Origin of the sequence: Clostridium sp. (assembly GCF_018372875.1) — a bacterium.
Lineage (GTDB): Bacteria > Bacillota > Clostridia > Clostridiales > Clostridiaceae > Clostridium.
In genome coordinates this window covers 1-57671 of sequence record NZ_JAHAIF010000014.1, presented here as the reverse complement: position 1 = coordinate 57671, position 57671 = coordinate 1, and the positions used below count along the sequence as shown (strand labels likewise).

The window sequence follows — 57671 nt, the reverse complement described above, 5'->3', positions numbered from 1 at the left end:
GCAACTGCTTCAATAGTTCCCCCTGTAGCTAGAAGATCGTCTACTATTGCAACTCTTTGACCTTTCTTTATTGCATCTTTATGAATTTGTAAAGTATCATTACCGTATTCTAAACCGTAATCAACAGATACTGTTTCACATGGTAGTTTTCCTGGTTTTCTTACAGGCACAAACCCAACACCTAGAGCATAAGCTACTGGAACACCAAAAATGAATCCTCTAGCTTCTGGTCCTACTATTAAATCAACGTTTTTATCCTTTAAGTGTTCTACAATTTTATCAATTGAGCATTTTAAAGCTTCTCCATCACCAATTAAAGTAGTGATATCTTTAAAGCTTATACCTTCTTTTGGAAAACCCTCTACCACTCTAATACTATCTTTTAAATTCATATTGCTTCCTCCAAAAATATTATTTATATCAAAATCGCCTATGCGACTTTATAAAAGCCGTAACTTCTATACTACTATTCAGGCTTTTTTAAATTATATAAGTATTTAGAAATTTGCTCAGCTCTATCCTTATCATTTGTTATTAACAATTCAAGTATAATACGTGCATTATTAACCATACCTACAGTGCTTCCTGTTGGAGTAATAAGTTCTATGATCTTAACGATGCTATTATCATCCAACTCTACTATATTATTCAATTCCATAATAGCCCTTAAACCATAGTTATTAGTATTAATTAAAAACTTTTTGCCCTCTTTTATTATAACCCCATTTTCACCTTTAAGGGGAACCTTTGCCCAATGTGCACCTATTAAAATCAAATCTAAATATTTATTAATACTCTTTAGATTATAGTAGATTGCAATAGCTTGCATTAGCTTAAAAGTTAACGCACTTAAAGACAGGTTCTTATACCTGTACTGACACCCTTTTTGGTTCGGGTTTATATAGACATAGCTTCTTTCTCTAACTGTCTTTTTATTTTCTAAAACAATTAGATCTATATCAAGCTCATTGCAAAGCTTTACTTCACTCTCCGCCTTCAAATCAACTCCAAGTGTTATAAGTAAATCAGCTCCTAAAAAATCAATATCATTTTTTATATTATTACAATCTATAGATTTTTTAGTATCTGCCTCTTCATATATAAGATATTCAACATCCGCATTTAAATACATTAAAATTAAACTTAAGGATGCAATAGAACATATTCCATCTACTGAAGAAACCCCATAAATAACAATCTTTTTTCTATTATTTACAGCGTAAACTAACTTTTCAATCGCTTTATTCATATGTCTAAGTAAAAAGGGATTATATCCAGTTATATAATTTGGACAATAAATACTCTCCCAAAACTTACGCATGACTTACTCCTCCATAAAATAAGAAAACAACTATATTATAGATGAAAACAGCCATAATATCAAACCATTTTTAAAAGTATTTACATACACACTACAAATTGTGTTTTTTATTTTTTTTATTCTACATATGGTATGAGTTTTTATGATAATTTAATTAAGAATAAATCATATTCTTCAATAGGATAGGGTGGATATTTATTTTTCTCCTTCCGTCGCAAGCTCCAAATAACATAAAAAAATATCTATCCCATTAATACTAAAGGTAAGAAAATAATAAAAAAAGTTTTCAACCTAATTTAGGCTGAAAACTTTTATTATTATTTAGATTTTTTCTTTCTTTCTGTAACAAGTACCCATAAAGAAGGTGCTATAAATACTGATGAGAATAATCCTGAAATTATACCAATGATTATTGGGAAAGAGAATCCTCTTACAGTAGGGACAAATATATACACAGCTACTATAGTAAATAAAGTAGTTAGTGTAGTATTTATTGACCTTGCCATGGTTTGAGTTACACTTTTGTTAGCAACTTCTGCTGCAGAAACTCTTCCTGATAGCTTTAAGTTTTCTCTTATTCTATCAAAGATTACTATTGTTGCATTTATAGAATAACCTACTATTGTTAATACTGCAGCTATAAAAGGTGAATTTATAGAAATACCAAACACTGCAAATACACTTATAGTTATTAGTAAGTCATGTGCTAAAGCTATTAGGGCAATAACACCAAACTTAAATTCAAATCTTACTGCTATATATATAAGCATAGCTACAAATGCTATAGCTAATGCCTTCAAAGAATTAACTCTTAATTCTTTACCTACAGAAGCTCCAATCTCCTCTTGAGATATAATTGCATTTTCTGGCATCTTGTATTTTTTCTTTAATTCTTCTACTAACTTAGAAACTTCTTGGCTCTCAAAATTCTTTGATTTAATTTCATACTCATTATTTTCTGCAGTATTGGTTACTGCATCAGATGCAAATCCTTTAACTATAGAATCTACTTCCTCTTTATTGTACTCTTCATCAAATTTTAAAATTATATTAGTTCCACCTTCAAAATCTATTCCGAAGTTTAAACCTTTAACAAACATAGCAATTAACCCAATTGCTATTATAATAGCCGAAATAGCAAACCATATTTTCTTTTTTTCTACAACTTTAAGCATGACTCTCTACCCCCTCTTCACTCTGAACTGAGATAGTTTTGTTAGTAATCCCATTTCTACAGCCTTATTCATAAAGAATTTAGTAACAATCAATGCTGTAAATAAACTTACTACTATACCTACAAGTAAAGTTATAGCAAAACCTTTTACTGTTCCTGATCCTAGGAAGTAAAGTACTAACGCTGCTATGATAGTTGTAATATTGGAATCCATTATTGATGATGTTGCATTTTCAAATCCCTTTTCTACAGCACTTCTAATTGACACACCTTTTTTAAGCTCTTCTCTTATTCTTTCAAAGATTAATACATTAGCATCTACAGCCATACCTATTGTCAATAGAACACCTGCAATTCCTGGTAATGTCAAGGTAACACCTATTTCACCAAATAAGAATAATATTAATGCAATAAATAATGTTAATGCTAAACATGCTATAGCTCCTGGTACTCTATAATAAATAATCATAAATACAAAAATTAGTCCTATACCAACTAAAGCTGCTTTTAAAGCATTTGGAAGTGCTTCTTCTCCAAGTTGTGCTCCTACAGTTTTTACTGAAGCTGCTTTTACAGTAACAGGTAAAGCTCCTGCATTAATTAATCCTGCAAGTCTCTTTGCATCATCTACGCTTTTGCTTCCTGTAATTACCGCAGAACCATTTGTTATTACGCTATTTACTGTTGGATTTGTTAAAACTTCATCATCCATATTAACAGAAATCGATTGACCTAAGTACTCTTTAGTTGCATCAGCAAACTTTTTAGTTCCTTCTTCATTTAATTCTAGTGCAACTTGTGGCAACCCATTTTCATCTGATGTTGCTGTAGCCTTACTTACGTCTTGTCCAGTTAAGATAACATCTCCATTTGGAGATTTAAAAGTTAACTCACCAGTTTTCCCTAAGCTTTCTACTATTTCCCCCGAATCAACTTGTGCTGGAATATCAATTCTTATTCTTCTATCCCCTTCAGTTGAAACTACTGTTTCTGCTACCCCTATTTTGTTTACTCTTAAAGATAATTGTTCTTTTGTTTTCTCTAAGTCTTCCTTACTTACTTCTTCGTCTTGAATTTCCATAACGACAGAAACACCACCTTGAAGGTCAAGTCCCTTTGTTATAGTTTCCGAAAAAGGTTTGATTCTCCACCCTGCAACTTCAGCTCCTTTATAACCTACAAAAGCAAATAGGATTATAGCTAAAGTACAAAGTATAAATAATGCTGAACTTTTGCCCTTTGTCTTCATTTTTATCCTCCTTAGTACTAGGTTCGAATTTCACATTGTATTTTTACATTATAGCATATTGGTAATATATATAAAAGATTTTTTACAGATTTATCCCTAGTATTCCGGCTATAGTGCCAACTGAAAAAGAGCCAACTAACTTATATATTTGTGTTATATCAAAATCAAAACTTCCATTTATAAAAGAGCTAAACACAAATATAAATACAAAAAAGAGCAATCCCACTATACCACCAGTAAGCCATCCCTTTTCTCCATTATTTCTTGCTGCAAGCACTGCCCCTATTACAAGAGAAACTACTGTTATTACTGTAAATATAATGCTATATATATTGTCATTTAGCTCAAATTTAATCATAGCCAAAGATAATATTAACATAAGCATAAAGGTTAATAACACTGCACCAATCCAACCCTTTAAAACTGATTTTACAAAACTTCTATTTTCATCCATATAAAACACCCCCTGATACTAAATTTTATGAAGTATCAAGGGGTACTATTCTAGTCTTCTTTATATATTTTATTTGCTATTGCATTTTTAGTCATTTTTAATCTTGCTCTATCTGGACCTGATTCAAGAACCATGTTTTCTCCATCAAGAGAAATTATTTTTCCTATTATTCCACCTCTAGTCATGATTTCATCATTAACTTGTAAGTTATCTAACATTTGCATATATTGCTTTTTTCTCTTCTTTTCTGGTAATAGTAGTACTAAATAAAATACTACAAACACTATTAACATAGGTACTAATTGAAAAAATATATCCATTCTTTATTTCCTTCCTTCCCTTTTGTAAAACTAACCTTATGAATGCCAATTCAACATCCTTTTAAAGTAGTTTACAATTCTTTATTATCTTTGTCAATATTAAGCTTTAATGTTCCAATCTTTTAGCTTTTGCTCTTTAAACTCTTTATAATATCCACCATCAATAGCTGCTCTTATATCTTCCATAAGTTTATTATAGAAATATAAGTTATGTAATACACATAATCTCATAGCAAGCATTTCTTTAGCCTTAAATAAGTGTCTAATGTAACCCCTAGTATAACTCTTACATGCAGGGCATTGACAACCTTCATCTATAGGTCTCTTGTCTAATTCAAACTTTGCATTCATTAAATTAATCTTACCATCTTTAGTGAATACATGACCATGTCTACCATTTCTAGCAGGAAGTACACAGTCAAAGAAGTCTACCCCTCTATCAACAGCCTCTAATATATTAGCTGGAGTTCCTACTCCCATTAAATATATTGGTTTATCTTCTGGAAGGTATGGTACAACAGCATCTATAATTTCATACATTTCTTCATGAGTTTCTCCAACTGCTAAACCACCTATAGCATATCCATCTAAGTCCATCTTAGCAATAGTTTTTGCATGCTCTATTCTTATATCCTTAAATGTTGCTCCTTGGTTTATACCAAATAACATTTGTTCCTTATTGATTGTTTCTGGAAGTGAATTTAATCTATCCATTTCCACCTTACATCTTTCAAGCCATCTAGTTGTTCTTGCTACTGACTTTTCAACATATTCTCTTGTTGATGGTATTGGAATACATTCATCAAAAGCCATTGCTATGGTTGATGCTAGATTGCTTTGAATTTGCATTGATTCTTCAGGTCCCATAAATATTTTTTTACCATCTATATGTGAACTAAAATAAACTCCTTCTTCCTTTATCTTTCTCATTCCTGATAAAGAGAAAACTTGGAATCCACCTGAATCTGTAAGAATTGGTCTATCCCAATTCATAAATTCATGTAAGCCACCCATTTTGTATACAACCTTATCACTAGGTCTTAAGTGAAGGTGATATGTATTTGAAAGCTCTACCTGGCATCCTATTTCCTTTAAATCCATTGATGATACAGCACCCTTTATTGCTGCTAATGTACCAACATTCATAAATACTGGTGTTTCTACTGTTCCATGAGGTGTAACAAACCTACCTCTTCTTGCTTTTCCATCCTTCTTTAGTAAAGTATATCTCTTTGACAAAAAATTCACTCCTTATTTTATAAACATTGCATCTCCAAATGAGAAGAATCTATATTTTTCCTTAACTGCTTCATTATAAGCATTTAATACATGCTCTTTTCCTGCTAAAGCTGATACTAGCATAATAAGTGTTGATTCTGGCAAGTGGAAATTTGTAATTAGGTTATCTATAGTTTTAAATTTATATCCTGGATAAATAAAAATATTAGTCCATCCAGTTTGAGCTTTAACTAATCCATTATCATCTGCAATAGTTTCTATAGTTCTTGTAGATGTTGTCCCTACAGATATTACCCTATTTCCTCTTTTCTTTGTATCATTTATTATTTGTGCATTTTCTTCATCTAATACATAAAACTCAGAATGCATATCATGACTTTCTATATCTTCCACCTTTACTGGTCTAAAAGTACCTAAACCAACATGTAAAGTTACATATGCAATATTTATACCCTTATCTTTTATCTTTTGTAATAATTCTTCTGTAAAGTGAAGTCCAGCTGTTGGTGCTGCTGCTGATCCCTCTTCCTTAGAATATACAGTTTGATATCTTTCTTTATCTTCTAGTCTTTCATGAATATATGGTGGAAGTGGCATTTCTCCTAAAGAATCTAAAACCTCTTCAAATATTCCTTCATAGAAAAACTGAACTATTCTATTACCATTTTCTAAAACTTCAACAACTTCTGCTTTTAATTTACCACCACCAAAGGTAAATCTTCTTCCTTCTCTTGCACTTTTACCAGGTTTAGCTAAGCACTCCCACTTATCTCCATCTAATCTTTTTAAAAGTAAGAACTCTATTTTACCACCTGTATGTTCCTTTTCTCCTATTAATCTAGCTGGTAAAACCCTAGTATTATTTAATACTAAAGTATCTCCCTTTTCTAGATAATCAATAATATCATAAAATCTCTTATGTTCTATTTCTCCAGTCTCTTTGTTTAAAACCATTAATCTAGATGTATCTCTTTTTTCTAGAGGATGTTGTGCAATTAACTCCTCTGGAAGATAAAAATCAAAATCAGATACCTTCATATCCTTCACTTCTCCTAACTATTGAAAAAACTTTTTTGTCCTTCATGTACATTTTTCTTATTCATTGCTCTTCCTAAGTGCTTATATGCCTTTTCTGTAGCAATTCTTCCTCTAGGTGTTCTAACTATAAACCCTCTTTGAAGAAGATATGGCTCATAAACATCCTCAAGGGTTCCAAGTTCTTCACCTACAAAGTAAGATAATGTTTCAATCCCAACAGGGCCTCCCCCAAAGTTATCTATTATAGCCTCTAAAATTTTATTGTCAACCCTGTCAAAGCCCTCATTGTCTACTTCTAAAAGTCCTAGAGCTTCTCTTGCCTCTTTTAAGCTTATTAAATTATCTGAATATACTTCTGAATAATCCCTAACTCTCTTTAATAACCTATTTGCTATTCTTGGTGTACCTCTAGATCTTCTTGCTATTTCTATAGCTCCTTCTTCTGTTATGTTACATCCAAAAACTAAAGCACTTCTAATTACTATTTCCTTTAATTGTTCCACTGTATAATATTCCATAGAACATAATACACCAAATCTATCTCTAAGTGGAGATGTAAGCATTCCTATTCTTGTAGTTGCTCCAATTAAGGTAAACTGTGGCAAATCTAACCTTATAGATTTTGCTGCTGCACCCTTACCTATAACTATGTCAAGTGCATAGTCTTCCATTGCTGGATAAAGTATTTCTTCCACACTTCTATTTAGTCTATGTATTTCATCAATAAATAAAACATCATTATCTTTAAGAGATGTTAAAATAGCTGCTAAGTCCCCTGCTCTCTCAATTGCAGGTCCTGAGGTTATCTTTAAATCCCCCCCCATTTCCCTGGCAATAATATTAGCCAAAGTAGTTTTACCTAGTCCTGGAGGTCCATATAAAAGAACATGGTCTAAAGCTTCCCCTCTTTTTTGAGCCGCCTTTATAAATATATCTAGTCTCTCTTTAACCTTATCTTGACCAATATATTCACTTATTTTTTGAGGTCTAAGACTTAATTCTCCCTTTGAATCTTCCTCTAACTCGGCAGGAGTAATTATTCTTTCCATATTTTATCCTCCTATCCCATTAATACTTTTAAACATTCCTTAATAACATTTTCTACAGTATCATTCTTATTAACCTTATTTAATGCTAACTCAGCTTCTTTTTCGCTGTATCCAAGAGCTAATAAAGCTCCCATTACTTCGCTTAAAGTTGATGCATAGTTATTATCTTCATTAAAGTCATTGTCCATATCCATTTGCTCTTTATCAATAACCATATCTTCCTTCTTAATCTTATCTTGAAGTTCTAATATGATTCTTCCTGCTGTCTTTTTACCTATTCCAGGTGCTCTACATATATGTTTTTCATCGCCCATCATTATTGCATACTTTAAGTTAGTTACTCTACTTATTGATAATAAAGAAAGAGCTGCCTTAGCCCCAACTCCATTTATACTTAGTAATAACTTAAACATCTGTAATTCTTCTTTACCTATAAATCCATAAAGACCTATAAAATCTTCTCTAACTATTTGCTCTACATAAAGCATTACTTCTTCACCTGATTTTGGCAACTCCGCCATAGTAGCTCCTGAAGTAAATATTTTATATCCAATTCCATTGTTTTCAACTACTACATAATCTTTATTTATACCTATATATTTACCTTTTATATACTCGTACATTGTTTATTCCTCCAAAATCATAGTGAAAGTATGTTCCCCTAATACTTTATCATTTAACCTATAATCTTTCAAGAACTTAAAAGCACAATAAAGGTGTGAATCATCCAATTCACACCTTTATTTGTAATAGTTTCACTATATATAAAGAAGTATTAAGCTATTATTAACTTATGCCTGTCAAATCTAATTTTGCCTCTTCTTTTGTGTCATATACATATTGATACTTTTTAATAGCTTCTTGGTCTAATGGTTTTAAATCAGTGAATTTCACTCCATCTTTATAAACATCAGATTTTTCATCTTCAATCTCTAATTCACCCTTATCATTAGACTTATAAATTGCTAAGTACCCTTCATATTCTCCAATATAATATTTATTAGGCTCTAGATCAGACTTTAAATCCTTGTTATAGTATACTGTATCCGATGTACTTACATCAAAAGTATATCCATATTGCCTTAAAACATCTGTTAACTCATCCTGAGTAATGCTTCCTTCTAATCCGTATTCATCAATAACTTCATCTAAGGTCTTTTCAGCCTCTCTACTACCATTTTTCTGTAATACTACTTTAACATTATCATTTAGATACTTATTACTTGAATTGGCATTTGTAGATTCTTCATTAGTATCTTCACCTTTGTTTTTGCTTTTTACATATATATCAGTAGCCATATAACTAATTAAGAAAATACTTATTATTGCTAGTATACCTAATATTATTTTTTTGCTTCCTTTTTTCATTATAATCAACTCCCTATAAGAAATTATTGCCTCTAACTCCATTTTGTATTCATAAAGTTAATTTTTTTATTCAATATTATAAATAATTTGGATAAACAAACCTTTTCTTAATAGTTTTCATAAAATAGTTAATTAAAAGAACTAATTTAGGAGATGTTTATATTGGATGATAATTATAGGGATTTTAAATGCACTTATTATGAACCACAATTTCCTGCTCAACATCAAATGATTCAACCAGGAATAGAATCCATAATGCGCCCTCTTCCTATCTTTGATAACCCTAATTACAAAGGTAGTGATAAATTAAAAGGAAAAGTAGCACTTATAACTGGCGGAGACAGTGGTATAGGTCGTGCTATTGCTGTAGCTTTTGCTAAAGAGGGGGCAGACCTAGCCATTTCTTACTTATATGAAGAAGATGATGCTAAATACACTAAAGACTATGTTGAAAAATATGGTGCAAGATGCTTATTAATAGAAGGTGATATATCCTCAAAAGAGTTTTGCGATAAAATTATAGATAGAACCATAAAGTACTTTGGTAAATTGGATGTATTAATTAACAATGCAGGTATTCAATGGCCTCATGATGATGGAATAGAATGCATATCACAATACCAGTTAGAACTTACTTATAAAGTTAATATTTTTCCCATGTTTTATCTTGTGCAAGCTGCCCTTCCTCATTTAAAATCAGGCTCGGCTATTATTAATACTGCATCTGTAACTGCATATAAGGCTCCAGAAGACTTAATTGATTATGCCTCTACAAAAGGAGCCGTTGTAACTTTCACACGCTCACTATCAAACTCTCTTATAAAAAAAGGTATACGTGTAAACGCAGTTGCCCCTGGTCCCATTTGGACCCCTTTGATTGTTTCAAGCTATTCAGCAGATAAAATGGCTACCTTTGGTCTAGATGTTCCCATGAAGCGTGCAGGCCAACCTTATGAACTTGCTCCAACATACGTTTATCTTGCATCTGAAGACTCTTCATATGTTACAGGGCAAGTTTTACATGTTAATGGTGGAACTATGGTAGATAGCTAATATCTTAATTTTTAGGACAAAAAAAAGCTGAGGTAATCTCCCTCAGCTTTTTATTTCTTTTCCTTTATAAAGCTCCTTATAGATAAAACTACATAACCTATTGTGCAAGTCACCATAATATGTAGTCCTAGTGCTGCAAGATTATAGGCTTCATCATTTATGTACACTGTTTTATCAAACAAGAAAAATATAGTTAATAAGCACACTATACTAGATAGAACTAAATTAAATCCTCTACTGTATAATTTACCAGTTACCTTAGTAAATAGTATAAAGGCAAGTGGAATTAATATTATCCATCCTTGTTGCTGAAAGCCATTATAACTTATAGAATCTAGCTTTACCCAATCCATAAATAAAGACATTATACCAGCTATAAAAAACACTATATATACTTTATTTTCCTTAGATATATTCTTGAAATCCATATCTTCCCCCATAAATTGTACTTTATGAGAATTATATTACATTTCAGTAGTTCTATCAAACAAATTAGTATGTACCTTTTTCATATTCTTTATAAAAGTCTTCTGTTTCTTTATTTTCTTGAGATTTTTCATCTTCTAAATAATAATCTTGCTTTTCTTCATCCTCTAAGAATTCTTCCTCTGGTGGAACACCAAATTTCATATATTCTGGCTCATCCATCTTATTAACAACTTCTAAAGTTGGTTTATTTATAAAAACTAAAGTTCCACAAAAAAATAATGAAAGTACAATTATCCCCTCAATCATAATTCTTATTTTATCTTTTCTCATAATCTAAACTCCTAAAATAATATTTTGCTTAGTGTGTGCAACAATTACTAAAAAAATACCAATCTCTAATTATTAGTTAGCATATTGTTTTAAATACTTAAAGAAATAAATATATAAATATATATGGAATGCCTTTTGATATAAAAAAGGGGCTGCGCACTAATTATCTAGTGCCACAGCTCACTCTAAAAAACTTTATCGTATTCTATTTACTATTAGACTTTTCTCTGCTTGTTAATATAATGGTTGCTCCACTTAATACCAATAGAGCAAATACTAATAGTCCCAAACTTTCATCTCCAGTTTTAGGTGGATTTGATGACTCTGTTTTATTATCTTCAATTTCATCATTACTACCACCATTTGGATTTTCTTCTTTATCTTCAAGGCCATTAATTGCATTTTGAAGCTTATCTATTAATTCTTCCAATTCATCACTAGAAGTAATTCCTTCATTAACTTTTGCTTTTACTTCATTTAATACTTCTAGGAATTTGATCTTACTTTCTTCTGTTTTATTTGATACGTCAATATCTTCTGCTTCTTTTATTAAATCTAATAATGACTTTATATCTAATTCAGGCTCCTTTGAATTTTCTACTTTAAGAGTCTTAAACTCCATCATACGTTTATTTTCATGGATTATTCTTACAATAATTTCATCTCCGTTTTCAACTACTGTATCTACACCTTGTGATATTTCCTTAAGTCCATTGTTGTTACGCTTCATAACTGTTATTTCTGCATTTACATCATTAGCCTCTGCCTTAACTGAAATTTTATTAGTCTTGTTACCTAAATCAATTTTCTCTTCTGAAATATCTAGAGAACTTCCATTAACATCAATTTTATTAAATCCTTCTAAAATGTCCGCATAACGCATAACATGAACACTATGAACATCTTTAGTTACTCCATCCTTAGCAACAGCTTCAAAAGCAACACTAACCACTCCATTATAAACAGGAACAGTAACCTTTGCATTATTTCCATCTTGAATCACTTCATAATTTATTCCATGATCATAATTCTTTGCTAAAAGCTTGTCTGTACCCTCTGATAATTTAACATTAAATGTTATAGAATTATCTTTTTTATCAGTATTAATAAAGGAATTTTTGCTTGATATATTAATTTCACCATATCCAACAACATTAATTGACTCAATTCCTGCTTTGTTACTTTTTATTTTCTCTAATTTAATAGTTCCAAAATCTCCACTAACTGTATCCTTACCTGTAACATCTATTACTGACTTAGTATTATTATCATAATTTATTAAATATAGCTTTGTTAATTCCTCTGGAATAGTAAGGGTATCCCCATCAACTATTTTTGTACCATTTATATAAAAGCCTTTTTGAGATTGCGGCTTATAATTAAATGTTTTACTAATTACATTTGAATATTTACCACTAGATAATTGTGATACTGCAAACACCTTATACTCTCCAGTTTCTGTAGCTTTAAAGCTATTTCCATTTACAACATATGTGTTATTACCAGGCTCACTAACTATTAACATACTATTACCTTTATGGGTTGAATCAAAGCTAATATTAATATTATCATTACTATCAGATGAATAACTCAAATTAGAAATTACAAACTTAGACTCATCATTAGTCATAATTGGTAAGGAATCCTTTAGTAAAACTTCATCAATATTTCCTTCTCCTAATTTAATATCTGTAACTGTAACATTTTTATTAGTTTGTCCAGCTCCCCAACATGCAATTGCAAGCTCAAGATCATCTCCAAAGCTTGATATATCAACGCTTTGGACCTTATTCTTCTTGCCATCAACTATAGAATATAAATTAACTATTTTACCTTGCTTTTCTATTGCAAAAGTTGCTTTTGTAATTTCATTTTCACTAATATTCCCTGTTGAATGCTCACTTCCTGTAGCATTAACTTCATGGACAGTTCCAAATCCATCAGCATGAGCACGTTTACCTACAGATAAATAGTTATTACGATCAACTGTTCCATCTGCATTCTTTTTCATAATTAAGAAGTATGCTGAGTCCCAGTTATTTGCCATACGTCCTGGTAATCCATCAATTGTTACTAATCCTGTAAAATTGTTAGTATCAATATTTTCTAAATCAATAGTAACTAAGTTATTTAATGTATTATCACTTCCCCATAAATCATTACCAGCTTTACGAGTTATTGTAATGCTATCATCTGAAACAATTGAATTACTATCCTTGTCTTCAATATTTATTAAAGAGTTTAAAACCTTTTGATCATCTTTACCATTTACTATAGCAAAGACTGTTTTTTCAATTCCCTTATATCTTGCTGTAATTCTTGCTAAACCTGTTTTTAAACCATAGAAAGTATTTCCTTCTAGTTTTACAATTTCAGAATCATGAATTGTATATTCTATTTCACTTGGATTAATATCTCCTTTAACCTCAAAGCTTGTACCATTGTCTCCATTAATAGTAATTACCTCTGATTTAAATTCTAGCTCATTCTCTAAGGTATTTTCAGAGCTTAAAACTGTTATTTCCTTTCTATTAGACTCAATAATGGTACCATTCCAAACATAATATGCAAACACCTCTGCTGTACCTTCTTTGTTTGCAGTCATCTTTCCATTACTATCAACACTTACCACTTCAGGATTAGTTGATGCATATTGTATATTGCTAACAACATCTGAAGGTTCAGTTTTTTCTCTATTGGTCAGTACATTTAAATCATCTTTAAGCTTTAAATTTTTACTATCCATTCCCTCAATTAATACATTCTTTCTTAATCCATCATCATAATAATTGTTTTCTACAACAACATTTTTACTATTTTTAAATTCTAATACATTAGCTACAGTTCCTGAATTAGATTCTGGACCTCCTGGTAATGATGTTGGACCAGTTACAACATTTCCATCATAAGTAAGTTCTAAATTGCTATTGTTACCTACATATAATTTGCTAGAACCTTCTATACTTAAATCAACACTTGGATCTAATCTATATATTTCATTATTTCTAAATGTTAGATTCTCAACACTTTCAGCACGTAAAGCCCCATCACTTTCTAAATAGAACTTATTTTCTTCAATTAAAATATTCTTATGAATAGGGTTAGATTCATCAGGTAATCCTCCCCCTTTAGTTACTGGATGAAAATATATTGCTGGAGCATACTTCCACCAAGTACGACCTAAACTACGTATTTTAAATGTATTATTTCTTATTTCTAGATCACGAATTGGACCTGATTCATACCATTCATCAGAGTCATTTGAGAAAAATAATGTTGCCATTGAAGGAGCTTCAAAATAATTGTCTTCAATAACTATCTTCTTACGTGATGTTGCTAATATCATACGAGTAAATACATTTTTAAACTCGTTGTTTTTAATATAAATCTCTGGAGTGTATGTTGCATTTTCAGCTACAAACTTTGGTTCATTTCCAACTTTCTCTGTTAAATAATCTGGTACTTCTTCTTCAAATTCAACAATCATCTCTTTAAGATTATCTTTTGATGGTCCTTCTACACTTTTTACTGTATATTCCTTTTCTTCGTCTCTTGATTCTAGTGTATCACGACTATAAAATACCACCTTATCTCCTGGATGATATTGTGGAAATCCTCCTTGTTGATTATGAATATATTTTAATCTCAATGTATTGCTATCTAACTTTTCTTCAACACGAGTAAATGTCCCATGAATGTTGATAGGATCATCATGAGTATTATTGAAGAAGGAATTTTTTATTTCTATCTTTCCTTTTGCACCTGAAATATGAATTCCATCAGCAAAGCTTGAAGTATTACGTCCTGTTTCAATATCTGTTTCCATACGTATACCATCAAAAGAAACATTTTCTGCCATTTGAACTAAGAATCCAAATCCATGCATGTACGATATCTTTGTATTAATTACATTAATATCTTTACTTTCCCATACAAAAGCACCAGCCGTTGGACGCTCAGCATTTGATACTAATTGAAAATTCATTCCCTTTACAACTTCAAATGCTGGGTTTGAAGAGTATTTAATTCTAACTCTTGAATCATCTAGCTGCTCTATTGATTGTGCATTTGTAAATGGATTACTATTTGAATAATATGATCTTCCCATTAACTCTGTTGGATACTTTACTGATATACCATAATTACGATGAGCATTCTCTTCTGTCCAATAGTACCCTCCATCAGATTTTTGTTCTGACTTCCATATAATATTCGCTCCTTGAATTTCATAATTTAGATATTCAGGAATAAAATAATCTATAGTCTTATTTTCATTATCATAATCAAGAACAGTCATCTCAGAAGTTGTAGGAATTTGATAATCTATATTTATATTCTTTACTGTTATATTCTCTGAGTGCATAATAGCTAAAGCCATCATATCCCCATTAATAATAAACTGTGATCCGTTTCCATCTATAGTTAAATTCTTCTGATTCTCAATTAAAATACCAATTGATTTATTAGGAAAACGTACACTATCTGTATTTGATGTATGTACCTCTCTTACTGGAGCATTCTCTTTATGTATTTGATAAATACCTTTATCAAACTTTAAAGTAACCTTATCTCCATTCTTACCTATTTCACTAATAGCTTCAAACATATTAACTAAAGCTTTAGCATTATCTTTTTCACCTGTTGAATCAAGTCCATAATCACTTGCATAAACTACGATTCCTTCATCACTTTTTTCCATAGCTTTTACTGATGAAATACTTACATTTGAAATAAGTACTGCTAGTACAGTAAAATAAACTATTGCTTTTCGAAATATACGTTTCATTTTTTCCTCCTTACGAATTGATATTATTTTTACAACAAAATTTAAAACTATCTCCTTTTGGAAAACGTTTTCTATTTTTCGAATTTTATAATATCATCTCACAAATTGAAAATACATACAAAATATTACTGAAAATATATAAAAAACTAGGATTAATTTAAAACTAATCCTAGTTTATATCTAGCTATTTAGAAAACACCTCACTATAACCACATCTTTTACATAACTCTTCTACCCTCTTTCTACAAGAAAAACCATCAAATATATTTCTAGCTCTTTCTCCCTCAAGAATAGATTTCAAGCTTTCATTGTAAATATTGCCTAAAGGTATATTTCCTTCCCCATCTAAACAGCATGGAACCACAGTTCCATCTACCAAAATTCCAAAATGATCTCTTAATCCGTGACAGAATCCACTATCCCCTAATGGTTCAATATCCATAGTTGGCCATTGAAATTTTTCTGCTCCATTTAAATATATCCTATCTTTTATTTTTACTCTTCTCTTTTCCTCTAGAACCTTCATTACATCATCTTCATACCCAAACTTCATATTAATAAGCTTGGTTATTTTCTCATTTAGCTCATTTTCACCCTTGGTTTTCTCACCATCAAAATTCCATAATCTCATTGAACATATTATATTTGTACTTTTATTTGCTTCATCTATGAAGTTTAAAACATCATTAAAATATTCTTCAAAAGTTATCTTGCTATCATTAGCTTCAAAACTATGTAGTGAAACATTAACTTGTCTTAGAGACTTGGAATTTAGAAGTATTTCTTTATTCTTTTTTAAAAGGGTTCCATTTGTTGTTATGTTAACTTTTATTCCTTTTTTATAAGCCTCCTCTAAAAAGACCTCTAAACCAGGATTTAATAAAGGCTCCCCCATAAGATGAAGGTATATATAATCAGTATATGGCCTTACTTCATTAAGTATATGTACAAACTTTTCCTCATCTAAAAAGCTTTTTGCTCTCTTTGTTAATGGGCAGAAACTGCAACTTAAATTACACACATTTGTTATTTCAATATAAACTCTTTTATACTTTTTCATTATTCTGTACCTACTTTTTAAAATTCTTAATTATACATTATTTTATAACACTAAGATATAAGAAATACAAATATAAAATTTAACTTGTACTATTTTAAATTCTGTGTTATTCTATTTTAGCAGTTGGTACAATAGTGCTAATTACTTGGGAGCTTAGTTTGTCTTTCGCCGGATGCTAAGCTCCCTTTTGTTTTATGAATTTTTTATCCCTTCTTGTGAAAAACTACAGTAATAGTTATTTTAGGAGGGATTTTTTTGTTAGAGAAATTATTTAGTAATTATTTACCAATTTTGATACACCTTTTAGAATTAATGGGAGTAATAGTGGTTATTATAGGTGCAGTTTCTGCTTTTTATAAATATATAATGAGTATATTTTCTAAAAAGGATTATCCAATTAAGTACACCTTTGCTAATAACCTGGCTATGGGACTTGAATTTAAGCTAGCTGGAGAAATATTAAAGACTGTATTAATTAAGAATATAGATGAGCTATGGATAATTGCTGCTGTAAGTTTACTTAGAGGATTTCTTGCCCTACTTATTTATTGGGAAATGAAAAATGAGAAATCTGAAAATAATTCTTCAATGGGAGAATAATTCTTTAAAGGTAGGAGGAAGGCCATTAATAAAGAAAACTTATCTTTATTAATGGCTTTTTATATTTCTTTAACTATTTTTCATTTTATCAAAACACACCTTACAAATTGGCTTACGTTTATCTCCTTCATTTTTATCAACGTAATAATCTGTTAAGCTTTTCATCTTATGACACATCTTACACCTTTTTATAACCTTAGATCTTGACATTCTTTAACACCTCCCACTTTAAATCTATTCTCCATTATGTATATTTAGAATATTAGTTAACTAACACTATGTTGTTTAAGTAAATATATACACAACAGGTAATAAACGGTATAATATATACTAAAGAAAGGAGTGGTTTCATTGAAAAAAAGGATATTATCCATTATACTTATATCTTTTTCTATGCTTTTATTTACAAGCTGTTCTGAAAATAATGTTGATAAAAATAACGAACAGGATCATGTTGAGGCCTCTTCACCAGAAACAGATATAAAAAATGAAGATAACACAGAAGACTTAGCAGATTCAGATACAGGTAAAACTGAGGAAAAACAAGATTCTAATGTTTCAACACCTCCACCAAAAAACACTGCTAATAAGGTAGAAAAACCACAAACACCTACTAAGGTAGAGAAAGAAGAAACACCTACAAAACCCAAAACTGTTTCTAAAGCTTTAAGATTATACCTATATGATCCAGCACCTGATAAATATATATATCAAAGTAAAAATGTTAATATAACTGACAACGCTATAGTAACGGCCATAGTAAAGGAATTAAAAAATCCTCCTAATTCTTCTTATGTAGCCATAAACCCTAATGCAGGAGTTTCTAGTGCAAAGGTAAATAAGGAGACCAGTCTTCTAACTGTAGATTTTAATAATTCCATTCTACCTAATAATACAGGTGGCGGAGTAGAAATGTCATTTATTCAAGGAATTGTTAATACTTTAGGCTATAATTTAGGTGTGTCTAATGTTCGTATAACTATAAATGGAAAAGGGTACTCTTCTGCTCATATGGATTTAGGAAGTAGTGATTATTTCAGCGTAAACTACAATGGTTGGAATCCACTTAAGTAAATGTAGGGGGATATTTATTTTGCTTGTTCCGTCGCAATCTCCAAGTCACTGAAAAATAAATATCTATTCCCTTCGTACTTAAGGTAGGGAAATTATAAAATTATTATCTTTAATTTTATATTTTATAATTTTCTAGACGTAAAAAAAGATGTTGCAAATAATTACTTTGCAACATCTTTTTTATTATTCATCCCAACCTTCTGGGAACTCTGCATTATGATAAACATCTTGAACGTCATCATCATCATCTAATAGATCTAACATCTTTTGGAACTTCTTAGCATCATCTTCATTAATTGCTGTATATGTATCTGGAACCATTTTTACAGCAGCTTCTAAGAATTCAATTCCTTCAGCTTCTAATGCTTCTCTAACTGTACCAAAATCTTCAGGTGTAGTTGTAACAACAAAAACTTCATCTTCTGCTGCAAAATCTTCTGCACCAGCATCTAAAGCTAACATCATCATTTCATCTTCATCTCTATCTTCTTTTTCTATTACAATTTCACCTTTTTCTTGGAACATGAAACCTACACAACCTGTAGTCCCCATATTTCCTCCACCTTTAGTGAATGCACTTCTAACATTACCTGCTGATCTATTTTTATTATCAGTAAGAGTTTCAACAATTACAGCAACTCCGCTAGGACCATAACCTTCATATACAATTTTTTCGTAGTTTACTGAATCAAGTTCTCCTTCTGCCTTCTTAATAGCTCTGTTTATATTGTCATTAGGCATATTAGCAGCCTTTGCCTTTGCAATAACATCTCTTAGTTTTGCATTTGTATCAGGGTTAGCGCCACCATTCTTTATAGCTAATGCTAATTCTTTACCTATTTTAGTAAATATCTTTCCTCTTTTAGCGTCTGCTTTACCTTTTTTGTTTTGAATGTTATGCCATTTTGAGTGTCCTGACATGCTTATTCCTCCTATCTTTATTTTTTATAAAACCTATAAAATTATATCATATACTTTTAGGAAATAAAAGAAGGGGTTATTCTATTCCTTTGTATAACCTATTTCCTTCCTTAAAATATATACCTTCCTCACTTTTTGCAATTACTACTTTTCCATTTGTAGAATTAACAAATTCATTTTCTATAGTCTCTACAATATTTTTTTCAGTTAATATATGTACAGTAACTGAATCTGTATATTCTGTGTCTTCTATATGCCAATTATTTTGACCACATATATATTGTATCTTACCAAAAAGATCGTAATCAATATTAGCAGATAGTTTTAAACCTTCTACTTTTTCTACAACACCTGCAGCTTTTACAGCAATAGATGCCCCTTTAGTATAAGCTCTAGTTAGCCCTCCTGCTCCTAAAAGAATTCCTCCAAAATATCTAGTTACAACTACTGCACAATCAGTAATTCCACTCTTTTTCATTACCTCTAAAATAGGAATTCCCGCTGTTCCTTGAGGTTCACCATCATCTGAATATCTTTGAATGCCCATATTTTGACCTATTACATATGCCCAACAACTGTGCCTAGCTTGCTTATGCTTATTCTTTATTTCAGCAACAAAGGCTTTAGCATCCTCTTCATTCTCAACTCTCTTTGCATATCCAATAAACTCTGATTTCTTTTCTTCAAAGGAATCTTCACCAAAATTTCTTATTGTTATATATGCCATGTTTCTAATTCCTCTCTTATTAATTTAAGTCCTTTTTTAATTTTCTCATCATTTGTCTGTGAAAACCCTATTCTAAAGGTTCTATCTCCATCTCTCATATTTCTAAAGAACAACACTCCAGGTGTTATATAAATCTTCTTCTTACTCAATCTTAAAAATAGCTCTCTAGATGTGATTTTCTCATCTGCTATTTTAAGATAAAATGTAAGTCCTCCCCCTGGTTTATTACAAGTAACCATACTCCCTAGTTCTTCATCTATAAGTTTAGACATTAATTCATATCTTTTCTTATATTCAACATTTAAATATGAGATATTATCCTTCCATGCTCCATCTTTTATATATAGCTCTAATGCTCTTTGCATTAAACTTGATGTTGCAATATCTGTATTAAACTTAGAGTTTTGCATACTCTCCCTAAATATATTTGGAGTAACAATATATCCAATTCTTATACCTGGTAAAAATATTTTAGAAAAACTCTTTATATAAATAACCCTATCATTTCTATCAAGCCACTTAAAGGGAATATATTCCACTGATTCTTCATAAATAAGCTCTGATAAATAATCATCCTCAATTATATAAAAATCATATTTTTCTGCTAGTTCAATAAGCTTTTTCTTCTTTTCTAAACTATAGCTTACACCTGTTGGATTTTGAAAATAACTCATAGTATAAAAACATCTTATTTTATTCTTTTTTAGTATTTCCTCAAAATCCTCTAGATTTACTCCGTCCTTTTCCATATCAACTTCAAATATATTAGCTCTTCTCCACTTAAATACAGAAAGGGCACCCCCATAAGTTGGTTTTTCCACTATAACATTGTCATTAATATTTAATATAGCCTTAGACGCAATATCAATTCCTTGTTGTGCCCCTGAAACTATTAATATATTATCATTGTCTATGCTTTTATCCCAAAACACTTCATTAATAGTATATCTTAAATTTTCATACCCTAAAGCATTTTGTGAAATTAATGCTTCTGCTCCATCTCTATCAAGAACCTTATTAATAATACTTTTAAACTCTTCTATAGGAAATACAACTTCATTATTTGTTTCCCCTGCAAAATCTATAGCTTCCTTAGTGTTTCCTGATGATAGTTTTCTAAATACTCTTGAATATTCCTTAGAAAAACTACGACGTACTTCTTTTACTTTTGCATATGTTCCACTTCCAACCTTTTGATATGCAAAGCCATCATTTTGAAGTTTATTGTATGCATTAATAATAGTTACCTTATTAACCCCTAAATACTTAGTATATTCTCTTATTGTAGGAAGTTTTTCTCCATCTTCTATATTCTTACTTTCTATAAGCCTTTTTATATGATTAGAAATTTGAACATACTTAGGTATTTCTTCCTGAAAAATCACATTATAAATATCCCTCATAATATACCATCCAATTTTAAATTACTTTATGTGCATATACATTTTCATTAAGTATTAAATTACCTTTTTCATCATACAAAGCTCTACTTTTCTTAGAAATAACATCTCTCTTTGCAAGCTCTTTTAATATATTTTCCATTTTTATATCAAATTCTTTAAATACATAATAGGAGCTAATTTCATAAGAATTCATATATTCATATTCTTCACAAAGATAGTCTATTAAAGAACTAGATGCCCTAACAATATTCCCATCTAAAAAGTTCTCTATATAATTTATAGTATCTTTAATAATTTTTTCATTTATAGGCTCCATAAACAACTTGTCTACAACTTCTCTAAAATTATTACTTAAGTTTGTAGCCATAACTAAAGAATCCTTTGTTACTGTGTATCCATTTAAATTAATTAGTAACTTTGAAAAGCTATCTAAAGTTCTAATTAAAACTTCATAGGAAGTTTTTAACCCTCCATTATGTAAATACTTTTTACTTATTCCTATATCCTTAAGAAGCTTACCTAAATAAACTAAATTCCACACCTCTGTATGGGATGACATAGTATATCTAGAATTATTGTAAGCTAAACTTATTTCATTATCCCTTGAAAATACTAATTTTGAATTACATAACAACTTTTTAGCAAAGCCCTTTTTTCCATCATTCTTATAAAGTTCTAGGAAAGAGTTTTTATTTAATATCTTTGTATGCACTGGAACTCCCTTTACCTCTGAATAAACATCCCTTATTTTTTCAAAGTCATCTTCATATATAAGAAACAAATCTATATCAGATTCTTCCCACACATCTCCAGATACAATACTACCAAATGTAAATAGTGCTACAACCTTCTTATTTTTCTTAATTTGATTTACAACACTTTGAAATGCATTCTGTAATTCTAATACAGTTTTAGCCATATTTTCTCTCCTTTCCTTAAAATTATTTATTTACATTATATATTAAAATTACTCCTTAAAAAAGTACCGAAACAATTTTATATATGAAAAAGGAGAAACCCTTATAGAATTTCCCCTTTATTACTATTATTCAATTACCTTAGTTACATATTCTTCTGTTTTATTATAAACTTCCTCATCAACTTCCACCATCATATAGGTACCTTCATCCTTATAATCCTCTTCCAAAACTCTTCCATTTCTATGAAGGAAGGATACTACATCACCTTTATGATATGGAATCATAAATTCAGCTTTAATTAGGCTATAAGGTAACTTTTCTTCAATCAAGTATAATAATTCTTCTAAATTTGTTCCTTCTTTTGCAGAAACCTCAATTATATCCTTATATAATGATTTTTCTCTCAATTCATCAAGTTGTTCTTCTGAAGCCATATCAACCTTATTTAAAACCAAGATAGTTTCTTTTCCTATAGCACCTAACTCTGAAAGCACCTCTTCAACAGCTTTAATTTGTTCTAAAGCATAAGAAGATGAAGCATCTACAACATGACATAAAAGATCTGAAAATACTACTTCTTCTAAGGTAGATTTAAATGCTTCTACTAAATCATGAGGCAATTTTCTTACAAATCCAACTGTATCAGTTAGGGTTATAAGCCCTTTATTTTTAAGGGTAATAGCCCTTGTTGTTATATCAAGAGTTGCAAATAGCATATTAGCTTCAAATACTTTTTCCTTTCCCTTACCTTCTTGAACTGCTGCTATATCACATAAAGCATTTCTTAAAGTAGACTTTCCAGCATTGGTATATCCAACTAAAGATACCTTTGGAATACTTTCTTTATTTCTCTTTTCTCTTTGAACTTCTCTTGTTTTCTTTATTTTCTTTAATTCATTATTTAAATCATAGATAGTTTCATTTATATGTCTTCTATCTGTTTCAAGCTTCTTTTCTCCAGGACCTCTTGTACCTATACCACCACCTGTTCTTGATAGTACAGTTCCAAGACCTTGAAGTCTACTCTTTCTATATTTTAATTGGGCAAGCTCTACTTGAATTTTAGCTTCTTTACTCTTTGCTCTTCTTGCAAATATCTCCAAAATAAGAGTGGTTCTATCTATTACTTTTGCACCAATTGCATTTTCTAAGTTTCTAACTTGAGAACCTGATAATTCATCATCAAAAATAACTACATTAGCTCTTTCAGTTTGTCTTAATGATGCTATCTCAAGGACCTTTCCTCTTCCTATATAAAAAGCTGGATCTATTTTGCTTCTTCCTTGGAAAACACTTTCTAATACTGGAATATCACAAGCTTCTGCAAGTTCTCTTAATTCTTCTAAACTTTCTCTTGTATCAGAACCAACAATTATAGCTTTTTCAGTATCATCCTCTATTACTTCATTTTCTTTTATTAATGATTCTACATATCTTACCTTATCTAAAATGTGTATTGAAACAAGCTCCTCAAAGGTAATATTCTTCTTTTCTTCATAAGCCAATACATCATTAAATACTGTTAAAGTACCTAAAGAAAAATCTATAATATTTCCTTCAAATATCCCAACTGCTACAATACAATCAAGTTTTAACTTTAACAAAGCTGATAAATCTAATGCAGAAAGATTACTATATCCATTTGGATGTGTGTGAATTACTCTTGTACCAGAAAGCTTACTTTCTCTAATATCTAATAAAGGTAATTCAACAGATGTGGAATCTCCTATTGCAACGGAAGTAACTGTACCTCTTCTATCAATAGCAACACTTACTTCTCTTTCAACTGCAGTAGAAACCCTAACCATAGTATCTATTATCTCTCTACTACATACTTCATCCTTTAAACTCTTCATTTTATATATTTTATCTAATTCATCTAAAAAGGTCTTTTTAATTCCTTCTGTATTTCCATTTATCATATATCAATCACCTCATGCCTAAACGTTATATAATTTATATTGTAAAAATTCCAATAAAAGCAGAATTTCTTTCATTGCCTCTACTACCATTATTACTGGTATCTTTCTATCTCTATCTTGGCAACTTTCATCTAATTTTATACTATTGGCAAACATATGTAAACATCATAAAATGTTACTCATTATCTTATTTTATGTAAAACAGTTGAAAGAATTTAAAAATGTATGTAATATAATTTAATATAAGACTTTTTTAAGTATTAATTTGCACTTTAATTAGAGAGAATATAATTATAGTTAATTAAGTGGTACATAGTATTATTTTATGAGCGGAGGACAACCATGGAAAACAAAAAACGCAACATACTTTTATCAAAGGAAACCATTGATAGTAGAATTCAAGAGCTTGGTAAGGAAATTACAAAAGATTATGAAGGAAAGAGCATATATGTACTTTCTCTATTAAGAGGAAGCTTTATTTTCACTGCTGATTTAGTTAGAGCTTTAGATACAAAAGTTAAGGTAGGCTTTATGACTACATCTAGCTATGGTCATAGTGAAAATAGTTCAGGAGAAGTTAAAATAGTTAGCGACATTCCTGATAACATTGAAGGATATGATGTTTTAATAGTTGATGATATTGTAGATACAGGATACACTATGGAATTTATCATAGAGCATGTAAAAAAACTTGGTGCTGCATCAGTTAAGAGCTGTGTACTTTTAGATAAGCCTTCAAGAAGAAAGGTTGATTTAAAACCAGATTACAGCTGTTTTGAAATTGATGATGTATTTGTAGTAGGCTTTGGTTTAGATTACGAAAGTTATTATAGAAATGTTCCTTACGTATTTAACTGGGAAGAATAATTATATAGCGTAAATAATTATGGAATAGTATTTATAGAAATTATAAATACTATTCCATTTTTTAATTATCGCAATACTTTTTTACAAGCTTCATCTAATATTTCTTTTCACTTCTTACCCATATTTATATATTCTTATATTGTTATATTTTTATATTTATAAGTTTTTAATTTTTAAAAATCTCCAAGTCCACTGTGGAGCCTCATATATTTTCCTACAAAACAATAAATTCTGCAGCACCGCCACAGAATTTATTTATTCATTAGATATTTTATTTTTTATCTTTACTTATTTCCACCACCTAAATCTATAGCAGTATTTGGTGTCTTTCCAACAATAATTGTTTCAGCCACTGGTATCTGACAAGTAACAACTTGCTCTTTACTATTTAGAGGTATTTTCATCCTTACTCTAGCTTCAACGTTTAAATAAATTTTATGTCTTGTCTGATTAATCCCTGCACTTTCAAATTTAGATTCATAAGATACCTTCATATTTCCAATTGGATCAAGCTTTACATTTATGTCAGGACCAAACTCATAGAATGCACTATTGTCAGTCATCCATCCAAGAGGCACCTCAACCCCTACCTCTCCCATTTTTTGAAGTTCTTCATTACATCTTATTGAAAGCCTTGAGGTTAAATAATTTAGTTTAACAGTATTAGCTCTAATCATATTGATATTACCTTCATTATCTTTATCTATTATTATCATCTCATCATAATTAAATTCTTCATCAAACAGTTCCATACTTGTTTTACTTATACACTCTATTGTATCAGCTTTAATTAGACTTTCTGCTACCTGTAACACTGCAGGATAAATCTTTTTATCATATAAAAATATTGAAAGAATAAAAACTAACAATATGGAAATAATAACCAATATGATAGGCTTAAATTCCGTTTTTTTAGGTTTAGTATAATAGTTCATATATCACCTTATTATTGAGTTATTGATTTACTCATATTATAATTATGCTATAATAGCATTTATTATTATTAAATCAATTTAATTTAGGAGGAACTGATGGCAAATAAAAATAATTCAAATAAAAATAAAAAAACCTCACAGGGACCATCTAAATCAGGTAGTACTTCTAAGAAAAAGACAGCTGACAATTCAAAAGTAAGTCAAGCTTCTCAAAAAAGTACTTCCTCAAAACCTTCTAAGAATAGTAAAGGTAAAGTTGTTAGTAAAAAGAAAAAAATAATAAAAAGAGTATTTTTAGCTTTATTATTCTTATTCCTGGCCCTATTTGTTATAGGTTTAGGATATGTCTTTGCAATTATTAGTAATACTCCACCACTAGATGTTAATGCTGTAAAAAATTTAAGCCAAGCTTCAGCATTATACGATCGAAATGGGGAGTTTATGGACAATGTCCATTCTGATATTGATAGACAAATCGTAGATGGAGATAAAATACCTAAAAATTTAAAAAATGCCTTTGTATCAATTGAAGATGAAAGATTTTATAAGCATCCTGGTATAGATGCTAGAAGAATACTAGGTTCTGCTGTAACTGATGTAATTAAAATCTTTAAAGGACAAAGAGGTCTTCATGGTGGTTCAACTCTAACTCAACAATTGCTTAAAAATACTATATTAAGCAATGAAGACTTTATAGTTGAAAGAAAAATAAAAGAAATATACCTTGCACTACAATTAGAGAAACACCTAGATAAAGATGCGATATTAGTCCAATATCTAAATACAATTCCATTAGGTGGCGTAACTTATGGAGTTGAAGCGGCTTCAAATTTATACTTTGGTAAATCTGTAGATCAACTTAACTTAATTCAATGTGCTTATATTGCAGGTGTAACTCAAGCACCTCACACTTATAGTGCATATAACCCAAACAATAAAGATAATCCTTCAATCTACTTAAATAGAACTAAAACTGTTTTAAGCAAAATGAAGGAACTGGGGTATATTAGCCAGGAAGAATATAGTCAAGCAATTTCTGATATTGACAATGGTGGATTGGTTTTCACTCCAAAATCAATTTCATATAGACTTGACTATGAATGGTACATAAACCCTACTATAACTGAAGTAAAAAGAGACTTAAAAGAAAAATATAAGTATTCTGATGAAGAAGTAAATAAACTTTTAGCTAATGGTGGATTAAAGATCTATACAAATATGGACAGAGATCTTCAGGACTATGCTCAAAAAGTATTAGATGAAACTACTGCTGCTACTGTTAGAAAACAAGAGACTTATATAGCTGGTACTAAAACTCCAGAATTCCAAGGTGCAGCTACTGTAGTAGATTATAAAACTGGTGAAGTTCTTGCTCTTATCGGAGGAAGAGGTGAACAAGGAGCTAACTCATTAAATAGAGCATATAGCGATTTGAAATCTATTGGGTCATCAACTAAACCATTAACAGTTTACGGTCCTGCTATAGAAGAAAAATTAATTACAGCTGGAGATACAATTGATGATGCTCCTATACCATCTATAGATGTAAATAATGTAGATAATTCACTTGTAGGTAACATAACTATACGTGATGCTTTGGCTCAATCTAAAAATATTGGAACAGTTAAAACTCAAATGAAAATAGGCGATTCACTTTCTAAACGCTATGGTGAAAAGTTTGGAATAACATATAGTAAAGCCTCAAAAGGATATTCTGCCTTTGCTTTAGGGGAATTCCATAATGCATCTGATGATAGAGATGGAGCAACACCATATATTTTAGCTTCAGCTTTTGGTGTTTTTGGTAATGGCGGTGTTTATACTGAACCAAAATTATACTCAAAAGTAACAGATGCTTCAGGAAATATATTATTAGAAAAAGAAACTGAAACAAAGAGAATATTCTCTGAACAAACAGCCTATATAATGTATGACATATTAAAAGACGCTCAAGCTAATTCAGCTACAAATGCTGCAAAATTTAGTACTATGCCAGTAGCTGGTAAAACAGGTACTACAACTGGACGTAAGGACTTATGGTTCTCAGGTTTAACTCCTCATTTATCTGCTTCAGTATGGCTTGGATATGATAATCGTACCCCTATGAATGATGGTTACTCTAGTGCCTCAGCTAGAGTATGGGGTAAAATTATGGCAAAAGCTAGTGAAGGAATGAGCACTAAGGATATTCCAATGCCAGATAACATTGTAAAAGTTGCTGTATGTAAAGATTCAGGACACCTTCCTACAGATTTATGTAGACAGGATCCAAGAGGAAACAGAGTATATGAAGAATATTTCATAAAAGGAACTGAACCAACAGGATATTGTGAAAACCATGTTAAGGTTAAGGTTAATAGTGCTAATAACAAATTAGCAACACCAAACACACCTTCTCACCTTGTTGTTGAAAAAATATTTATTAAGAAGGCTTCACCAAATCCTGCTACAAATGATTACCAATACGTATTACCTACTGAGTATGATGATACTATAGATTCTCCTGTAACACCTCCTTCTGATACTGAAGAAGAGAATGAAAATGTTGACGGAGATGGTGACCCTTCAGAAGAGGATAATAATTCCGAGGGTACAGGGGATAGTACAAATAATCAAACTGAGGAATAAGATAAACCTTGAATATAAAATTAAAAAATAAAGATAACTTTAAAGTTATCTTTATTTTTTTGAATAATTTTAACACCAATCCTTCATTTTCAGAATAAAACTAATTCACTTCCTTCATTTTTTTCTTACAAACCTTATTTTTTTCATATTTTACGTTAATTTTATATACTTTTTATTCTTTTTATGCAACTTTTATTTTTTTTCTTGCAAAAAGTAGCTTTTTCATATATTATAAAAGAGTATTTTATCGTAATAAGCAACAAAATATTACTAGAACGGGGGACAATAAATGGATTTATTAAACAATTTTATTCAATCATTTAATAATTTCCTATGGACTTATATCTTAATAGCTATGCTTTTAGTATTAGGTGTATATTTCACATGGAAAACAAAATTTGTACAATTTAAATACTTAAAAGAAATGTTTAGGCTTCTTGGAGATGGAGCTACTCAAGAAAAAACAAAGGGTAGCATTTCTTCATTTCAAGCTTTTTGTATAAGTACCGCTTCAAGAGTAGGTACTGGGAATCTTGCAGGTATAGCATTAGCTCTTACTGTAGGTGGACCTGGTGCAATATTCTGGATGTGGATAATAGCTTTAATTGGTGCAGCATCAAGCTTTGTAGAATCAACTTTAGCTCAAATCTATAAAACAAAGCAACAAAACGGTTCTTATGTAGGTGGACCTGCATATTACATGGAAAAAGCCCTTGGTAAAAGATGGCTTGGTATTATATTCTCTATATTAATAACAATCACTTTTGGATTAATATTCAACTCAGTTCAATCTAATACTATTGCTCTAGCAATGAATGAAGCATTTGGTACTAGTAACGTTATAATTGGAATACTTCTAACTATCATAACACTTGTTATAATATTTGGTGGTGTTCACAGAGTATCTAAGGTTTCAGAAGTTATAGTTCCTGTAATGGCATTAGCGTATATTTTTGTAGCTTTACTTGTAGTTATAATGAATATAACACAACTTCCAGCTCTAATATCTCTTATAGTAAAAAGTGCTTTTGGTGCTGAACAAGTAGTTGGTGGAACAATGGGTGCTGCTTTATTGACTGGTATTAAGAGAGGTTTATTCTCTAATGAAGCTGGTATGGGAAGTGCTCCAAATGCTGCAGCTACTGCAACTGTAACTCACCCTGTTAAACAAGGTTTAATTCAAACACTTGGAGTTTTCACTGACACAATTATAATTTGTACATGTACAGCCTTCATAATTCTTTTATCAGGTGTAGACTTAAATAGTAATTTAGAAGGTATACAACTTACTCAAAATGCTTTAAGCTCACAAGTAGGTGCTTGGGGAAGTTATTTCATAGCTTTTTGTATACTACTATTTGCTTTTAGTTCTATTGTAGGAAACTACTATTATGGTGAAGCTAACATTGAATTCTTAACAGATAAAAAAATATATTTAACTCTTTATAGATTATTTGTTGGTGCTATGGTGTTCTTTGGATCAATAGCCAACTTAAACATAGTTTGGAACTTAGCAGATGTATTCATGGGATTAATGGCAGTTTTAAACCTTATAGTTATTGCATTATTAGGAAAATTCGCCTTTAAAGCTCTTGAGGATTACAGAGCTCAAAAGAAGGCAGGAATTAAAGAACCAGTATTCAAGGCCAGCTCAATACCAGAACTAAAAAATGTGGATGAATGGAACTAGTGGTTTATGTTTGTTTTGATTATTCCTTGGCAATCTCTAAGTAATATCAAAAACAGTAAAAAAGGAGCTGTATCAAAATAATAAATTATTTTGATACAGCTCCTTTAATTTTCAATTATAATATATCCTCTTTTTATTTTAATGACTTTGTTTCAGTAACAATATCCTTTATTCTATTAATAACTTCTCCACTTTCAGTGGAAACAAAGTACTTCAATCTTGTTTCTTTCCCATCAATTCCTAAACCTTTTATAGAAATAACATAACAAAGTTCTGTTTCATTCTTACCACTATCTTCATAAAAAGCTTTAAATGTTTCTCCTACTATCTCACTCTTTTCCACAAGGCTCAACGCTTCATTTAATGCTATCTCTTCAGCTTTATCCTGAGTTACCTTAATTCTAACTCTATTAGGCTCTTTTAAAGTTGAAATATTTGAATATCCATCTAAAGTTCCCTTTTCCTTATCTATATTTACTATTATTTGATCCTTATAAAAAGGATATCCATCCTCTAACTTAGTAAATATTAATGAATAGTAGGACACTTCTTGCCCTTCACTTTTTATAAACTCTTTAAATTCCACATCACCTTTATATATTTTGTCCAAATAATCTTCTGCTTTTTTAATAGCTTGTTCTTCACTTACTTTGGTCTCACCAATAGTACATACTTTATTCTTGAAACCAATGACTTTAAACTCATTATCAACATCTATACCAAAATCCCTAGTATTTACAATATAATATTCACTCTCATTATTCATATCATATTTCTTTGCACTTTCATAAGATATATTTTTTAATTTTTCAGTTTTATCCACTATATCCTCTGAGTACAACAAACTAACAAACCTTTTAGCTGCTCTTATTTCTTTTGACCCTCCACCAATGTAAGAATAAACAATACACACAAGGCTAACCAAAAGACAAATAATAGTTACAAAAAAGATTATACTCCTCTTCGTATAATTCATAAGATACCTCCACTTTACGAACAAACTATTCCTATATATTTATATTACAATAATATTTAAATTTTATAAAGTACTATTGTACCCTAATTTTTTAGCTATGCTATTTGAAAGCCTTCTTCCATAAACCTTTGTAATCATTCCCAATAGCATCTCTATTTCACCAAGTAAATTGTAACTTACCATTATTTTACCATTATCAACAAAGTTTTTATTAACACTTTCATAGCCTTTTCTATCTCTAAAAAACTTTCTCTCTTCATTGTACTCATTTAAATTAAACTTATCTGTTTTTATACATACATAATCACAATAATGAAATTTTGTATACAAATCCCCTAAAGTACTATTATCTAAATTATTGCCACCTGGAATGAATAATATATCAATTTTCTCTTCCACTTCTTTATTATCACTTATAAATGAAGGGTCTATCTCATGTAGTTTAAAAAGTTCTTTCTTTTCTATTTTATTAGATAGCATAAAAATTTCTTTTGCTAGTGTAAAATCTAAAACATTCATTTCATCATGGATTATAAAACCTACATTTTTAATTGACTCTTCCTTCTTCTCTAAGAATTCATCTTTACTAATTCTTACACTTGCATTTCCGTTTTGATTATATATAATAGTAAACTTAGTTTTCTCAGCAAGCCTTACCCCTGCCTCTGTAGAGATGTTGTCCATTATTATCTCGCCACCAAATTCAATAAAGAAATACTCTAATAATAACTTTACAGCCTCTTCTCCAAAGCCATTATTTCTATATTTAGATAATATCTTAATATTAAACCTTGCAACTTTAGTAGCTGAATCATATCCATGAAAGCTCACCTCTCCTATAGGAGAACCATCATTTAAATACACTAAACAATAAAAGTTTTTACCATCAGATGGATAAACCATTTTTTTATAAAAACCTTCCCACTTACTTCTAGGAAATGAAAAAACCCCACCAATATCCTTCATAGTCTCTTCATCCGACCAAAGACTAGCCACAAACTCTAACTCTTCTAATATTGGCTGTTTTATATAAATCCTCTTTCCCTCTCTCATATATAAACCATCAGAATATAACATAATTCATCACCTATAATATTTCCAACTATTTTTATAATAAATATCTCATATTTATACACCATTATCAATACAAATAATTTTTATATCAAATTCTTATTCTAAATAAACGCAAAAAAACTTTTTATTTATTTTTCTTAGTTATACTAAACTTCCCCTTATATTTTACTAAACTATTTTTTTCATATTTCTCTACACTTCAAGCATACTCTATGTTAGGAGCAAATATTTTTTCCAATATTTTTTATAAAAATATTGATTTTTCCCTCTATTCTATATATAATATTTTTGTTTGTTTAGTAATTTTAAACTATTAGTTTAGTAACAGTTATTTTTATAAATTAAAGATGGTAGGTGTAAATGTGCAAATAGGAGACAAAATTCGAAGATTAAGAGTTGAAAAACAATTAACACAAGAAGAGCTTGCAAATAGGTGTGAATTATCAAAAGGATTTATTTCTCAATTAGAAAATGATCTAACTTCACCATCTATTGCAACCTTAATGGATATACTAGAGATATTAGGTACAAACTTAAAAGAGTTCTTCAGTGAAACTTCTGAGGAGAGAATTACTTTCACCAATGAAGATATGTTTGAAACTGAAAACGAAGAGTTAAAATATCAACTTATGTGGTTAGTTCCAAATGCTCAAAAGAATGAGATGGAACCTATAATGATTACCCTTGAACCAGGCGGAAGATATATAGAAGAAGAACCTCACGAAGGTGAAGAATTTGGATATGTACTTGCAGGAATCATATTTTTACATCTTGGAGAAAGAACTTATAAAGTAAAAAAAGGTGAAAGTTTCTACTATCAAGCGCGTGAAAATCATTATATATCAAATGCTGGGAAAACCCCTGCAAAAGTTATTTGGATTAGTACTCCACCATCATTTTAATTTAGTTTTTTAGAAAGAGGTGTTTATATTGAGTGAAAATATAATTGAATTAAAAAACATTAGTAAACAATATGAAGATAATACAGTCTTAGATAATTTATCTTTAAACATTAGAAAAAATGAGTTTGTTACCTTACTTGGACCTTCAGGTTGTGGTAAGACTACCACTCTTAAGATAATAGCTGGTTTTGAAACTGCAGATTCTGGAAGTATAATGTTTAAAAATGAAGATATCTCAGATATTCCTCCTTATAAGAGGCAATTAAACACCGTATTCCAAAAATATGCACTATTCCCTCATATGAATGTTTATGAAAACATTGCATTTGGGTTAAAGATAAAAAAGCTTTCAAAAGATGAAATAGATAAAAAGGTAAAAGAAATGCTTAGAATGGTTTCTTTATCTGGATTTGAAAAAAGAAGTATAGAATCCCTAAGTGGAGGACAACAACAAAGAGTTGCAATAGCAAGAGCTTTAGTTAATGAACCTGAAGTACTTCTATTAGATGAACCTCTTGGTGCACTAGACTTAAAACTTAGAAAAGAAATGCAATTAGAGTTAAAGAAAATTCAACAAGAACTTGGTATCACTTTTATATTTGTAACACATGACCAAGAAGAAGCACTAACAATGTCAGATACTATTGTTGTTATGAACAAAGGGCTTATACAACAAAAAGGTACACCTGAAGATATATACAATGAACCTGCTAACGCTTTTGTAGCTGACTTCATTGGAGAAAGCAACATTCTTGATGGTGTTATGGCAGAAGACTTTAAAGTTATTTTTGCAGATAGAGAATTTGAATGCGTAGATAAAGGTTTTGAAACAAATGAAGAAATCGATGTTGTAATAAGACCTGAAGACTTTAAAATAGTCAAAGCAGAAGAAGGAATGTTAAAAGGTATAGTAAAATCTGTAATCTTTAAAGGTGTTCATTATGAAATTGTTGTAGAAGAAAATAATAGAACTTGGATTTTACATAACACTAAATTTGCTGAAGTTGATAGTGAAGTAGGATTAGATATATATCCTGAAGATATTCACATCATGAAAAAGGTGAGATAAGATGAAGAAAATTAACAGCAGTAAATCTGCTGCTTACCCATATATTGTATGGAGTTCATTATTTATATTAATACCTTTATTAATAGTTCTATTTTTTAGTTTTACAGTAGAAACTCCTGATGGATACAGCTTTTCTCTTGAAAATTATACAAGATTAATGAATTCTCAATATGCACATATTTTTTATAAATCAATACAGTTAGCTGGTCTAACTACAGTTGCATGTTTAATTCTAGGATACCCTGTTGCATATATTATTTCTAAAATTTCTCCATCTAGAAGAAATTTAGTTATTATGCTTTTTATAGTTCCTATGTGGATGAACTTCCTACTTAGAACTTATGCTTGGTTACCAATCCTAGGTAAGAATGGTTTTGTAAATAACTTTTTAGCTAACTTCGGCATTGGACCAATACAGTTTTTATATAATGATGGTGCAGTATTACTTGGTATGATATATAACTTCTTACCTTTTATGGTATTACCAATATTCACTATACTGTCAAAAATGGATCAAAGTTTAATTGATGCTGCAAGTGATCTTGGAGCAACTAGAAAACAAATATTTACCAAAGTAGTATTTCCCCTAAGCCTTCCTGGTGTTATATCAGGAATAACTATGGTATTTATGCCTGCTGTATCTACCTTTGTTATTTCCAGCCTTCTAGGTGGTGGACAATACATGCTTCTTGGTAACTTAATAGAACAACAATTTACTACTATGGGTAACCGTAACTTTGGTTCAGCAATCTCTATAATAATGATGATTGTTATCCTTATATCTATGGCAGTAATGAATAGATTTGACTCAGAAGACAAAGAAGGGAGTGCAGGACTTTGGTAAATAAGTTTGAAAAATTCATAAAAAGATTTTATCTTGTTATAATATTTGCATTTTTATATGCACCTATAATAACACTTATGATTTACTCTTTTAACGATTCAAAAACTATGGCTAAATGGAATGGATTCACCTTCAAGTGGTATGGAGAATTACTTCATAATGAAAATATAATGAGTGCTCTTTACTATACTGTAGTTATTGCACTTTTAGCTTCAACTATTGCTACAATAATAGGAACTGTTACAGCTATAGGTATACACAATATGAAAAAAGGATTCGGTAAGAACTTCCTACTAAATATTAATTACCTACCTGTATTAAACCCAGATATAGTTACTGGTATAGCTTTAATGTCACTATTTATATTTGTAAAATTAGATTTTGGATTTACAACAATGCTTTTAGCACATATTACTTTTAATATACCTTATGTAATACTTTCAGTACTTCCAAAACTAAAACAACTTCCAGCAAATACAACAGAGGCTGCTTTAGATTTAGGTGCTACTCCTTTTTATGCTTTAAGAAAAATCATAATTCCTCAAATAAAACCTGGAATAATGGCTGGATTCTTAATGGCATTCACAATGTCTATAGATGATTTTGTAATTTCATTCTTTACTACAGGTCCTGGAGTTTCAAATCTATCTATAGAAATTTACTCTATGGCAAGAAGAGGTATTAAACCAGAAATTAATGCTTTATCTACATTAATGTTTATTACTGTTTTAGCTTTATTGCTTATAGTTAACAAAAAATCTTCTAGAGGTGATAGTATTGAAAATGCATAAAAAATTAATTGCCCTAATATCAGCTACTATTCTTATATCTAGTTCATTAATAGGTTGTGTAGGCAGTAAAAGTGAGTCTAATAAAGTAATTAATGTATTTAACTGTGGTGACTATATAGATGAAGAATTAATTACAAAATTTGAAGAAGAAACTGGATACAAGGTTGAATATTCTACATACGATACTAACGAAATCATGTACTCTAAGATTAAATCAGGAAGCAATCAGTACGATTTAGTTTTCCCCTCTGATTATATGATTGAAAAAATGATTAATGAAAATATGGCAGAAAAGATTAACTTTGATAATATACCAAATTATAAATATATAGATGATAAATTTAAGAACTTATCATATGACCCTAATAACGAATATTCAGTTCCTTATATGTGGGGAACTATAGGAATCATATATAATCCTGAAGTTGTAAAAGAAGAAGTTAATAGCTGGGATATATTATGGGATAAAAAATATGATAAAGAAATAATAATGTTTAACTCTGTTAGAGATACTATGGCTATTGCATTAAGCAAACTTGGTTATTCAATGAATTCAACTAATCCAGAAGAAATAAAGAAAGCTGCAGATATACTTATAGAGCAAAAGCCAATAGTTAAAGCATGGTTTGTTGATCAAGTTAAAGATGCTATGATTAATGATGAAGCAGCACTTGCAACTGTATGGTCAGGTGATGCTAATTACATAATAAGTGAAAATCCAAAACTAGAATATGTTGTACCAGAAGAAGGTTCTAATAAGTGGTTTGATGCTATGGTAATTCCTAAAGGTGCTCCTAATAAAGAAGGTGCTGAAGCATTTATAAACTTCTTAACTGACCCAGAAAACTCATTACAAAATGTTGATTATATTCAATACTATACTCCTAACTGGAAAACATACGAAATGTTAGATGATGAAGTTAAAGAATCTTATCCTACTGATGAAACCCTTGATAAATGTGAAGTATTTAAAGATTTAGATAGAGATTCTTTAAAGATATACGATGATGAATGGATAAGAATAGGTAGTACATCCACTAATAATAGTACATCTCCTTCCCTATTAGGCTTTTTAGGTATGGGATTATTTCTAGGAATATTTATATTACTTATACTTTATCTATTAAAGAAATTTAAGAAATAAAGGTGTAGCTCCAAGCCACATCAAAACAAATATCCCCCACTCCTATATAAAAAATAAGCTGTGTAATATTGTAACATTACACAGCTTATTTTTTATATTAACCAACCAATACACTTTCTGCAACTTCTGGAAACCATATTGCCAATTCCCTATTTGCACTTTCTACAGAATCAGATGCATGTACACAATTTTCTGATTTACTTGTAGCAAATGCCTTTCTAATAGTTCCCTCTTCTGCTTCATTAGGATTTGTGGCTCCATTTATTTTTCTTACGCTTTCTATAGCATTCTCTCCCTCAATAATAAGAGCACACAAAGGACTTCTAGTTATAAACTTTATTAACCCTTCATAAAAAGGCTTTCCCTTATGTTCTGCATAATGCTTTTCTGCTAATTCTTCAGTTGCTCTTTCCATCTTTAAAGCAACAACCTTTAACCCCGCCTTTTCATAATAACTAATTACTTCACCAATTATGTCTTTCTCCACTGCATCTGGCTTAATTAAAACCAAACTCTTTTCCAACACTTTGAATTACCTCCTCATTTTCTCAATACCCAAAGAAATTATATCTTATTTTCTGAAAATTTACAATATTTTTTGTATTTTGTTAATTGTATATTATGTGCTATAATTCTTTTTAATGAATAATTACAATTTGGAGGATAACTTGATGATTAGATGCTTAATTATAGTTGAAGGAAGAGTACAAGGGGTAGGCTTTAGATACTTTGCTCAAAGTAATGCTATAAAATACGCCCTAACTGGATTTGCAAGAAATTTAAATAATGGAATGGTTGAAATACAAGTTCAAGGCTTGGAAGAAAATATATCTAAATTCCTATCTATAATAAAGGAAGGAAATAGATTTATTCGTGTTGATGACTACTCTCTTAAGAAAATAGGCTTGGTAGAAGATGAAAATAAATTCAAAGTAAGTTATTAAATATCCATTTTTACTTTTATTACCTTTTTCTAGATGATATAATATATATTATAGTAATCAAAGAAAGGGGAATGCATATGAAAGAAGTTGTAGCTTTAACAAAGCTGGCTGAGGATGCTATAAAAAAGAATGAGTTAAAATTGGCTAAAGTTGCTCTTGTAAAAGCTATAAAACTTAACCCAACTTCAGCTCCATCTTATATGCTTTTAGGTAATGCCTACTATTTATTAGGGGACAAGCTTAATTCTATCAAGTGTTATCTAGCAGCTATACATATACAAATAAGCACTTTTACCAAAATGCAAACTGCTACCTTTTCTACTATGTTAAATATTAAGTTTGATAATGCCCCAGAAGAAATAAGAGAATTGCTACCTTGCAAAGAAGGTATGATTATATATGAGGATTCAAGTATTCCTAGTCATATAGCACATTCATTTTTTGATATAGATCCTGTTGATAAATTAGACCCTATAGTAAAGGAATGTTCAAAGATATACAAAAAGCATTTGCTAACTAGAAAATCTATTAAAGAGATAACCTCAACTAGTAACATATGCTATGAAGATTATTTAAATTTTGACGAGAGTCATTATATAGTTTTAGGAAGAGAATTCTTAATAGATCACTTAGACTGGGATAACATTAACTCAAAAGAAGTTTTAAAACTATATTTTTCTAATAAAAATAAGCTAAGTTTATAATTACCTTTTGGTATTTATGAAATTGTACCTTTTGTTTCAAAAAAACCCCACGTATTAAATACTGGGGTTTTTTTCATTCTTCTTTTATTCATTCTTAACTGCTTCACTATCAATAATCATTAAATTGTTATCCTTAATTAACTCTATTAATAAATCTGCATAAATAGCTTCTCCTTTAGAGTTCTTTTTAGTGCTATATCCTGCATCCTCTAAAGCTTGTGCTTGCTCAATATAGTTCTTCCCATCAAATAATCCATTTTTTCTATATCTACTATTTACATTCAAAAAATTTCCAAGGTCATTAACAGACTCTTCTAATGAATCATATGCTCTAAAATTAGCTTTTATAGTATCGTTGTAATTTTCTTTAGTTGAGAAAGTAGCTATTTTCCCCTTCCATCCTGCACTTGCTTTTATACCAAAATAATTATTATACTTAGCAGACAATTCAGATTTCCCCCAGTTTGATTCTAAGATAGCTTGGCTAATAGTTACTGAAGGTAAAACTCCGCTTTTCTTATAATTCTCTATACTTATTTCTTTCATATTCTCTATCAGCTTGTCCTTTTCTTTATCAGAGTCTCCCCTAATATTTCTCAAACTAACCTCACTTAAATTTTTCAAGTTTTTTTCAGCCCTTTTTTTCTCTTTATCTGTAAAGTCTTGTTCTTCTAAAACTTTCTCAAAATCCTTTATGTTATTATTCTCATCATAAAACCACTTGCAAATTTCCTCTATCTTCTTTTTATTTATATTATTATAATCTATGTTTTTAATGCCATCTATAGCAGCTACTTCTTTCCAATTTAATTGCTTTCTCCATCCACTAAAACTATCTACATAATCTATATAATTATTTATACTTTCTGAAGATATAAATTCTCTATTATTAGTAAATATATATTTTAACCCCATAAAGAATGTAACTAGCAAAATAAAAGCAAATATTCTTCTTATTAAAAACTTATACTTATTTCTATTTATTTTTCTTCTTTTGTATACTTTCCTTCTTTTTTTAACCATCTTACCACCTATTTAAATATGTACTATTATTATACTAACATAGGTTTCTTATTTATTTCTTTATTATTTATTAATTTTACTATAATACAAAAAAGTGGGGGATATTTATTTTGCTTGCTCCAAGTCACATCAAAACAAATATCCACTCCACTCCTACTAAAGGTAAGGAAATTATAAAATTATTATCCTTGATTTTATATTTTATAACCGTTGATTTATACTTTTGTTATGCTGGCAATGCCACTTCTTCTTTTAACTGTTGAAAATAATCTTCTGTTTCTTTTATAACCACTTTTCTTAGTCCAATTAATCCTATTAAATTAGGAAAAGCCATCATTCCATTAACTATATCTGCTATTATAAATATTAAATCTAATGATAAGAATGGTCCTACTGCTACAAGTGCTATGAATATTATTCTATATGGCAATATAGATTTAACACCTAATAAGTATTCTGCACATCTTTCACCATAATAATTCCATCCTAAAATTGTTGTAAAGGCAAAGAATATTAATCCTATATTTACGATATACTTGCCTATCACAGCAAAAGGTAATCCTGCTTCAAAAGCCGCTGTTGTTAAAGCTGCTCCCTCTAAAGGACTTGAATATGCTCCAGTTAAAACTATTGCAAGACCAGTCATAGTACATATAACTATAGTATCAAAAAAAGTACCTGTCATTGATATTAACCCTTGTCTAACTGGTGACTTAGTTTTAGCTGCTGCCGCTGCAATAGGTGCACTTCCAAGACCTGCTTCATTTGAAAATACTCCTCTACCTACCCCTCTTTGTAATGCTATTTGAACTGTTATACCTGCTGCTCCCCCCAGTGCTGCTTGAGGATTAAACGCACTTCTTATAATAATTGATAATGCTCCTGGTATAGCACTATAATTACAAATTAATACTAACACTGCTCCTAATATATATATTCCAGCCATAAAAGGAACAACCTTTTCTGATACCCTAGATATTCTTTTTATTCCACCTAAAGTAACCAACGCTACTAATACTGTAACTATTATAGCTGTAAGTATTAAAGGAACTTTAAATGTTATTGATGCTGCGTCAGAAATTGATTTTACTTGTCCAAATGTTCCAATACCAAAAAAAGCAACTCCAATTCCTAAAACTGCAAATATCTTTGCTAACCATTTTAGCCCTAGTCCATTTTGTATATAATACATTGGACCTCCTGCCATATTACCATTTTCATCTACTTCTCTATATTTAATAGCCAATACTCCTTCAGCATACTTAGTTGCCATACCAAAGAAAGCTGCTATCCACATCCAAAATAAAGCTCCTGGACCTCCTGCTTTTACAGCTGTAGCTACACCTACAATATTACCTGTACCTATTGTAGCTGATAGGGCTGTACATAAAGCACCAAAGCTTGATACATCCCCTTCTGCCCCTTCGTCATTTTCTTCTTCATCTTTTCCAAATACGTATTTTAGAGCTAGTGGTAATTTAAATATTTGAAGTAGCTTTAACCTTAAAGTTAAATACACCCCTGTACCTACTAATAAAATTAATAATGGTGGCCCCCATATGAAGTCACTAATGTTTTGTAATAAATCTTTTAATTGCATAAAAAAATCCTCCCTAAATTATAATTTACTGGAGGAGATTATGATAAATTGCATCACAAAAAAATATGATACAATCTCATATCCCCTGTCCTTTTACCTGAGAGTTTCAGCCATTTTAGCCTTGCTCCTTCGGTGCTCTTCTAGAGTCTCTCCAGAGGCTCGTCCAATAGCGGTCCTATAACCTGAAAGATTTTCCCTCTTCGGTGGACAAAATAAATTTGTCACTCTCCCACTATCTTCATCCGAACTTTAATATTTTATTTTATGAAATTATTATATACTAATTTGCCATATGTTGCAAGTATATAAAATACATTTGTCCTTTCATCATAGACTAAACCAAATAATCCAAGAGAATTTCTTATATTTTCTATAAATCTTCTATCTATAAAATAAGAGACTTACGTTAGCAAGCCTCTTATTTTTATCCCTTCCAATAATTTCACATATAAAACTTACGAGAAATTTATACTACAACTCTCTTGACAAACACCAGAAGTCCATATTAGAGAAGTTAAAAATATTTCTGAAAAAAATAATAAAATATATAGATTTTGTTAGTTTTATTTATAATATTAATTTAAGTTGTAGTAATCTATAAGTTTTAAAACTAGTTCTAAAGCATCACTTCCATTTGTCCATATATCTGGTTTAAATCCTATTCCTTCTTTGAAGTAATTATCATCAAATAAAAAAAGCCATTGCCCAAATTGAAAACTTATTTCAGAGTTAGGTAGTTTGAAATTTATTCCATACTTACTTCCCTGTAAAGTTCCACTAGTATTAGATCCAATTAATATTACATTCTCATAATTTTTTAAGTACTCAATAAACATCTCACCAGCTGAACCTTGGTTTTTATCTGTTAAAACAAATATTATAGAATCATTTTCGTAAAGTTCAGCATCGTCTATATCATTACTAAAAAAGTAATCTTTTTTAACTTCTAAATTGTATAAATGAGAAATACTAGTTTCTTCAATACTAGGTAGTTTTCCGTCTATTAGAAATCTATTTAAACCTATTTTTTTAGAATTACCTACGGGCCTAAACGCAAATCTATTTTCTAACCATTGTACTGCTAAGCTACCATCTCCACCAATATTTCCTCTTAAATCTAATATATTAATTTTGTATTTTTGGCATTGGAATGCACTTTGTAAAAATTTATTTTTTGTTTGTTCATTTAGTGTTAAGCTTCTAAGTGATAATATTGGAATATTATCATTAATATTAAACGAAAAAGTTGCATTTGAATTTAATAAATTATTAGCCTTAGTTAATTGTTTTCTTTCTGATATAGTTTTGTTTGCAAGCTTGTATTCAACATTAATTTCAACAGAGTTACTATTAGTTATATTGGATTCGTTGTTATCAAAATTAATTAATTTACCAATTTTATATACTAATTCACCACTATTATTTATAGACAATTTCATATAGCTATCTACTCGCTATTATCATTTATTTTTAATATATATTTTTTACCTGACTTAGAGTTAGTGAAAAATCCAATATCATCTTTATAATAATATTCTTCATCTAAGGTAAAGAAGTAAAAGTTTTTACACAATATTTTATGAGTGTTCTTATCATAATTAATAATAAAATGATTATCATTAATAAAATTCAAATTTTTTATTAGAACATCATAAAGCTCCTTTTTGGTAATTGTGTTTTTAGTCATAATGTAATTAATAATATTATTTTTAGCTTTTAAAAAAACATTATCTCCTCCGAAATATGTATATAAGCCATAATTTTTTCTTAAAAGTTCAAAAAAGAAGTTTATATCTTCAATTGCTTGAGATTTTGATAATAAGGAGCTATTAGATGGATTTTTTGAAGATAAATTATCTATATATTCATTACTAAAATAATCATTATTATCTATACTATTTACGTAGTTTTCTATATTAACAACTGGGGTTTTAAAGAGTTTATTGTTTTTGTTTATGTTGTTAACAACATTGTCAAAATTAATTTTGTTATAATCTGTTTTATTATTTAGTAGCAAAATACTAATAATAAGTATAATAAAAATAGTACTTATTATTACCTTATAATTTTTACGTTTCAACAATTAATCCCCTCCCATAAGAAAAATTATTATAAATTTATAATGGTATACGAATTCTTTATTACAAGAAATAAACGCTACTTAACATAGTAGCGTTTCACTTATTACTTATAAAGCCTATTTATAGCACTGAATACAGCTTTCATTGAAGCAGTCGTAATATTAGAATCCACACCAACACCAAAGGTTTCTTCTCCATTATCAACCCTTTTCATATTTACATAAGCAGCAGCTTTAGCTTCTGATCCTTCTCCCATTGAATGCTCTGCATAATCTAAAATACTTGTATTTATTAATTCAGATTTAATTAATGCTTTTTTCAATGAATCTATTGGTCCATTTCCAACAGAAGTAAACTCTTTTTCTACTCCCTTATATAAGAATCTAACAGTTACATTTGACTTAGAATCTTCTTCTGACACAGAACATTTAATTAATTTGAAAGGCTCCTCTCTATTTAAGTATTCCTCTTCAAATTTTTGCATTATTACTTGTGGAGCCACTTCTCCTCTTTCTTCTGATATTTTTTGAATTACATCAGCAAATTCCTTATGCATCTTCTTTGGCATCTTATAACCAAAGTATCTATCCATAACAAATGCTATTCCACCCTTACCAGATTGACTATTAATCCTTACAAGAGCCTCATACTCTCTTCCTAAATCACTTGGGTCAATTGGAAGATAAGGTACTTCCCAATATTGCCCCTCTCTTTCCCTATACTTTGCCATCCCCTTATTTATAGCATCTTGATGAGATCCTGAGAAAGCCGTGAAAACTAGTTCTCCTGCATATGGATGCCTTATATGAACTGGTATTTTGCAACATCTTTCATATACATCTATAACTTCTTGAATATTATTTAATTCTAGGTTAGGATCTACCCCTTGAGAATACATGTTAAGAGCAATATTAACTATATCAACGTTACCTGTTCTTTCTCCATTACCAAATAAAGTACCTTCAACCCTATCAGCCCCTGCTAGCAAAGCTAATTCAGCAGCAGCTACACCAGTTCCCCTATCATTATGAGGATGTACACTTACTATTACACGTTCCCTATCCTTAAAATGAGTACACATCCATTCTATTTGATCTGCAAAGACATTTGGAGTATCCATCTCAACTGTAGATGGTAAATTAATTATAACTTTTTTATCTTTTGATGCTTCCCATACATCACAAACAGCTTCACAGACATCTAATGCATATTCTACCTCTGTTCCTGTAAAACTCTCTGGAGAATATTCTAAAATCACTTCCCCATTAAACTCTTTAACATATTCTTTTACTAACTTTGTTCCTTCTACAGCTATATTTTTTATCTCCTCTTTACTCATGTTAAATACGACATCTCTTTGAAGTATAGATGTTGAATTATAAATATGAACAACAGCCTTTTTTACCCCTTCTAATGATTCAAAAGTTCTTTTAATTAAGTGAGGTCTTGCTTGTGTTAATACTTGTACAACAACATCATCTGGAATCAAATTATTATTAACAAGTGTTCTTAAAAAATCAAATTCTATTTGTGATGCAGACGGAAAACCTATTTCAATTTCCTTAAACCCCAATTTAGTTAATAAGCTAAACATTTCAACCTTTTCATCTACTGTCATAGGACTTATCAAAGCCTGATTACCATCTCTTAAATCTACAGAACACCATATAGGTGCCTTTGTAACCTCTTTATTTGGCCAAGTTCTTTCCTTAAAATTAATAGTTTTAAATCTCTTATATTTCTTTACATTTAACATGTTTTAAGCCCCCTTTATTAATACTTATTGCTTTTATAAAACCTATATAAAATCACAGCGATTCAATTACCCCTTTAAGCTTTAAAATCACAATAATTATTTTCTCTACTGAACTAACCCCATCCAATTTCACCTCTCATATAATATTAAAACCGCGTAAATTACTCCTTATTGGAGCGATTTACGCGGTACCATCCAAAATTATACTTACTTAAAATAACGGCAAATATACCGATAAGATTTAAATAAAACCTTACAACTCATGAGCAAGTTCAAAAGTTATTCCTACAAGTTTTCCACCAAAACACTCGCTCTCTAAAAGGAACCTTTTCTTTCTACTACTCTCAATCAACATTTTTCTAATTATTAACTTATTTGTAATATTACTACATTATTGATTATATGTCAATATTTCCATTTATTTCTTATTGATGTATTTATTTTTCTAACTCTTTTACTATGGTATAATAGCTTATGAAGTACTAATGAAAATTATTCTAGGAAAAGGGTGGACTATATGATAAAGTTAATTGCAACAGATATGGATGGAACATTATTAGATGAACATGGGAAGCTACCATCTAACTTTTTTGAAGTATTAGAAAAACTAAATGATAAAGACGTTAAATTTGTAGTAGCTAGTGGAAGACCTTACCCTACATTATATGAAAACTTCAAACCTTATTCGGATCACATTTATTATATTTGTGACAATGGTGCTTATGTATTCGAAGATGAAGGTAAGTCTTGCATAGATATCATAAAGAAAGACTCTGTAACAGCCATTATAAAAGCTTGTGAAGATATAGAAAACATAGAGTTAATTTTGTGTGGTACAAAAGGTGCCTATCATAAACCATGTAGCGATGATTTCTTAAAAGAAATTGATAAATACTATATAAAGAAGCATATAGTAGAAGACTTATATTCTATTGATGATGATATTTTTAAAATTACACTTTGTGACCTTTCAGGAGCTTCCAATAATTCAAATAAAGTTTTAAACCCTCTATTTGGAGATGAATTTATGGTTGTAGTTGCTGGTGAAATATGGCTTGATATTATGAATAAGAATGTTAATAAAGGAGCCGCCTTAGAAAAAATTCAAAAGGATGAAAATATTTCTTATGAAGAAACTATGGTTTTTGGCGACTTCTACAATGATATAGAAATGCTTGGTAAAGCTAAATTTAGTTTTGTTATGGAAAATGCAAATGAAGATATGAAACAATACGGTAACTATATAGCAAAAAGTAATAGAGATTATGGAGTAATTAAAGCAATTGAAGAATATGTATTAAAATAAGCCTAGTAACCCTAGGCTTATCTTTTTAAACTATTCTATTTCTAGCTTCTCCTCTATAAAAAGCATGTATATTTTCTATTAAATCCTTAAACAATCTTTCTCTAGCTTCAACACTAGCCCATGCAATATGTGGAGTTAATACTAATCTATCCTTATTTTTAACCTTTAAAAATGGGTTATCTGCTGGCATAGGCTCTACCATAAACACATCTAAAGCTGCACCAGCTATAAGTTCTTCATCAATAGCTTTAGCTAAATCTTCATCAACTACTATAGGTCCTCTTCCCATATTAATTAGTACAGCATCCTTTTTCATTTTGCTTATATTCTCGTAATTAAATAAGCCTTGAGTATTTTCATTTAACGGAGCATGAATTGATATAATATCACATTCTCTTAATAACTCATCTAGTTCTACTCTTCTATAATCTGAACTGTTGTTTTTTCCTGATGTTGAATAGTATACCACTTCACAACCAAAAGCATCTGCAATATGAGCCACCTTTCTTCCTATAGTTCCTAACCCTACTATTCCCCATCTTTTACCTTCTATATCATTGTAAGGCTTATCTAAATTAGTGAATAACCCTGATGATGAGTACGCTCCACTCTTAACAAAATTATCATAATAAGAAATTTTGTCATATAAATGCAATAATGTTGCAAATGTATGCTGAGCTACAGTTGGTGTAGAATATCCTGCAACATTAGTTACTGCAATATTTCTCTCCTTAGCATATTCTATATCAATATTATTAAATCCAGTAGCCATTTCACAAATTAATTCTAATTTACTTGCGTCCTTTAAATTATCTCTATTTAATACAACTTTATTAGTTAGAACTATTGCTGCATCCTTTATTCTGTCAGCTACTTCATTAGCATTTGTTTTATCAAAGTATACTAATTCACCAAATTCTTTTAACTTATCAAAATCAACATTTCCTAAAGTGATTCCATCTAAAACAACTATTTTTTTCATTACTATCCCTCCTTAAATCCTAATCATAATTTTATCACATTCCCCATACTTTACATAATCGTTTTCTTGTAATAATATGATATTAGCTTAAAAGAGAGGAGATTTTCTATGTTTATTATTTGTTATAATATGCCTTTAAATAAAGTAGATGAAAAAATAGAAGTACTACAAATAAACGAAATCTATAACGCATTTTATGAAAGTCCATTAGAAATAACTACTGATGAAAATGGGTATGGATATATAGAAAAAGAAAATGAATTAACCACATTAAAAGTTGCCTTTGATGGGGCAAAAGAAGACTTAGAAAGTTTTAAAAACAATGTTTCTAATTTAATTAATGAAACACCTGTTAATGTATATGAAGAAAACTATGACTATGATGATTTTTCTTTACCTGCTATAGATATAGATGAGAACTGGGTACTTGCTTCTCCTGATGAAGAAATAGAAGGTAAAAACAAAATAAATTTTATTTCTCAAGGAGCTTTTGGTACTGGTCTACATGAAACTACTCAAGATCTTCTTAGAGTGATTCTTTCAAAGGACTTTTCTAATAAAAGAGTATTAGATATAGGAACTGGATCAGGTATACTATCCATTGCAACAGCAATTAAAGGAGCTAGTGAAGTAGTTGCTTTAGATATTAGGGATGTACAAGATGAAGTAGAACTAAACGCTTCTTTAAATAACCTAAATAACATAAAGGTCTTTGTTGGAGATGCTCTTTGTAATGAAGTTAACATTGAGGGTCAATTTGATTGGATATATATAAATATTGGTGGAGAAGAAACTCATATGTTTATGGACTTTATTAAGTCTCATTTAAAGGACAATGGAACCCTTCTTGTTTCTGGCTTAGTTGAATGGAGCTTTGATAACATAAAGTCTATGGTAGAGTCTAATGGATTTAATATGATAGAAAAGCATCAAAGCAACGAATGGGTAACAGCTATTTTTAACTAAAAAAGGTGTAGCGGATATTTATTTTGCTTGTTCCGTCGCAAGCTCCAAGTCACAGAAAAATAAATATCTATTCCCTTCTTACTTAAGGTAAGGAAAGAATAAAAAACTAATGGTGAAGGATAAATTTTATTCTTCACCATTTTCACTATTTATTATCAACTTGTCTATTTTTCTTTTTCTTTTTATTATTAACTTTTTTTCCGCTTCTTTCTTCAAGCCTTCTTCTTCTTTCTTCTAATTCCCTTTGCTTCTCCGCTTCAATTCTTGCATCTTTTTTATCAATTTGCTTTACAATTGCAAAACACATAAAATAAAGAGCTACAAATAATATTGCTGAACTAATACCAGATATTATTATTGCATCTTTTACTGGAGTACCTATTAAATTCTTATAAGTAACTGAAGTAGCAAAAATTAAGAATGCTACAATCCCACTGTATTTTACTGCATTAAGTTTACTTAACCTAATATCTGTAACAAATTTTCTAACTAATTTAACCATTCCCCCACCTCATTAATTAAAAGTATAATTATTTAATAATTATATCATATTATGTATACAATTTCATTAATATAGGATAAAAAAGACAATAGAGGTTAACCATCAGATTAAACTCTTCTACAGCTATAAAAATAAAGACTAGAATACTAACTATATCCTAGCCTTTAACATAATAGATTATTTTCTTTACTTAACACTTCAGCTCTTAGTCTAAGTAGCTCCCTTAACTCTTCTATATCTTCTAGAGTAGCTTTATTCCTTATAAAACACCTTGCACTAGTTCTATTTTTTAAATAATTTGCATGTTCCCTATTTTTTTCTCTCCATCTTTTATCTGCCTTCCTTTGTGCTTCACTTGTTTTTCTATTGTTTCTCATTTAACTCCTCCTAAATTTAGTATATATAAACAAAAGACATTTTTTGTTACTTTTTTACTTTTTTATGAAATAATTATTATATACCTTTAAAACTTGGTCAACTCTCTTTGTAGATTTTTTACAGTTTTTTAACAACTTAGATAACCTAACAGTATCTATAAAAAATCTATGCAAAACTCTATAAATATAAATGAATAGAGATGCAACCAATAAGATTACATCTCTATTACAAAGCTTATAAATATAATAAGGGAAACTGCAAGGGAAAAATTTATCCTATTCCCTTCAAACCCTTGAAATCTCTTTTTGCGAGATAAGCCATAAGCGGGGTTCTGTCTTAAGCAATCATCTATCTAGGCTTACTGTTGCCAGTAAGCTCAAGCGACACACCCAGAGGCGGGACGGGCAACCCCTTAAATGCCTCTCTATTCGGTCTTGCTCCAGGTGGGGTTTACATAGCCGTGATGTCTCCACCACGCTGGTGAGCTCTTACCTCGCCTTTCCACCCTTACCTATAAAAATAGGCGGTATCTCTCTGTTGCACTTTCCTTCAAGTCACCTTGACTGGACGTTATCCAGCACCCTGCCCTACGGAGCCCCGACTTTCCTCTCCTAGTTCAAAGACTAGCAGCGATTGCATGTCTCACTCGCAAGGATTATAATATCATACTCCTTATACTTTTACAAGATGAACTTTTTTACAATTAGGGAACAAATATAAATAATAACACTAAAAGAATTATTACAATTAGACCATATAATCCAACTCCACAAAGAAGTAATGTAGCCAAAAGTCCACATAATATAATAAACTTAAAAGGACTACAAAAATAAAATATTGGCCAGCCTCTCCACCCTCTAGAACTTCTATTCATTCCACTTTGAAAATTTTCCCTAATATTTTTAAAAGCCTTTTTAAAATCTTTTTGTGTACTAATAATAGTTCCTCCTCAAAATTGGTGAGTTCTACTATTTATATATGTTTATAACTAAAAAAAATACTTGTTTTATATATATTCATATGGGTCTTTACTGCACTTAGAGTGAATGAATTCAATAGTACTAAATTTCTCTTCTATCTTTTTCATTACCTTTAAAAATACTATCCATTCTGTAGGGAAATGTCCTGGATCTATAATTGAAACTCCCATTTCTTTGTAATCAGAAGCAAAATGATATGAAGTATCACCAGTTATTATACAATCTGCTCCCATTCCTATAGCCTTTCCAAAGAAGTCTTGACCACTTCCATTTATTATAGCTATATTTTTCACTTTTTCTTTTCCTACTACAACTCTTAAACTGCTTATTCCAAGCTTCTCTTTAACTATATTTATAAGATTGTTTAATTCTATTTCATTCTCTAAATAAACAACCCTACCTAATCCACATTCATCAAATCCTCTAACCTTGGAGGACTCAATAAGTTTCCCATGAGAAAAACCTAACACCTTAACAATTTCCTCATTTATCCCATCCTTAGTTGAATCTAAATTAGTATGACTTGAATATAATGATATATCATTCTTTATAAGTTCTATTATCTTCCACCCTTGAAGATCATCATTTACAATTCTACTTGGTCTTCTAAATATTAATGGATGATGAGTTATAATAAGGTCTACCCCTTCCCTTTTTCCCTCTTCAATAACATCTTTAGTACAATCTAAAGCTAATAGAACTTTTTTCACTTCCTTATCTTTAGATCCCACCATAAGTCCCACATTATCAAAGTCTTCTTTTAAAAATATTGGTGCTAACTTCTCCATTTCTTTTGCTATCTCTTTTACTGTTACGGTCATTTATCTCACCTCTTCAATAAATCTTTTTATTTCCTTCAATTTATCTTGGACTTCTTTTTTTCTTCTTATTGCACTTTCACTATCCTCTTTTATAAAGCTTAATATTCTATTATATTTTTCTTCTTTTTCTTGTAAATACCCTATCATTAAAGGATGCTTATCTTTTAATAGCGTAGGTGAAAATTCATAATATATAGGATCTAACTTCATATTTTCCTTACTATTTTTCCTTACTTTAAATAGTTCATAGTAAATTCCCTCATCAAAACATAGATCCTCTCCTAAAATCTCATATCCGTTGTTATACAAGTATTCTCTAAGAACTTCTGGATTTTGAGCTGGCTGTAATATTAAAAATTTATAAAAAGGCAACTTCCTTTTATCATTCTCTAGTATATCTCTAATTAAATTTCCTCCCATACCTGCAATTACAACACCTTCTACCTCTTTTATATCAACTGTTTGTAAACCTCCCCCTAGCCTAACATCTATTTTCTTCGATAACCCCTCTAGAGCTACATTTAATTGTGCTTTTTTAACAGGATCCTTATTTATATCAGATGCTATAGCCTTATTACAAAGCCCTTTTTTCACTGCATATATTGGGATATATCCATGATCTGTACCAACATCTATAATACTTTCACATTTATCTATATGATTTGCTATAAACTCTAATCTTTTACTAATGTCCATGTTAAACCTCTTTCTAATAAAATATAAGTGTATTTTACCCTAAGTATTAAAAAACATCTGTTTTTCAACAGATGTTTTTTAGTATATATTAATCTAAATAATCCTTAAGCTTTTTACTTCTTGATGGATGTCTAAGTTTTCTTAAAGCCTTAGCTTCTATCTGTCTTATTCTTTCTCTTGTTACATTAAACTCTTTACCCACTTCTTCAAGAGTTCTTGCTCTACCATCATCAAGACCAAATCTTAATCTTAATACTTTTTCTTCCCTTGGAGTTAAAGTATCTAGAACATTTATTAATTGTTCTTTTAGCATAGTAAATGCTGCAGCTTCTGCTGGTGCTGGAGCTTCATCATCAGGAATAAAATCACCTAAATGGCTATCTTCTTCTTCACCGATTGGAGTTTCTAAAGAAACTGGCTCTTGTGCTATTTTTTGAATTTCTCTTACCTTTTCAACTGGTAAATCCATAACCTTTGAAATTTCTTCTGGGAATGGATCTCTTCCTAACTCTTGAAGTAATTGTCTTTGTACTCTTATAAGCTTATTTATAGTTTCAACCATATGAACTGGTATTCTGATAGTTCTTGCTTGGTCTGCTATAGCTCTTGTAATGGCCTGCCTTATCCACCATGTAGCATATGTAGAGAATTTGAACCCTTTTCTATAATCAAACTTTTCAACAGCTTTAATAAGTCCTAAGTTACCTTCTTGAATAAGATCTAGGAATAGCATACCTCTACCAACATATCTCTTAGCTATACTTACAACAAGTCTTAAGTTAGCTTCAGCTAGCTTCTTCTTAGCATATTGGTCCCCTTGTTCAATTCTTAAAGCAAGTTCTATTTCTTCTTCTGAAGATAATAGTGGCACCTTACCTATTTCTTTTAAGTACATTCTAACAGGGTCATCAATAGCAATACCTTCTGGTATTGAAAGATCTACTTCTTCTTCAACCTCTTCAGCACCATTAATGTCACCTATTACTTCTATTCCCATAGATTCAAGTACCTCATAAATCTTTTCTATTTGTTCTGGTCCTAAATCTATGTTCTCTATGTCATCCATAATTTCTTTATAAGTTAATGAACCATTCTTCTTACCTTTTTCTATTAAATTTTTAACAATGGCCATCTTGTTATTTCTATCTTTTTTATCATTACCAGTCTTTTTGCTTTTTGCTTTAGTTTCTTCTGCCATTTCTTTCTTACCTCCTTTCGCCATGACCAATAACCCCTTTCTCCCTCTTAAGCTCATCATTTAATTTGTTAAGCTCTATTGCGAGTTTTATTGATTCTTCAATCTTTCCCTTTTGTTCCAAGTCTTTTTGCTCCTTTTTTAAACATTCAATTTTTGAAGTTAATTTAAATGTTTTTATCCTATTTATATAATCCCTAATTAGCTTTCTCTCATCACTAGCTTCTAATACCCTAAGTTCCTTAATTTTCACAAACTCTTTAGATGATTCAACATCATCACAACCACTTTCTATATATGCTAATAAATTTTCAGCACCTTCTTCTTTCCCTTTAGAAATTAAAGAGAAGATTTTTTTATGAGCCCCTAGGTTAAAATCATCACTAGAAATTTGTTTTACAATTTCTTCATAATAACCGTCCTTAAACATAAGTTTTATAAGACTTCTTTCAGCTTTTAAATAAGCAGGCTCTACATATAATTTTGTTCCAATTTCTTCCTTTTTATTCATAAAAGGCTCTTCTTTTCTGTTTTGTGCCATAGATAGCAAATCATAAAGGGATTGTTCCTTCAATCCAGTGTCCTCGGATATCTTTTTTATATAAACATCCTTTTCAACTGGATTCAAATCTGCTAGTATTTCTGTAACTCTCTCCCCATATTTAATTAAAGATTGTTCATTTTTAAAATCAATTCCCTCTTCTGCTCTTTTTAGACGATAGCCTATTAATGGTGTTGCAGAATTAATCAATTTTAAGAAGGCTTCTTTCCCATTTGATCTAATAAATTCATCAGGATCCTTACCTTGTGGTATTGTAAGTACTCTAACATCAAATCCTGCATCTCTTAAAATTTCTAACCCTCTAAGAGTTGCTGTTTGACCTGCAACATCAGCATCATATGAAATAATTACTTTATCTGCATACCTCTTTAATAGCCTTGCCTGATTAGTAGTCAACGCTGTTCCAAGTGATGCAACTACATTTGTAATTCCATACTGATGAAGAGAAATACAATCCATATACCCTTCTACTATGATGAAGTATCTATCCTCCATCTTCTCTTTAATAGCAAAATTTAATCCATATAGATTAGTACCCTTTTGAAAAACTAAAGTTTCTGGTGAGTTTAGGTACTTTGGTTTAGAATCATCTAAAACTCTACCACCAAAGCCAATTACCCTTCCCTTGATATCAAAAACTGGGAACATAACTCTATTTCTAAACCTATCATAGAAGGTACCTTTCTTTTCACTTTTAAGAACTAATCCTGCTTCTTGCAAGATATTTTCTTTTAAGCCCATTCTCCTTAAATGATAAATCAAGCTATTCCAGCTATCTTTAGAATACCCTAATCCAAATTTTCTTATAGTGGATTCTTTTATTCCCCTATTTAAGAAATATTCTTTTGCTTTCTTATCTTGAGATAAGTTTTTAAAAAAGAATCTCCCTGCTTCAACATTTGCTTTGTAAAGCACTTCCTTCTTTTTTGTTATTTTACTAGGTTCTCCATCACCTAAATCTAAAGGTATATTTACCTTTTCAGCCAAATACTTTGCTGCTTCTAAAAAGTTTAGTTTTTTTTGTTTCATGACAAAAGTAAAAACATTTCCTGCCTCTCCACATGAAAAGCATTTATATATTTGCTTATCTTGCGAAACTGAAAAAGATGGAGAATGGTCATTGTGAAATGGGCAAAGCCCCATATAATTACGTCCTGACCGCTTTAACCTAACAGTTTCTGAAACTATATCTACTATGTCATTTTCTTGTTTGATTCTTTCAATTAATTCTTCTGATATACGCAAGGAAGCTTTCCCCCTCCTTACAAAATTTTTTTCAACAATTTATATATTATTCGACACATTGCTTACTATTCCTTCTGATTTTAAAATTATTTTCTAACTTTTTGACTTACTTATCTTTCCTTAAATCTCAAAAAATATACTTCACTTTAATATATTACCAATTTAGGGACAAATATTTTATTAAATTGACTAAGACAGTAATCATCGCTCATCCCAGCAATATAATCTGCTACCCCTCTTTTTTCTCCCTCACATTCTACAATATTTCTATACAACTCTGGCATTTCTTCTATATGTTCCATATAATGATTTATTAATTCATTTAATATAAACTTCGCCTTATTTCTTTCTCCTTTAAGTTCATTAGATAAATATATATTCTTAAACATAAATGCCCTAAGTTCTCTCATAGCTTCTTCAATTTCTTTACTTAATCCAACAGAATTAATTCCTTCTTCCAAATTCTTATTTGATGTATTAATAAAATCTAATACCAAGGTTTCAATTCTTTCAGAATGAGTTTTCCCAAGGGCCTTAAGTAATTCTTTGGGAATATCATTTTCTGACAGCAAACCTGCTCTTATAGAGTCATCTATATCGTGATTTATATATGCTATCTTATCACTTACCTGAACAACTCTTCCCTCTAAGGTTAATGCGCCTTTATCATCAGATGCACTTCTTAATCCACTATGATGCAGTATACCATCTATAACCTCTTTAGTAAGATTTAACCCCTTACCTTCATTCTCTAATTTTGTTACTACTCTTACACTTTGCTCATTGTGTCTAAATCCATTTGGCAGAAACTCATTTAAAACTTCTTCTCCATTATGGGCAAATGCTACATGACCTAAATCATGACCTAATGCAATAGCTTCTATTAAAGTTTCATTTAATCTAATTCCAGCCCCTATAGTTCTAGCAATCTGAGCAACCTCTAATGTATGGGTCAATCTTGTTCTATAATGATCTCCGAAGGTTTTTATATAAACTTGAGTCTTATGCTTCAAACGTCTAAATGATTTACAATGAATAATCCTATCACGATCCACCATAAAACATGTTCTAACAACATCTTCACTTTCATCTTTTTCACGGCCCAAGGATTTATCAGAAAAAGTTGCTTTTTCAATAAATGTCAACCTTTCAAAAGTCTCGATTTTTTCCCTTATGTCCATATAAAATCACCTCCTATATATCATTCTATATTTATCTCTTAAATCCTTTATTTATTACCTGTAAATATTATTTCTTATAAGTTTTAATAATATCCAGTATTTTTATATTTTAAAAAATATCATTAGTATATTTATAAAATCCAACTAATATGATAATAATGAGTAATTTTTAAAGGAGAGTCTCAATGAGTGATTTTGCAACCAACTTAGATGAATCTATTTTTTCAAATAATAATATAGCTCAAAATATACTTCCATATTATAATCTTGGATATGCTGATGTAAATATGGTGAAGTTTAAAGATACAGAAAAACAAAGAGCAGTTTATAAGGTAGACGGAAAACATGATAGTTATTGTTTAAAGAAAGTATATTTTGCAGAGGACGAGCTACTTTATGTATATTCTGCTTTAGAATGGTTACATAGGCATAACATTAATGTTCCTAATCTTTTACCTACAGTTAATAGGGGAAGATTTGTAAAATATGATGGTATGCTATTTATCCTAACTCCTTGGATTAATGGTGTGAAATGTGATTTTGATAATTTGAATCACGTCATTTCTTCAGCTGTTAAACTTGCTGAAATACACAAATCATCATTTGATTTTACACCAATAAAAGGAAGTGCTAACAGGGTAGGATTTGATGACATTTATGTATCTACCGCTAAACATTTTGAACAATTATTACAAACATCTAATTTAGCTTTTCAATATAAAGACAAGTTTTCTAGAGAATTCTTAGAAAAGTTTGATAAAAATTTAGAACTTGCAAAACTATCCTTAGAAGTTTCATCTTTAATAGATAAAAAAGACCTAAGTAGATCATTATGCCATGGTGATTATGTTAATAAGAATATAATATTTGAAGAAGATGATTCTATTTGGATTATTGATTTTGATAAATGTAAGTATGATTATTGTGCTCATGATTTATCATACTTTTTAAGAAGACTCTTAAAAAGAGATAATACAAAATGGGATTTAGAGCTAGCAACTTCCATTATAAAGGCTTATAATTCCCACAACCACCTATCTCCATCGGATTTAAAGTATATTGTTTCATATATATGTTTTCCACAAAAGTACTGGAAAATATCTAGAGATTATTATAAAAATATAAAAAAATGCAATAAAAACTCATTCTTCACATTATTACTTAAATCAAGTTCTAAAATTGATCATCATCTTGAATTCACCATGTCTATTATAAATAAAATGCAAGAAGCAGATTGGAATGCAGATAAATTAATATAATTCCCTAAAAATATAAGAGGATGATTTAATCATCCTCTCAGATTGTAGACAAAAAGCATTTTCTCAAGTTTGAGAAAATGCTTTTTGTAATTAAATTTAAAATTAAAGAGTAAATTTTTATAATACAGTTATT

General features: G+C 29.9%; 55 protein-coding genes, 1 other RNA gene and 1 riboswitch (1 of these 57 running past the window's edge). Of the genes, 16 read left to right on the top strand and 40 right to left on the bottom strand.

What is annotated here, in order from left to right; all coding sequences use genetic code 11:
- From KIB46_RS06755 to KIB46_RS06705, 11 genes are all read right to left on the bottom strand, one after another.
- Window positions 1–392, bottom strand: the 5' portion of a protein-coding gene (locus KIB46_RS06755) for an adenine phosphoribosyltransferase (protein ID WP_156560513.1). 127 nt of this gene lie to the left of the window's left edge; only the first 392 of its 519 coding nucleotides appear in the window; it begins with the start codon at window positions 390–392; its stop codon lies off the left edge, out of view.
- 74 nt (window positions 393–466) lie between these two features.
- The gene (locus KIB46_RS06750; protein ID WP_156560516.1) at window positions 467–1321 is read right to left on the bottom strand and encodes a DHH family phosphoesterase; all 855 of its coding nucleotides are present in this window, start codon (window positions 1319–1321) and stop codon (window positions 467–469) included.
- Between the two features lie 317 nt (window positions 1322–1638).
- The gene (gene secF, locus KIB46_RS06745; RefSeq protein ID WP_156560518.1) at window positions 1639–2496 is read right to left on the bottom strand and encodes a protein translocase subunit SecF; all 858 of its coding nucleotides are present in this window, start codon (window positions 2494–2496) and stop codon (window positions 1639–1641) included.
- Window positions 2497–2502: 6 nt separating this feature from the next.
- A complete protein-coding gene (gene secD, locus KIB46_RS06740; RefSeq protein ID WP_291671245.1) occupies window positions 2503–3744 on the bottom strand; it encodes a protein translocase subunit SecD in 1242 nt (413 codons plus the stop codon).
- 82 nt (window positions 3745–3826) lie between these two features.
- On the bottom strand, window positions 3827–4198 hold the full coding sequence (locus tag KIB46_RS06735) for a TIGR04086 family membrane protein (RefSeq protein ID WP_156560522.1): 372 nt from the start codon (window positions 4196–4198) through the stop codon (window positions 3827–3829).
- A gap of 50 nt (window positions 4199–4248) precedes the next feature.
- Window positions 4249–4518 carry a preprotein translocase subunit YajC gene (yajC, locus tag KIB46_RS06730; RefSeq protein ID WP_156560524.1) on the bottom strand — a complete coding sequence of 90 codons (270 nt, stop codon included), beginning with the start codon at window positions 4516–4518 and terminating at the stop codon, window positions 4249–4251.
- 99 nt (window positions 4519–4617) lie between these two features.
- Complete coding sequence (tgt, locus tag KIB46_RS06725) at window positions 4618–5757, bottom strand: tRNA guanosine(34) transglycosylase Tgt (protein WP_156560526.1); 1140 nt, start codon at window positions 5755–5757, stop codon at window positions 4618–4620.
- Between the two features lie 12 nt (window positions 5758–5769).
- On the bottom strand, window positions 5770–6795 hold the full coding sequence (gene queA, locus KIB46_RS06720) for a tRNA preQ1(34) S-adenosylmethionine ribosyltransferase-isomerase QueA (RefSeq protein WP_291671244.1): 1026 nt from the start codon (window positions 6793–6795) through the stop codon (window positions 5770–5772).
- A 14-nt stretch (window positions 6796–6809) separates the two neighbouring features.
- Entirely contained in the window at window positions 6810–7844 is a 1035-nt protein-coding gene (gene ruvB / locus KIB46_RS06715) for a Holliday junction branch migration DNA helicase RuvB (RefSeq protein ID WP_156560530.1), read from the bottom strand.
- A gap of 11 nt (window positions 7845–7855) precedes the next feature.
- On the bottom strand, window positions 7856–8467 hold the full coding sequence (ruvA, locus tag KIB46_RS06710; RefSeq protein ID WP_291671243.1) for a Holliday junction branch migration protein RuvA: 612 nt from the start codon (window positions 8465–8467) through the stop codon (window positions 7856–7858).
- A gap of 163 nt (window positions 8468–8630) precedes the next feature.
- Complete coding sequence (locus KIB46_RS06705; RefSeq protein WP_156560534.1) at window positions 8631–9212, bottom strand: hypothetical protein; 582 nt, start codon at window positions 9210–9212, stop codon at window positions 8631–8633.
- A gap of 162 nt (window positions 9213–9374) precedes the next feature.
- On the opposite strand from KIB46_RS06705, the gene KIB46_RS06700 reads away from it, so the two are divergent.
- The gene (locus KIB46_RS06700; RefSeq protein WP_291671242.1) at window positions 9375–10265 is read left to right on the top strand and encodes an SDR family oxidoreductase; all 891 of its coding nucleotides are present in this window, start codon (window positions 9375–9377) and stop codon (window positions 10263–10265) included.
- A 50-nt stretch (window positions 10266–10315) separates the two neighbouring features.
- On the opposite strand, the gene KIB46_RS06695 is transcribed toward KIB46_RS06700, so the two are convergent.
- The 4 genes from KIB46_RS06695 to KIB46_RS06680 form a co-directional block, all read right to left on the bottom strand.
- Window positions 10316–10693: a hypothetical protein gene (locus KIB46_RS06695; RefSeq protein WP_156560537.1), complete on the bottom strand. Its 378-nt coding sequence runs from the start codon at window positions 10691–10693 to the stop codon at window positions 10316–10318.
- 64 nt (window positions 10694–10757) lie between these two features.
- A complete protein-coding gene (locus KIB46_RS06690; RefSeq protein ID WP_156560539.1) occupies window positions 10758–11024 on the bottom strand; it encodes a hypothetical protein in 267 nt (88 codons plus the stop codon).
- A 205-nt stretch (window positions 11025–11229) separates the two neighbouring features.
- A complete protein-coding gene (locus KIB46_RS06685) occupies window positions 11230–15810 on the bottom strand; it encodes an Ig-like domain-containing protein (protein ID WP_291671241.1) in 4581 nt (1526 codons plus the stop codon).
- A 184-nt stretch (window positions 15811–15994) separates the two neighbouring features.
- Window positions 15995–16870, bottom strand: a complete 876-nt coding sequence (locus KIB46_RS06680; protein WP_291671240.1) for a radical SAM/SPASM domain-containing protein — start codon at window positions 16868–16870, stop codon at window positions 15995–15997.
- Between the two features lie 255 nt (window positions 16871–17125).
- Between KIB46_RS06680 and KIB46_RS06675 the strand changes: the two genes are divergently transcribed.
- A complete protein-coding gene (locus KIB46_RS06675) occupies window positions 17126–17470 on the top strand; it encodes a DUF1622 domain-containing protein (RefSeq protein ID WP_291671239.1) in 345 nt (114 codons plus the stop codon).
- Window positions 17471–17539: 69 nt separating this feature from the next.
- Here KIB46_RS06675 and KIB46_RS06670 read toward each other — a convergent pair whose 3' ends face one another.
- Window positions 17540–17680, bottom strand: coding sequence for a hypothetical protein (locus KIB46_RS06670; RefSeq protein WP_291671238.1), 141 nt, complete (start codon window positions 17678–17680; stop codon window positions 17540–17542).
- 141 nt (window positions 17681–17821) lie between these two features.
- Here KIB46_RS06670 and KIB46_RS06665 point away from each other — a divergent pair, with 141 nt between their 5' ends.
- Window positions 17822–18544 carry a GerMN domain-containing protein gene (locus KIB46_RS06665; RefSeq protein WP_291671237.1) on the top strand — a complete coding sequence of 241 codons (723 nt, stop codon included), beginning with the start codon at window positions 17822–17824 and terminating at the stop codon, window positions 18542–18544.
- 183 nt (window positions 18545–18727) lie between these two features.
- Here the strand turns inward: KIB46_RS06665 and KIB46_RS06660 are convergent, their stop codons facing one another.
- From KIB46_RS06660 to KIB46_RS06635, 6 genes are all read right to left on the bottom strand, one after another.
- A complete protein-coding gene (locus KIB46_RS06660) occupies window positions 18728–19465 on the bottom strand; it encodes a YebC/PmpR family DNA-binding transcriptional regulator (protein WP_156560552.1) in 738 nt (245 codons plus the stop codon).
- Between the two features lie 76 nt (window positions 19466–19541).
- Window positions 19542–20192, bottom strand: a complete 651-nt coding sequence (locus KIB46_RS06655) for a YigZ family protein (protein ID WP_291671236.1) — start codon at window positions 20190–20192, stop codon at window positions 19542–19544.
- Window positions 20180–21595 (bottom strand): PLP-dependent aminotransferase family protein, encoded by a 1416-nt coding sequence (locus tag KIB46_RS06650; protein ID WP_156560556.1) that lies wholly within the window; start codon window positions 21593–21595, stop codon window positions 20180–20182. Before KIB46_RS06650 ends, KIB46_RS06655 begins: the two co-directional genes overlap by 13 nt.
- Window positions 21596–21611: 16 nt before the next feature.
- Window positions 21612–22514, bottom strand: a complete 903-nt coding sequence (locus KIB46_RS06645) for a nucleotidyltransferase domain-containing protein (protein ID WP_156560558.1) — start codon at window positions 22512–22514, stop codon at window positions 21612–21614.
- A 126-nt stretch (window positions 22515–22640) separates the two neighbouring features.
- The gene (gene hflX, locus KIB46_RS06640) at window positions 22641–24437 is read right to left on the bottom strand and encodes a GTPase HflX (RefSeq protein ID WP_291671235.1); all 1797 of its coding nucleotides are present in this window, start codon (window positions 24435–24437) and stop codon (window positions 22641–22643) included.
- An 18-nt stretch (window positions 24438–24455) separates the two neighbouring features.
- A complete protein-coding gene (locus KIB46_RS06635; RefSeq protein ID WP_291671234.1) occupies window positions 24456–24593 on the bottom strand; it encodes a hypothetical protein in 138 nt (45 codons plus the stop codon).
- Window positions 24594–24779: 186 nt separating this feature from the next.
- On the opposite strand from KIB46_RS06635, the gene hpt reads away from it, so the two are divergent.
- Entirely contained in the window at window positions 24780–25304 is a 525-nt protein-coding gene (gene hpt / locus KIB46_RS06630; protein WP_027099619.1) for a hypoxanthine phosphoribosyltransferase, read from the top strand.
- Between the two features lie 284 nt (window positions 25305–25588).
- Here the strand turns inward: hpt and yunB are convergent, their stop codons facing one another.
- Window positions 25589–26239: a sporulation protein YunB gene (gene yunB / locus KIB46_RS06625; RefSeq protein WP_156560564.1), complete on the bottom strand. Its 651-nt coding sequence runs from the start codon at window positions 26237–26239 to the stop codon at window positions 25589–25591.
- 96 nt (window positions 26240–26335) lie between these two features.
- Between yunB and KIB46_RS06620 the strand changes: the two genes are divergently transcribed.
- Complete coding sequence (locus KIB46_RS06620; protein WP_291671233.1) at window positions 26336–28867, top strand: transglycosylase domain-containing protein; 2532 nt, start codon at window positions 26336–26338, stop codon at window positions 28865–28867.
- Window positions 28868–29156: 289 nt separating this feature from the next.
- Entirely contained in the window at window positions 29157–30557 is a 1401-nt protein-coding gene (locus tag KIB46_RS06615) for an alanine/glycine:cation symporter family protein (RefSeq protein ID WP_291671232.1), read from the top strand.
- 133 nt (window positions 30558–30690) lie between these two features.
- Here the strand turns inward: KIB46_RS06615 and KIB46_RS06610 are convergent, their stop codons facing one another.
- Both KIB46_RS06610 and KIB46_RS06605 read right to left on the bottom strand, forming a co-directional pair.
- The gene (locus tag KIB46_RS06610; RefSeq protein WP_291671231.1) at window positions 30691–31533 is read right to left on the bottom strand and encodes a YcdB/YcdC domain-containing protein; all 843 of its coding nucleotides are present in this window, start codon (window positions 31531–31533) and stop codon (window positions 30691–30693) included.
- Between the two features lie 63 nt (window positions 31534–31596).
- Complete coding sequence (locus KIB46_RS06605) at window positions 31597–32610, bottom strand: GNAT family N-acetyltransferase (RefSeq protein ID WP_291671230.1); 1014 nt, start codon at window positions 32608–32610, stop codon at window positions 31597–31599.
- 359 nt (window positions 32611–32969) lie between these two features.
- On the opposite strand from KIB46_RS06605, the gene KIB46_RS06600 reads away from it, so the two are divergent.
- From KIB46_RS06600 to KIB46_RS06580, 5 genes are read left to right on the top strand one after another with little or no spacing between them, the layout of a single operon-like run.
- Window positions 32970–33509 carry an XRE family transcriptional regulator gene (locus KIB46_RS06600; RefSeq protein WP_055183605.1) on the top strand — a complete coding sequence of 180 codons (540 nt, stop codon included), beginning with the start codon at window positions 32970–32972 and terminating at the stop codon, window positions 33507–33509.
- Window positions 33510–33534: 25 nt separating this feature from the next.
- Window positions 33535–34578 (top strand): spermidine/putrescine ABC transporter ATP-binding protein, encoded by a 1044-nt coding sequence (gene potA, locus KIB46_RS06595; RefSeq protein ID WP_363290327.1) that lies wholly within the window; start codon window positions 33535–33537, stop codon window positions 34576–34578.
- Window position 34579: 1 nt separating this feature from the next.
- Window positions 34580–35422, top strand: a complete 843-nt coding sequence (locus KIB46_RS06590; RefSeq protein ID WP_156560576.1) for an ABC transporter permease — start codon at window positions 34580–34582, stop codon at window positions 35420–35422.
- Window positions 35416–36213, top strand: a complete 798-nt coding sequence (locus KIB46_RS06585) for an ABC transporter permease (protein ID WP_156560578.1) — start codon at window positions 35416–35418, stop codon at window positions 36211–36213. Before KIB46_RS06590 ends, KIB46_RS06585 begins: the two co-directional genes overlap by 7 nt.
- Window positions 36200–37357, top strand: coding sequence for a spermidine/putrescine ABC transporter substrate-binding protein (locus tag KIB46_RS06580; RefSeq protein ID WP_291671229.1), 1158 nt, complete (start codon window positions 36200–36202; stop codon window positions 37355–37357). Before KIB46_RS06585 ends, KIB46_RS06580 begins: the two co-directional genes overlap by 14 nt.
- A 97-nt stretch (window positions 37358–37454) precedes the next feature.
- On the opposite strand, the gene ndk is transcribed toward KIB46_RS06580, so the two are convergent.
- Window positions 37455–37883, bottom strand: coding sequence for a nucleoside-diphosphate kinase (ndk, locus tag KIB46_RS06575; protein WP_156560580.1), 429 nt, complete (start codon window positions 37881–37883; stop codon window positions 37455–37457).
- A 145-nt stretch (window positions 37884–38028) separates the two neighbouring features.
- Here ndk and KIB46_RS06570 point away from each other — a divergent pair, with 145 nt between their 5' ends.
- Window positions 38029–38301, top strand: a complete 273-nt coding sequence (locus KIB46_RS06570) for an acylphosphatase (protein ID WP_156560582.1) — start codon at window positions 38029–38031, stop codon at window positions 38299–38301.
- 77 nt (window positions 38302–38378) lie between these two features.
- Window positions 38379–39005 (top strand): tetratricopeptide repeat protein, encoded by a 627-nt coding sequence (locus KIB46_RS06565; RefSeq protein WP_195963199.1) that lies wholly within the window; start codon window positions 38379–38381, stop codon window positions 39003–39005.
- Window positions 39006–39089: 84 nt separating this feature from the next.
- Here the strand turns inward: KIB46_RS06565 and KIB46_RS06560 are convergent, their stop codons facing one another.
- The 5 genes from KIB46_RS06560 to leuA all read right to left on the bottom strand — a co-directional run bounded on the left by KIB46_RS06560 (window position 39090) and on the right by leuA (window position 45465).
- Window positions 39090–40028, bottom strand: a complete 939-nt coding sequence (locus tag KIB46_RS06560) for a glucosaminidase domain-containing protein (RefSeq protein WP_156560586.1) — start codon at window positions 40026–40028, stop codon at window positions 39090–39092.
- Between the two features lie 226 nt (window positions 40029–40254).
- Complete coding sequence (locus KIB46_RS06555; protein ID WP_156560588.1) at window positions 40255–41628, bottom strand: sodium:alanine symporter family protein; 1374 nt, start codon at window positions 41626–41628, stop codon at window positions 40255–40257.
- A 75-nt stretch (window positions 41629–41703) separates the two neighbouring features.
- A riboswitch (glycine riboswitch) is annotated at window positions 41704–41793 on the bottom strand.
- 410 nt (window positions 41794–42203) lie between these two features.
- Window positions 42204–43067: a S41 family peptidase gene (locus KIB46_RS06550; protein WP_291671228.1), complete on the bottom strand. Its 864-nt coding sequence runs from the start codon at window positions 43065–43067 to the stop codon at window positions 42204–42206.
- An 8-nt stretch (window positions 43068–43075) separates the two neighbouring features.
- Window positions 43076–43711 carry a hypothetical protein gene (locus tag KIB46_RS06545; RefSeq protein WP_291671227.1) on the bottom strand — a complete coding sequence of 212 codons (636 nt, stop codon included), beginning with the start codon at window positions 43709–43711 and terminating at the stop codon, window positions 43076–43078.
- Window positions 43712–43812: 101 nt separating this feature from the next.
- Window positions 43813–45465, bottom strand: coding sequence for a 2-isopropylmalate synthase (gene leuA / locus KIB46_RS06540; RefSeq protein ID WP_291671226.1), 1653 nt, complete (start codon window positions 45463–45465; stop codon window positions 43813–43815).
- Between the two features lie 517 nt (window positions 45466–45982).
- Between leuA and KIB46_RS06535 the strand changes: the two genes are divergently transcribed.
- A complete protein-coding gene (locus KIB46_RS06535) occupies window positions 45983–46771 on the top strand; it encodes an HAD family hydrolase (RefSeq protein WP_291671225.1) in 789 nt (262 codons plus the stop codon).
- 25 nt (window positions 46772–46796) lie between these two features.
- On the opposite strand, the gene KIB46_RS06530 is transcribed toward KIB46_RS06535, so the two are convergent.
- Window positions 46797–47753, bottom strand: a complete 957-nt coding sequence (locus tag KIB46_RS06530; protein WP_291671224.1) for a D-2-hydroxyacid dehydrogenase — start codon at window positions 47751–47753, stop codon at window positions 46797–46799.
- 108 nt (window positions 47754–47861) lie between these two features.
- Between KIB46_RS06530 and KIB46_RS06525 the strand changes: the two genes are divergently transcribed.
- Window positions 47862–48719: a 50S ribosomal protein L11 methyltransferase gene (locus KIB46_RS06525; RefSeq protein ID WP_291671223.1), complete on the top strand. Its 858-nt coding sequence runs from the start codon at window positions 47862–47864 to the stop codon at window positions 48717–48719.
- Between the two features lie 145 nt (window positions 48720–48864).
- On the opposite strand, the gene KIB46_RS06520 is transcribed toward KIB46_RS06525, so the two are convergent.
- The 8 genes from KIB46_RS06520 to KIB46_RS06485 all read right to left on the bottom strand — a co-directional run bounded on the left by KIB46_RS06520 (window position 48865) and on the right by KIB46_RS06485 (window position 56279).
- Window positions 48865–49221, bottom strand: a complete 357-nt coding sequence (locus tag KIB46_RS06520) for a hypothetical protein (protein ID WP_156563250.1) — start codon at window positions 49219–49221, stop codon at window positions 48865–48867.
- 164 nt (window positions 49222–49385) lie between these two features.
- A complete protein-coding gene (locus KIB46_RS06515) occupies window positions 49386–49598 on the bottom strand; it encodes a hypothetical protein (RefSeq protein ID WP_156563251.1) in 213 nt (70 codons plus the stop codon).
- Between the two features lie 305 nt (window positions 49599–49903).
- Window positions 49904–50248, bottom strand: an RNA gene (gene rnpB, locus KIB46_RS06510) — RNase P RNA component class A.
- Between the two features lie 357 nt (window positions 50249–50605).
- On the bottom strand, window positions 50606–51400 hold the full coding sequence (locus KIB46_RS06505; RefSeq protein ID WP_156563252.1) for a Nif3-like dinuclear metal center hexameric protein: 795 nt from the start codon (window positions 51398–51400) through the stop codon (window positions 50606–50608).
- Window positions 51401–52096, bottom strand: a complete 696-nt coding sequence (locus tag KIB46_RS06500; RefSeq protein WP_156563253.1) for a class I SAM-dependent methyltransferase — start codon at window positions 52094–52096, stop codon at window positions 51401–51403.
- Window positions 52097–52184: 88 nt separating this feature from the next.
- Complete coding sequence (rpoD, locus tag KIB46_RS06495; protein ID WP_049177211.1) at window positions 52185–53318, bottom strand: RNA polymerase sigma factor RpoD; 1134 nt, start codon at window positions 53316–53318, stop codon at window positions 52185–52187.
- On the bottom strand, window positions 53302–55098 hold the full coding sequence (gene dnaG / locus KIB46_RS06490) for a DNA primase (protein WP_291671222.1): 1797 nt from the start codon (window positions 55096–55098) through the stop codon (window positions 53302–53304). Before dnaG ends, rpoD begins: the two co-directional genes overlap by 17 nt.
- Before the next feature lie 146 nt (window positions 55099–55244).
- Window positions 55245–56279 (bottom strand): deoxyguanosinetriphosphate triphosphohydrolase, encoded by a 1035-nt coding sequence (locus KIB46_RS06485; protein WP_156563255.1) that lies wholly within the window; start codon window positions 56277–56279, stop codon window positions 55245–55247.
- 185 nt (window positions 56280–56464) lie between these two features.
- Here KIB46_RS06485 and KIB46_RS06480 point away from each other — a divergent pair, with 185 nt between their 5' ends.
- Entirely contained in the window at window positions 56465–57538 is a 1074-nt protein-coding gene (locus KIB46_RS06480) for a CotS family spore coat protein (RefSeq protein WP_291671221.1), read from the top strand.
- Window positions 57539–57671 lie beyond the last annotated feature (133 nt).

What these genes read in the sequence shown, in the direction of transcription:
- KIB46_RS06750 (WP_156560516.1), bottom strand. Translation starts at nt 1,321, where the DNA reads ATGCGTAAGTTTTGGGAGAGTATTTATTGTCCAAATTATATAACTGGA.
- secF (WP_156560518.1), bottom strand. Translation starts at nt 2,496, where the DNA reads ATGCTTAAAGTTGTAGAAAAAAAGAAAATATGGTTTGCTATTTCGGCT.
- secD (WP_291671245.1), bottom strand. Translation starts at nt 3,744, where the DNA reads ATGAAGACAAAGGGCAAAAGTTCAGCATTATTTATACTTTGTACTTTA.
- KIB46_RS06735 (WP_156560522.1), bottom strand. Translation starts at nt 4,198, where the DNA reads ATGGATGAAAATAGAAGTTTTGTAAAATCAGTTTTAAAGGGTTGGATT.
- yajC (WP_156560524.1), bottom strand. Translation starts at nt 4,518, where the DNA reads ATGGATATATTTTTTCAATTAGTACCTATGTTAATAGTGTTTGTAGTA.
- queA (WP_291671244.1), bottom strand. Translation starts at nt 6,795, where the DNA reads ATGAAGGTATCTGATTTTGATTTTTATCTTCCAGAGGAGTTAATTGCA.
- ruvB (WP_156560530.1), bottom strand. Translation starts at nt 7,844, where the DNA reads ATGGAAAGAATAATTACTCCTGCCGAGTTAGAGGAAGATTCAAAGGGA.
- ruvA (WP_291671243.1), bottom strand. Translation starts at nt 8,467, where the DNA reads ATGTACGAGTATATAAAAGGTAAATATATAGGTATAAATAAAGATTAT.
- KIB46_RS06705 (WP_156560534.1), bottom strand. Translation starts at nt 9,212, where the DNA reads ATGAAAAAAGGAAGCAAAAAAATAATATTAGGTATACTAGCAATAATA.
- KIB46_RS06695 (WP_156560537.1), bottom strand. Translation starts at nt 10,693, where the DNA reads ATGGATTTCAAGAATATATCTAAGGAAAATAAAGTATATATAGTGTTT.
- KIB46_RS06690 (WP_156560539.1), bottom strand. Translation starts at nt 11,024, where the DNA reads ATGAGAAAAGATAAAATAAGAATTATGATTGAGGGGATAATTGTACTT.
- KIB46_RS06685 (WP_291671241.1), bottom strand. Translation starts at nt 15,810, where the DNA reads ATGAAACGTATATTTCGAAAAGCAATAGTTTATTTTACTGTACTAGCA.
- KIB46_RS06680 (WP_291671240.1), bottom strand. Translation starts at nt 16,870, where the DNA reads ATGAAAAAGTATAAAAGAGTTTATATTGAAATAACAAATGTGTGTAAT.
- KIB46_RS06670 (WP_291671238.1), bottom strand. Translation starts at nt 17,680, where the DNA reads ATGTCAAGATCTAAGGTTATAAAAAGGTGTAAGATGTGTCATAAGATG.
- KIB46_RS06660 (WP_156560552.1), bottom strand. Translation starts at nt 19,465, where the DNA reads ATGTCAGGACACTCAAAATGGCATAACATTCAAAACAAAAAAGGTAAA.
- KIB46_RS06655 (WP_291671236.1), bottom strand. Translation starts at nt 20,192, where the DNA reads ATGGCATATATAACAATAAGAAATTTTGGTGAAGATTCCTTTGAAGAA.
- KIB46_RS06650 (WP_156560556.1), bottom strand. Translation starts at nt 21,595, where the DNA reads ATGAGGGATATTTATAATGTGATTTTTCAGGAAGAAATACCTAAGTAT.
- KIB46_RS06645 (WP_156560558.1), bottom strand. Translation starts at nt 22,514, where the DNA reads ATGGCTAAAACTGTATTAGAATTACAGAATGCATTTCAAAGTGTTGTA.
- hflX (WP_291671235.1), bottom strand. Translation starts at nt 24,437, where the DNA reads ATGATAAATGGAAATACAGAAGGAATTAAAAAGACCTTTTTAGATGAA.
- KIB46_RS06635 (WP_291671234.1), bottom strand. Translation starts at nt 24,593, where the DNA reads ATGTTTGCCAATAGTATAAAATTAGATGAAAGTTGCCAAGATAGAGAT.
- hpt (WP_027099619.1), top strand. Translation starts at nt 24,780, where the DNA reads ATGGAAAACAAAAAACGCAACATACTTTTATCAAAGGAAACCATTGAT.
- yunB (WP_156560564.1), bottom strand. Translation starts at nt 26,239, where the DNA reads ATGAACTATTATACTAAACCTAAAAAAACGGAATTTAAGCCTATCATA.
- KIB46_RS06620 (WP_291671233.1), top strand. Translation starts at nt 26,336, where the DNA reads ATGGCAAATAAAAATAATTCAAATAAAAATAAAAAAACCTCACAGGGA.
- KIB46_RS06615 (WP_291671232.1), top strand. Translation starts at nt 29,157, where the DNA reads ATGGATTTATTAAACAATTTTATTCAATCATTTAATAATTTCCTATGG.
- KIB46_RS06610 (WP_291671231.1), bottom strand. Translation starts at nt 31,533, where the DNA reads ATGAATTATACGAAGAGGAGTATAATCTTTTTTGTAACTATTATTTGT.
- KIB46_RS06605 (WP_291671230.1), bottom strand. Translation starts at nt 32,610, where the DNA reads ATGTTATATTCTGATGGTTTATATATGAGAGAGGGAAAGAGGATTTAT.
- KIB46_RS06590 (WP_156560576.1), top strand. Translation starts at nt 34,580, where the DNA reads ATGAAGAAAATTAACAGCAGTAAATCTGCTGCTTACCCATATATTGTA.
- KIB46_RS06570 (WP_156560582.1), top strand. Translation starts at nt 38,029, where the DNA reads ATGATTAGATGCTTAATTATAGTTGAAGGAAGAGTACAAGGGGTAGGC.
- KIB46_RS06565 (WP_195963199.1), top strand. Translation starts at nt 38,379, where the DNA reads ATGAAAGAAGTTGTAGCTTTAACAAAGCTGGCTGAGGATGCTATAAAA.
- KIB46_RS06560 (WP_156560586.1), bottom strand. Translation starts at nt 40,028, where the DNA reads ATGGTTAAAAAAAGAAGGAAAGTATACAAAAGAAGAAAAATAAATAGA.
- KIB46_RS06555 (WP_156560588.1), bottom strand. Translation starts at nt 41,628, where the DNA reads ATGCAATTAAAAGATTTATTACAAAACATTAGTGACTTCATATGGGGG.
- KIB46_RS06550 (WP_291671228.1), bottom strand. Translation starts at nt 43,067, where the DNA reads ATGAAATTGTCTATAAATAATAGTGGTGAATTAGTATATAAAATTGGT.
- leuA (WP_291671226.1), bottom strand. Translation starts at nt 45,465, where the DNA reads ATGTTAAATGTAAAGAAATATAAGAGATTTAAAACTATTAATTTTAAG.
- KIB46_RS06535 (WP_291671225.1), top strand. Translation starts at nt 45,983, where the DNA reads ATGATAAAGTTAATTGCAACAGATATGGATGGAACATTATTAGATGAA.
- KIB46_RS06530 (WP_291671224.1), bottom strand. Translation starts at nt 47,753, where the DNA reads ATGAAAAAAATAGTTGTTTTAGATGGAATCACTTTAGGAAATGTTGAT.
- KIB46_RS06525 (WP_291671223.1), top strand. Translation starts at nt 47,862, where the DNA reads ATGTTTATTATTTGTTATAATATGCCTTTAAATAAAGTAGATGAAAAA.
- KIB46_RS06520 (WP_156563250.1), bottom strand. Translation starts at nt 49,221, where the DNA reads ATGGTTAAATTAGTTAGAAAATTTGTTACAGATATTAGGTTAAGTAAA.
- KIB46_RS06515 (WP_156563251.1), bottom strand. Translation starts at nt 49,598, where the DNA reads ATGAGAAACAATAGAAAAACAAGTGAAGCACAAAGGAAGGCAGATAAA.
- KIB46_RS06505 (WP_156563252.1), bottom strand. Translation starts at nt 51,400, where the DNA reads ATGACCGTAACAGTAAAAGAGATAGCAAAAGAAATGGAGAAGTTAGCA.
- KIB46_RS06500 (WP_156563253.1), bottom strand. Translation starts at nt 52,096, where the DNA reads ATGGACATTAGTAAAAGATTAGAGTTTATAGCAAATCATATAGATAAA.
- rpoD (WP_049177211.1), bottom strand. Translation starts at nt 53,318, where the DNA reads ATGGCGAAAGGAGGTAAGAAAGAAATGGCAGAAGAAACTAAAGCAAAA.
- KIB46_RS06485 (WP_156563255.1), bottom strand. Translation starts at nt 56,279, where the DNA reads ATGGACATAAGGGAAAAAATCGAGACTTTTGAAAGGTTGACATTTATT.
- KIB46_RS06480 (WP_291671221.1), top strand. Translation starts at nt 56,465, where the DNA reads ATGAGTGATTTTGCAACCAACTTAGATGAATCTATTTTTTCAAATAAT.